A 56,349-nucleotide genomic window follows, 5' to 3' on the forward strand; every position below is an offset into this window, starting at 1 on the left:
TCGACGATGACGGAGCGGCCGGAGTCGGCGACGTCGGCACTGATCTCCATGCCGCGGTTCATGGGGCCGGGGTGCATGACGATCCCGTGGTCGGGCAGTCGGTTCATGCGGGCGACGTCGAGACCGTAGCGACGGCTGTACTCGCGGGCGCTCGGGAAGTAGGCGTCGTTCATCCGCTCCCCCTGGACCCGCAGCATCATGAGCGCGTCGGTGCCCTCGAGGGTCTCGTCGAGGTCGTAGGAGGTCTCGACCGGCCAGGTGTCGACGCCGACGGGCAGCAGCGTGGGCGGCGCGACGAGCGTGACGTGCGCGCCGAGCGTGTGCAGCAGCAGGGCGTTGGACCGCGCCACCCGGCTGTGCAGCACGTCGCCGACGATGGTGACGCGCTTGCCGGACAGGTCGGCGCCGGTGCCGTTCGCCGCATCGTCGGTCAGGTGGCGGCGCATGGTGAACGCGTCGAGCAGAGCCTGGGTGGGGTGCTCGTGCGTGCCGTCGCCGGCGTTGACCACCGCGCCCTTCGTCCATGCCTCGTGCGCGAGCCGGTGCGGGGCACCCGACGCGCCGTGCCGGACGACCACGGCGTCGGCGCCCATCGCCTGGAGCGTGAGCGCGGTGTCCTTCAGGCCTTCGCCCTTGGAGGCGCTGGACCCCTTGGCGGAGAAGTTGATGACGTCGGCGGAGAGCCGCTTGGCCGCCGCCTCGAAGCTGATGCGGGTGCGGGTCGAGTCCTCGAAGAAGAGGTTGACCACGGTGCGCCCGCGCAGCGTGGGCAGCTTCTTGATCGGGCGCTGCGCCACTCCGAGGAGCTCCTCGGCGGTGTCGAGGACGTGGACCGCCTCGTCACGGTCGAGGTCGCCGGCGCTGAGCAGGTGCTTCATGCCGCGCCTCCCTCGATGGAGACGGCGTCGGGCCGGTCGTCGGCCTCCGCAAGGCGCACGCGCACCTTCTCGGTGAGCGACGTCGGCAGGTTCTTGCCCACGAAGTCGGCGCGGATCGGCAGCTCACGGTGACCACGGTCGACGAGGACGGCGAGCTGCACCGCCTTGGGGCGGCCGAGGTCCGCGAGCGCGTCGAGCGCGGCGCGGATGGTGCGACCGCTCATCAGCACGTCGTCGACGAGGACCACGGTGCGGCCGTCGACGTCGTCGGGGATGTCGGTGTGCTCCAGCGACCGGACGGGGCCGCTGTGCAGGTCGTCGCGATACATCGTGATGTCGAGCGCGCCTGCGTTGATGGAGCGCCCCTCCACCTCGCTCATGCGAGCGGCGATGCGCTTCGCGAGCGGCACGCCACGGGTGGGGATGCCGAGGATCACGAGACCGTCGGCATCGCGGTTGCGCTCGAGGATCTCGTGCGTGATCCGGGTGAGAGCCCGGGAGATGTCGGTCTCGTCGAGGACGGTGCGCCCCACGTCGGAGGGGGTGGCTGCACGAGCGTCAGGACCGGATGTGCCGTCGGGCACGACCATGTCTGACCTCCTTCTCCGCCTCACGGGACGGTGGTTAAAGGATGTCGGGTGGAACGTGTCCGAGCCTAGCAGCGAGCACTCCCCCCTCGAGCGCGGCCCGTCGCCACCCGGACACCGAACGCGTAGACGCGGCTAGAAGCACGCTTCTCCTCCTGCGCACGCGGCTTCGTCGGTCTCGACACACACCTGAGGAGTGCTGCAACCTCAGTAGTTTCCGGGACTTTCGACCTGGAGTATCGCTCATGTGTTCGGTAGTGTGGACTCATGATTACGCAGCACGTCGCCGAGCAGCTGGCCACTGCTGCGCGTGCGTTGCGTGAGTACCCGACGACCACCGATGCGCTGCGGCTGCTGCAGGTCGTGCAGAACGCGATCGATGCGGCGAAGGTCGACCTGGTCGCCGAGATGGCCGAGCACGGCGACCACGAGGCCGAGGGTTGCTCGAGCGTGAAGAACTGGCTGCGCGATCAGCTGCACCTCGACGTCAAGGACGCCTCCCAGCTCAGCAGGTCGGCCCGGACGCTGGACGACATGCCCGAGCTCGCCGACCTCGCCACCGCCGGGGCCATCTCGCTGGACCACGTCGACGCGTTCACCTACGCGAGTCGTCACATCGACCCTGCGGTCGTGGAGGTCTCGATGGACTGGATGCTGGACCTCGCGGCGAAGGCCGAGCCCAAGAAGATGCGCCAGGCGGTCAAGAAGCTCCGCGACGCTGCCCACCCCGACGACCTCGACGAGGCCTGGATCAAGGGCATGGCCAAGCACGACATCAAGCTCTCCGCCGTCGGCGAGGGATTTCATGTCACCGGGTTCCTGTCGTTCGACACCGGCACCAAGCTCAAGACCGTCCTGCAGTCGCTCTCCGCACCCACCTGCGCCGAGGACGACCGCCCCGTCAACGAACGCCGCGTCACCGCCCTCGACCAGATGCTCAGCAGCATCCTCGAATCCGGACTTCCCCAGGACAAGGGCGTCCGACCCCACGTCTCACTGACGCTCGACCTCGCCGACCTCGCCCAGGACGCTGACACCACGACCGCCGACCTCGCCGGCTTCGGGACCATCGGACCGGCCCAGCTCCAGCAGATGCTCTGCGACAGCGCCCTCACGCCGATACTGACCGCCGGCAAGCACTCCGTCCTCGACGTCGGCCGCACCGCACGCCTCGCCACCCCCGCCCAACGCAAGGCCGTCGTCACCCGCCAAGGCGGACGCTGCGGCGGACTCGGCTGCAACGGACCGATCGTGCACGTCCATCACGTCGAGTACTGGTCCCACGGCGGCACCACTGACCTCGCCAACCTCATCGGACTCTGTCCCAGATGCCACGCACTCGTCCACCAGGGCTACTTCAGCATCGACCCCGGCACCCACGAGATCGGCCGCACCCTGCGCACCCACCGCACCGGCAGACACATCCGCATCGCCCGAGCCGGCTGACGCGGGTCCGACCGCCGGCACGAGCCGCCGACACTCAGTCGTCGAGGTCGTCCCAGGAGTCCCCGCCGTCGGGGCTGGTCCAGGCCTCGTCGTCGCCGAGCGCGACGAGGTCCTTCCCGGCGAAGGCCATCGCGAACACGTCCCCCGGGACGTCGAACCGTTCCAACCCCTCCGGTCCGCCGCGGAACCAGGTCTGCTCGTAGCCGATGAGCACCTGGTCGCCGACCGACCAACCGAGGTAGCCGTCGTCGACGCGCTCCGGCAGGTCGATCGAGCGGACCTGGCCGTCCTCGACGACGTGCAGCGTCCGGGCGGAGAACGCCATGTCCGTCGCGGTCGAGTCGACGATCGCCAGCGCGTCGCCGTGCGCCGAGGTCCCCGCGGGGCCGGTGCGCGGCTCGGGAACGTACTCCGTGCCCGACCACTCCTCACCATCGGTCGACCAGCGAACCGAGACCTTCAGCGGCTCGGACTCCACGAGCCAGATCCGCCCGTCCGCGATCTCGACGTCCGGGAGGATCTCCGGGTCGACCTTCGGCAAGGGCACCTCGTGCACCGTGCGCGTCGACGGTCGGTAGAGGGTGACCACCTGGTCGTTGCCGACCAGGACGTCCCCGGGCTCCACGCCGTCGGCCGGCTCGTACCCCTCGAGGACGATCATGCCGTCGGCACCCGTGCCGTTGCGCGTGATCTCGCGCAGCGCACCGTCGGGCTCGACGGTCGTGACCTCGCCGGAGAGGGAGTGGAGCACCGCGTGGTCTCCGACGGCCGTCACCTCCAGGGCTGTGGGGACCAGCTTGGCCACCGGGTCGGCGCCGGGGCGCCGGACCTGCACCGCCGCCTTCTCCGCGTCGCCGCCCTCCTGGTCGTTGATCCCGTAGAGCCGCACCTCGGTGCCGTCGTCCATCTCGGCGATCCCGCTGGGGGCCTCGGCGACCTCGACGACGTCCTCGGCGGTCGCGTCGTCGTCGTACAGGACCTCGTAGTACCGCGTGTCCCGGAAGTCCCCGCTGAGCACCTCGATGCCGACGCCACGGCCGTGGAGCACCACGACGACGGCCGCCACGCCCAGGACCAGCGCGACGAGGACGAGCGGGACGGCGCGGGCTCTCATCGAGCCATGGTGCACCACGGCGCCCGGGAACACCGGAATCGTCCGTCGCGCGCGGCACACTGGCTCCCATGGCCGTCACGACCCGCCCCGCCACCGTCTTCGAGGACGTCCGCACCATGGTCGGCCCCAAGCGACCGGACGCGAACGTCTGCTGGTGCCTGAGCTACCGGCTCAGCTCGTCCAAGGAGAACCGCGAGCTCGCTGCCGAGGCGCGGGGCGAGAAGGTGCGCGAGCTCATGGAGCAGGGGCCACCCGGTGTGCTGGCCTACGACGAGCAGGGCGAGGTCGTCGGGTGGGCCGCCGTGCATCCCCGCGCCGACACGTCGTTCGCGACCAACCGGAGGATCCCGCACGTCGACGACCTCGACGTCTGGTCGATCTGGTGCATCCGCGTCCGTCCCGGCCACCGCAAGCAGGGGATCTCCCACGCGCTGCTGTCCGGCGCGGTGGACCTCGCCCGCGAGCAGCGCGCCCCCGCGGTCGAGGGCTACCCCGTCGACAACCGCGGCGAGAAGGTCGACCTGACCATGGCCTACGTCGGGACGAAGGCGCTGTTCGAGGCCGCCGGATTCACGCAGGCCGCCGAGACCACGTCGACCCTCGCCGGCTTCCCGAGAGTCCTCATGAGGCTCGACCTGCGCTGACCGGCGGAGCCGAGAACGGCGCTACTTCACCAGGCCCTCGGACTTCAGCCAGTCCCGCGCGACGATCGCCGGGTCCTCCCCCTCGACGTCGACCTTCGCGTTGAGCTCGAGCATGACCTCGTTCGTCAGCTTCGACAGCACAGGCGCGAAGATGTCCGCCACCTCCGGATGCTTCTCCAGGAAGGACGTCTTCGCCACGAAGCTCAGGTTGTAGAGGGGGAAGAACTCGCGGTCGTCCTCGAGCACCCTCAGGTCCAGACCCGGGATCCGGCCGTCCGTGGTGAACACCTCGCCGAAGTTGCAGGTCCCGTTGGCGGTCGCCGTGTAGATGACGCCGGTGTCGAGGTTGGTGACCTTGGCGAGGTCGGACTCCGTGAGGTCGTAGGCCTCGAGCATCGGGACGAAGCCGTCGTCGCGCTTGGCGAACTCGCTCTCGACGCAGAAGGTCAGCTCCTCCGGGGGCAGGTCGGCCAGCTGCGACAGCTTGGTGATGCCGAGCTCCTCGCCCTTCTTCTCGGCGATCGCGAAGGCGTACGTGTTGTTCATCGGCGCGTAGGGCAGCCAGGTCAGACCGTTCTTCAGGTCGGCGTCGTACACGGCCTTGTACTGCTGCTCCTCGCCCTTCACGGGCTTGTCGTTGCCGAGGTAGTTGATCCAACCGGTGCCGGTGTACTCCGGCGAGATGTCGACGCGACCGTCGAGCAGCGCCTGCCGGACTCCGAAGCTGCCCGGGGTGTTGCTGAGGTTGGTCACGTCGGCGCCCGCCACGCTGAGCACGGTCGACATCATGTTGCCGAGCACGAGCTGCTCGGTGAAGTCCTTCGCGGCGACGGTGACCGGCACGTCCTCGAGTGACTTCACCGGCTTGATGGTCCCCGGCTCGGCACCGAGCACGGCGCCGGAGGCCGACTGCAGGCCACAGCCGGCGAGGGCCAGGCAGAGGAGCCCGGCGACGGTGCCGACGATCTTCTTGCTGGGGTGCTGACGCATGTCAGCCCACTCCCTTCGGCGCAGCCGCGATCTCCACGAGACGAGCCAGCCAGTCGATGAACAGGGCGAGGGCGGCCACCAGGACCGCCCCGACGACCAGCGTCACGTTCTGCTGGAGCTTGATGCCCGTGGTGATGAGGTCGCCGAGTCCCCCGGCTCCCGTGAACGATGCGAGGGCGGCCGTGCCCACGATGAGCACCAGCGCCGTGCGGACGCCCGCGACGATAACGCGCAGCGCCAGCGGCAGCTCGACCCTCATGAGGGTGCCCAGGGCCGAGACGCCCATCCCCCGCGACGCCTCGACGAGACGCCGGTCGACACCATCGATCCCCGTGACCGTGTTGGCCACGATCGGCAGGATGCCGTAGACCGTGAGGGCGGCGATCGCCCCGGTGCGGCCGACGTCGAAGATCACGGCACCGAGCGCGATGAGCCCGATCGCGGGCGCAGCCTGGCCGAACCCGGCGACGGTGATGATCGGCTTGGAGTAGCGGCGCATCGGCCCGCGCGTGAGCGCGATCCCGAGCGGGATGGCGATCAGGCAGGTGAGCGCGGTGGCGATCAGGCTGATCGTCAGGTGCTGCTGCGTGAGGTCGAGCAGGTTGCCGGCCGTCAGCGAGCGACGCTCGACGTCGGTGATCGAGGCGGTGTTCACGTACACCAGGCAGCCGGCGACCGCGGCGACCACGACGAGCGGCTGCCCGATCCACCGCGCGATCCCCGGTCGGTCGACCGTGACGGTCGGAGTGGCGGCCTCCCCGGCGACGGCCGGAGCGGCGGCGGCGGCGCTCACGGCTCCACCGGACGCGCCTCGGCGGCGGCGCTGCTGATCTGCTGCATCGCCTGCATGATCGTCTCGACCCGGACGACGCCCTGGTAGGAGTTGCGCCGACCGGTCACGACCACCACGCCGTGCGACGACGTGAGCATCTCGTCGAGCGCGTCGTTGAGGGTCGAGGCCGTGCTGACGACCTCGAGGTCACGGTCGCGCGAGATGCCCGTGAGGGAGCCCGCCCGCTCGAGCTCCTTGACCGAGACCCAGCGCTGCGGACGCTGCTGGTCGTCGAGGACGATGACCCACTCACGGCCCTTCGCGCGGGCGTCCTGGATCGCGGCCGCGGCGTCGCCACCGACCTGGGCGACGGCGGCCTCGTGCAGCTCGACGTCGCGCACGCGGGTGAGCGTGAGCTGCTTGAGCGCGGCGCCGTGGCCGACGAAGCCCTCGACGAAGTCGCTGGCCGGTGCGGCCAGGATCGCCTCGGGCGTGTCGTACTGGACGATGCGCGAGCCGACGTCGAGGATCGCGATCCGGTCGCCGAGCTTGACCGCCTCGTCGAAGTCGTGGGTCACGAACACGATCGTCTTGCGCAGCTCCTCCTGCAGCCGCAGCAGCTCGTCCTGCAGGCGCTGACGCGTGATCGGGTCGACCGCGCCGAACGGCTCGTCCATCAGCAGGACGGGCGGGTCGGCGGCCAGGGCGCGCGCCACGCCGATGCGCTGCTGCTGGCCTCCGGAGAGCTCACGCGGGTAGCGGTCGCGGTACTGCGCGGGCTCGAGGTTGACCAGCTCGAGCAGCTCGTCGACCCGGGCCGCGATGCGGTCCTTCTTCCAGCCGAGCAGGCGCGGGACGATCGCGATGTTCTCGGCGACCGTGTAGTGCGGGAACAGTCCCGCGCCCTGGATCACGTAGCCGATGTGGCGGCGCAGGTCGTCGGCGTTGCGGTGCGTGACGTCCTCGTCGCCGATGAAGATCTTGCCGCTGGTCGGCTCGATCAGGCGGTTGATCATCTTCATGGTGGTCGTCTTGCCGCAGCCCGACGGGCCGACCAGCATGACGATCTCGCCGGCGGGGATCTCGATGGTCACGTCGTCGACGGCGGCGTCGGCCTGCCCGCCGTAGCGCTTGGTGACGTTCTCGAGCAGGATCCGCTGGCCGAAGGACCGCCCGGGCTCGGTGTCGGTCTCTGGCGTGGACGGCTGGGTGGTCTCAGACACGGATGCCCCTCGAGGTCGTGACGCGGGTGAGCAGGTTCAGGACGAGGTCGAGCAGGACGGCGAGCACGATGACGCCGAGGGTGCCCGCCAGGATGGAGTTGGTCGCGTTGGCGCCGCCGGTACGGGAGATGCCGGAGAAGATGTAGCCCCCGAGCCCCGGGCCGAGCACGAAGGCGGCGATCGCGGCGATGCCCATGAGCATCTGCCCCGAGACGCGGACACCGGTCATGATCACCGGCCAGGCGAGCGGCAGCTCGAGCCGCACGAGCGTCGTCAGCCGTCCCATGCCCATCCCCCGCGCCGACTCCACGAGAGCCTGGTCGACGCCGGTGAGACCGACGATGACGTTGCGCAGGATGGGCAGGAAGCCGAAGAACACCAGGGCGATGACCGACGGGAAGACGCCGATGCCCACCACGCCGACCAGGAGGCCCAGCAGCGCGTAGGACGGCAGGGTCAGGCCGACCGAGGACAGGGCCTGCGCGATCGACGTCCCGAAGGAGGACCGGTAGGCCAGGACGCCCAGCACGATGGCGAGCAGCGTGGCGATCGCCAACGTCTGCACCACCAGGCTGAGGTGCTGGTAGGCCAGGAACGACAGCACGGACCACCGCTCCTGGACGAACTCGATGAAGCTCACGCGTCGCCTCTCGTCAGGACGAGGGCGGCCGCAAGGACCTCCGGACCCCGTCTCGGTTCCCACGACCGTAGCGACGTGGGACGCATGTGCAACTTAACGCGACATCGTCCGGCCCACCGATGATCTCGAGGTGTGGGCGTGGCGACGGGTCCTTCAGGCGGGGGTGGAGACCTCGAGGATGCGGCTCAGCAGGCCACCGACGAACTTCGGCGACTCGTCCGTCGACAGGTCGGCCGCGAGGTCGACGGCCTCGCTCACGGCCACGGGGCCCGGCACGTCGTCGACGTGGAGGATCTCGTAGACCGCCACGCGCACGATGTTGCGGTCGACGCCGGGCATCCGGTCCAGCGTCCAGCCCCGCGCGTGCTCGGTGATCAGGGAGTCGATGCTCTCCTGGTGCGCGGCCACGCCCTCCACGAGCTGGACCGTGTAGGGGTTGACCGGCGGGTCGTTCGTCTCGAGCCGGGCGGCGAGGGTGCCACCGAGGGGGACGCCCCGCATCTCGGACTCGAAGAGGACGTCGAGCGCCCGCTTGCGGTACTTGGTCCTGGCGCCCATCAGGCCTTCACGCGACCGAGGTAGCCACCGTCGCGCGTGTCCACCTTGATCTTCTCGCCGGAGCCGACGAACAGCGGGACCTGGATCTCGCGGCCGGTCTCCAGGCGAGCGGGCTTGGTGCCGCCGCTGGAGCGGTCGCCCTGCAGGCCCGGGTCGGTGTGCTCGATGAGCAGCTCCACGGAGGCGGGGAGCTCGACGTAGAGCACCCGGCCCTCGTTCGTGGCGACCACGGCGTTCTGGTTCTCCAGCAGGAAGTCGGTGGCCGTGCCCATGGCCTCCGGGGGGATCTCGATCTGGTCGAAGGTCTGCACGTCCATGAACACGTAGCTCGAGCCGTCGTTGTACAGGTACTGCATGTCGCGCTTGTCGACGGTCGCGGTCTCGACCTTGGTACCGGCGTTGAACGTCTTGTCGACGACCTTGCCGGACTCGACGTTCTTCATCTTGGTGCGCACGAAGGCGGGACCCTTGCCGGGCTTGACGTGCTGGAACTCGACGATGGTCCAGAGCTGGCCGTCGATGTTCAGCACCATGCCGTTCTTCAGGTCGTTCGTGGTGGCCATCAGGCGATCTCCAGGAGCTCGGTGGTCAGGTCGGTCAGCACCTCGGGGGTTCCCGGGTCCGCCGACGTGACGAGGACGGTGTCTTCGATGCGCACTCCCCCGCGGCCCGGGACGTAGATGCCCGGCTCCATGGTCAAGGTGGTGCGACTGGCCAGTGTACCGGCGTGCGAGGCGGCGATGAACGGGTCCTCGTGGATCTCCAGGCCCACCCCGTGCCCGAGCCCGGTCGTGAAGTGCTCGAGCCAGCCTGCGTCGGCGAGCACGCCACGCGCGACGGTGTCGGACTCGGCCACCGGACGGCCCTCGCGCAGCACGTCCACACCGGCGGCCTGGGAGGCCCGCACGGCCGCGTGCACCTCCCGCTGCCAGGCGTCGGCGGTGCCGAGCACGACGGTTCGCGTGCAGTCGGCGTGGTAGCCCGAGACGCGGGCACCGAAGTCGGTCTTGAGCAGGTCGCCGGGCTGCAGCACCCGGTCGGTCGGGTGGTGGTGCGGGACCGCCGTGTTCGGGCCGGACGCCAGGATCGTCTCGAACGCGACGGCCTCGGCGCCGAGCTCGAGCATGCGCCACTCGAGGTCACGCGCCACGTCGCGCTCGGTCCGACCCACCAGCGGGCCGGCCCACAGCCCCTCGAGCGCCGCCGTGGAGATCCGGCACGCCTCCCGCAGGGCGGCGACCTCGGTGTCGTCCTTGATGGTGCGAGCGTCCTCCACGAGTCGGCCGGCGGGCACCAGCGTGACCGCCGGGACCGCCTCGACCAGGCGGGCGTGGGCGTCGACGCTGAGCGCGTGCGTCTCGGCCGCCCACGACGTCTGCCCGGACGCGGTGATGCGCTCGGCGGCGACGCCCACGAGGTCGCGGGTGATGACGTGCTCGAGCCCCGGCACCTCCTGCGCGGCCTGGTCCCGGTAGCGACCGTCCGTGAGGAAGACCCCGCTTCCGTCGGCGTGCAGCACGAGCGCACCGTTGGAGCCGGTGAACCCCGTCAGGTACCGCACGTTGACGAGCGTCGTGACGACGAGGCCGTCGCGCCCTGCCTCCGAGAGCGCAGCACCCACCCGACGTCGTCGCCGCGCGAGGTCGTCGGTGCCGGGCGTCGTGCCCAGGGGCCCCGTCATCGGCTCGTGAGCGCGGCGAACGAGTCGCGCAGCGTGGACTCGTCGGGACCGGCCAGGATGGTCGTGCGGCCCAGGTCCTCCAGCACGACGAACCGCAGCTGGTCGCCCCGCGTCTTCTTGTCGAGCCGCATGGCCGCGAGCAACGGGGTGAAGGCCCCGGCCCAGGTGGTCGGCAGCGCGAGCGAGCCGAGCACGTCGCGGTGACGCTGCACGAGGTCGGCGTCGATGAGGTCGTGCCGCTGCGCCAGCTCGGCCACGAAGACCATGCCCACGCTGATCGCCTCGCCGTGCCGCACGGAGTAGTTCTCCTCGCGCTCGATCGCGTGGCCGAGCGTGTGCCCGTAGTTGAGCGCCTCCCGGCCGATCGACGCCTCGTCCTCACGGGATCCACCGGTCTCCCGCAGGTCGCCGGCGACGGTCCGGGCCTTGACCCGGATGCCCTTGGCCACCAGCTCGGCGAGGATCGGCGACGTCGGGTCGAGCACCGTCGCGGCCCCCGCCCCCTCCACCAGCTCCAGGATCGACGGGTCGGCGATGAAGCCGCACTTGACGACCTCGGCCAGGCCGCTGCGCAGCTCGGCCGACGGCAGGTCCGTGAGCAGCTCGAGGTCGCACAGCACGCCGACCGGCTCGTGGAACGCACCCACCAGGTTCTTGCCCGAGGCGGTGTTGATGCCGGTCTTGCCACCCACGGCCGCGTCGACCATGCCGAGGACGGTGGTCGGCAGGTTGATGAACCGCACGCCGCGCAACCAGCTGGCCGCCACGAACCCGGCGAGGTCCGTGGTGGCTCCCCCGCCGAACCCGACGACCACGTCGGACCGCGTGAACCCCGTCGTGCCGAGGACGCCCCAGCAGTACTGCAGCACCTCGACGGTCTTCGCGGCCTCGCCGTCGGGGAGCTCGACGAGGTGCACGTCGACCGTGTCGGTCGCCTGCTCGCTGATCAGCTGGGCGCGCAGCCGGGCTGCACGCTCCCGCAGGACCGCCGGGTGCAGGATCGCCACCCGCCTCACGTCGTCGCCGACGAGCGAGGCCAGGCGGGCCGACGCGCCCGCGCCCACGACGACGTCGTAGGGGGCTGCGGTCTCGACCCTGATGCGGGTGGTCACGGGTGGATCTCCTCCTGGAGGAAGCGTCGGACGAGGTCGGCCACGTCGGCGGGGTCGAGGTCGTCGGTGACGACCGTGTGGACCGCGAGGCCCTGGTACAGGGGGCGCCGGGCGTCGAGCAGGGCCTTCAGCGTGGCGCGCACGTTGCCCAGCAGGAGCGGGCGGTTCGTCCCGAGCCCCACCCGCTGGGCCGCGGCGGTCAGCCCGACGTCGAGGAAGACGACGCGCTCGCCGCGCAGCAGCTCCTGCGTCCTGGGGTGCATCACCGCACCACCGCCGAGCGCCAGCACACCCTCGTGCTCCTCCAGAGCCGTGGCGACCGCCTCTGCCTCGAGCTCGCGGAAGTGCGCCTCGCCTCGCTGGACGAACAGGTCCTGCACGCTGGTCCCGACCGTGGTCTCCACGTCGGCGTCGGTGTCGCGCACCGTGGTGCCGAGCGCCTCGGCCAGCAGCTGGGCCACCGTGGTCTTGCCGGCGCCGGGTGCGCCGATCAGGACGACGACCGGACTCAACGGAACCTCAGGTGGTCGCGGTAGGCCTCGACGTTGCGTCGGACCTCCTCGACCGAGTCGCCCCCGAACTTCTCGGTGATGGCGTCGGCGACCACGAGCGCGACCATGGCCTCGGCCACGATGCCGGCGGCCGGGACGGCGCACACGTCGGAACGCTGGTGGTGGGCACGCGTCTCCTCGCCGGTGGCCACGTCGACGGTCCGCAGGGCCCGCGGCACGGTGGCGATCGGCTTCATGGCGGCACGCACGCGCAGCAGCTCGCCCGTGGTCATGCCGCCCTCGGTCCCGCCGGAGCGGCCGGAGACGCGGCGGATGCCGTCGTCTGTCGGGACGATCTCGTCGTGGGCCAGCGATCCGCGGGTACGGGCCAGCTCGAACCCGTCGCCCACCTCCACGCCCTTGATGGCCTGAATGCCCATGAGGGCACCGGCGAGCCGGGAGTCGAGGCGCCGGTCCCAGTGCGTGTACGAGCCGAGGCCGGGCGGCAGGCCCTCCACGACCACCTCGACGACGCCACCGAGGGTGTCACCGTCCTTGTGGGCCACGTCGATCTCGGCCACCATCGCCTCGCTGGTGGCCGCGTCGAAGCAGCGCACCGGGTCGGCGTCGAGCGCCTCGACGTCCGAGGCGCTCGGCACGAGGCCCGCGGGCGCCGTGACGGTGCCCAGCTCGACGACGTGCGACAGGATCGTGGCGCCGGTGGTCTGCTCGACGAACTTCGCCGCCACCTCGCCGAGCGCGACGCGGGCGGCGGTCTCGCGGGCGCTGGCCCGCTCGAGCACGGGACGGGCCTCGTCGAAGCCGTACTTCTGCATGCCGGCGAGGTCGGCGTGGCCGGGTCGCGGCCGGGTCAGCGGAGCGCCCCGCTTGAGCCCGTCGAGCACCTCGGGGTCGACCGGGTCGGCCGACATGACCTGCTCCCACTTCGGCCACTCGCTGTTGCCGATGCGCAGGGCCACGGGGCTGCCCATGCTGACGCCGTGCCGCAGGCCGCCGATGACCTCGAGCTCGTCGGCCTCGAAGCTCATGCGCGCGCCCCGCCCGTAGCCCAGGCGGCGCCGGGCGAGCGCGTCCTGCACGTCCTTGCTGGTCACGTGCACGCCGGCTGGGAGTCCCTCGAGGATCGCGACGAGCGCGGGTCCGTGGGACTCTCCGGCAGTCAGCCATCGAAGCATGGGGGTCATTCTGTCAGGAGCTGTCGGGCCGGCAGGGAGGGCCTGCCCGGCTGTGCCAGGATGGGGTCGCCCGCTCCCTGGGGGCTCGGACGAGGCTGCCGTACCCGATCAGCGCAAAGACGGCAGGTCAGGAGTCGTCATGAGCTGGATCGTGCTCGTCGGGTCAGGAGTGCTGGAGGCCGTGTGGGCCACGGCCCTCGGTCGCTCGGACGGCTTCAGCCGCCTCGTCCCGAGCCTCGTGTTCGGCGTCGCCCTCGTGCTCAGCATGGTCGGCCTCGCGTGGGCGATGCGTGACCTGCCGACCGGGACGGCGTACGCCGTGTGGGTGGGCATCGGCGCCACGCTCACCGCCGCCTGGGCCATGGCGCAGGGCGACGAGCCGGTGTCCGTGGCGCGGGTCCTGTGCCTGCTGGCCGTGGTGTCCGGGATCGTCGGGCTGAAGCTCACCCACTGACGCGCCGTCAGCGGAGCAGGGCCACCAGCGGCGGGCCGAGGAAGGCCCCCACGACGAGGTACGGTCCGAAGGCGAACGGGTCACGGCGTCCGATCCGTCCCGTGGCGTACAGCCCCAGCCCGACGACGGCGCCCAGGATGAACCCCGCGTAGCCGCCGTACAGCGTCTCGGCGGCACCGAGCGCACCCAGCAGCAAGCCGATCACGCCCGCGATCCGTACGTCGCCGAACCCGAACGGCTGGCTGATCCACCGGCCGAGGGCGTAGATGAGCCGGAAGACCCCGTAGAGCACGAGGTTGCCGATCAGCCCCTTGAGGATGATCGACCGGTCCTGGGCCACGAGCGACGCCAGGCCGACGAGCGCGAGCACCACCACGTGCAGCGGCAGCGTGAGGGCGTAGGGCAGCAGCCGGGTGCGCAGGTCGATGAACGACAGCCACGTGCCGACGCCGGCGAAGACCGCCCAGGCCGGCAGCAGCAGCGGCTCGTCGATGCCGAGCGCGACGACGAGCGCCAGCACCGCCGCGACCAGGGCGAGCGCCGGGGCGAGTCGAGGGCGTCGGGCGAGGTCGACGTAGAGCGGCTTCGGGGGCTCGTCGACCTCGGAGGGGTCCGGCTCCGGCTCGGGCAGCCGGGAGATCACGTGCGGGCCCAGCAGGCCGAGCACCCCCGCACCGACGGCGGTGGCGACGACGTGGAGGGTCTGCACGGCCGCAACCCTAGGGCACGTCGCGCGCGGCCGACAGCTCCGCGAGCGCGGCGTCGCGCAGCACGTCGACCTCGACCCGCGAGCCCGTCATGAGGGCGAGCTGCAGCACGGCCTGGTGGGCCAGGAGGTCGAGCCCGGACACCGCAGCACGGTCGGCCTGCTGCGCCGCGAGCAGCAGGCGGGTCGGCCACGGGTCGTAGACGACGTCGAAGACCGCGGCGGCGGACTCGACCAGCTCGTGCGACCGGGCACCGGCCGCGTCCTCCGGCACCGTGGAGACGAGCAGGTCCGCGACGTCGACGAAGGGGTCGTCGCTCGAGCGCACGACCACCTCGAGCCCGGCCGAACGCGCCGATGCCGCGGTCGTCTCGGCCCGCGCCACGTCGCGGACGACCAGCTCCATCCGGCGGGCACCCAGCCCCACCACGGCGTGGGCGACCGACGACGCCGTGGCACCCGCGCCGAGGACACGCACGAGCGGCACGTCGGCGATGCCGGCCTCCTGCAGCGCAGCGAGCGTGCCGGGCACGTCGGTGTTGTCGGCGCGGACCACGCCGTCGGCCAGCAGCAGGGTGTTCGCCCCACCCGCGGCGGCGGCGACGTCGGAGACGTCGTCCGCCAGCTCGAGCGCGTCACGCTTGTGCGGGGCGGTCACGGCGAGGCCGCGCCACGTGGGGTCGAGGCGCTCGACCCACGCACCGAGTCCCGCCGGCTCGACGTCGACCGCGTCGAACGTCCAGTCCAGGCCGAGCTCGGCGTAGGCCGCACGGTGCATGACCGGCGAGAGGGAGTGCGCGACCGGGTGGCCCACCACCGCACAGCGGCGACGAGCGGGCCGCCCGGTGCGCGGGTCAGCCACCACAGGAGCCGGCGCCGTAGACCTTCTGGCAGTCGGCGTTGTGCTGGGCGAAGTCGGTGTTGAAGATCGTGACGCCCTCCTTGTCGGCGAAGAAGTACAACCAGTCGCCGTCGGCGGGGTTGAGGGCCGCCTCGATGGTCTTCTCGCCCGGTGAGCCGATCGGACCGGGCGGCAGCCCGGTGTTCTGGTACGTGTTGTACTCCGACGGGTTCGCGCGCTCCTCCGGCGTGGTCCACACGTCGCCCTCCCGCTGGCTCACGTACGAGACCGTGGAGTCCAGCTGCAGCGGCATGCCGTCCTCGAGCCGGTTGAAGAGCACCCGGGCCACCTTGGGGTAGTCCTCGTCGCGGGCAGCCTCGTACTCCAGGATGCTCGCCATCGTGAGGACGTCCTCCTTCGACAGCCCGAGGGCCTTGGCACGGGCGTCGATGTCGAGGTCGGCCTCGACCTCGAGGGTCTTCTTGACCATCTGCTGCATCAGCTCGAGCGCCGTGGTGCCGGGCTCGACGGTGTAGGTCGCCGGGAAGAGGTAGCCCTCGGGGTTGCCGTTGGCGCCCTCGGGCAGGCCGAGGTCCTTCGGGTCGTCGAGGACCGCGGTGACCTCGTCCTCGCTGATCTCCGAGCCGGCGGCGATCGCCTTCACGATCTGGCCCACCCGCGAGCCCTCGGGGATGGTGACCTTGCCCTCGACCCGGTTGCCCGCGTCGGTGAGCTCACGCATCGCCCACTCCGCCGACATCTTGCGCCGCAGCTGGTAGAAGCCGGGCTGGATGGTCGCGAAGCGCTCGTCGTTCAGCGAGAGCTGGTAGAACGCCTCGGCGCTGGCCACGACGTCCTGCTTCGCCAGGATCGACGCCATCGCCTGGCCGTCCGACCCGGCGGGGATCTCGACGACGACCTCACCGCTGCCCTGGCCGGAGTAGTCCTCCGGTCCGTTCAGGTACGAGCCGGCCTTGTCCCACACGACCTTGCCGGCGAAGACCAGGCCGGCCAGGACCACGAGCACCAGCAGGATGCGTCCCCAGCGGGGTCCGCGCTTGCGGGGGGCACGCCGGCCGCCGGCCTTGGTGGCGCGTCGCCCACCACTGTCGGCGCCCAGGATGTCGAGTCCGCTGTCACTCACGTCGACCTCAGATCGTCTCGCCCGGGGCCGATCCCCGGGTCCGTTCGGTGTCCAGGGCGGTCTGCAGGATGACCGTGGCCGCAGCCTGGTCGATCACCGAGCGTCGAGACCGCCCTGACCGCCCGCCCTCGCGGAGCAGGCTGTCCGCAGTCATCGTAGACATCCGCTCGTCGAACAGCCGGACAACCGTGGGCGCGACCGTGTCGGCGAGAGCGCGGGCGAACACCCGCACCTTCGCCGCAGCAGGACCCTCGCGCCCGCTCAGCGACACCGGGAGACCGACCACGAGCTCCAGCGCGTCGACCTCGGAGGCGAGGGCGGAGAGCCGGCCGATCGCGTCGGGTCCGGCGGCCACCGTCTCCAGCGGCGTGGCCACGAGCCCGTCGGGGTCGCACACGGCCACGCCGATGCGGACGTCGCCGACGTCGACACCGAGTCGACGTCCCCTCCTCATCGGACCTGCCTCACCGAGAGACCGTCTCGCGCACGGCCTCGACGACCGCCCCGAACGCAGCGTCGATCCCGCCGACGTCGGTGCCTCCGCCCTGCGCGACGTCGGGCTTACCGCCGCCCTTGCCGCCGATGCGCTCACCGACGACCCCCACCAGCGTGTTGGCCGAGAGCCCGCGCTCCTGCGCTGCGGGCGTGACGGCCACGACCACGGAGGGCCGGTCGTTCGCGGTCCCGACGACCACCACCACGGCGGGCCGGTCCTGCAGGCGGCCGCGGACGTCGAGGGCGAGCGACCGGACGTCGCCCCCTCCGACACCCTCGGCACGGTGCGTCACGACGGAGACCCCGTCGACGTCGGCCGCGGCAGCGGCGATGTCGCCGGCCGCTCCCTGGAGCTGCGCGGTCCTGAGCTTCTCGAGCTCCTTCTCGGTGGCCTTGAGCCGTGCCACGAGGTCGCCGACCCGCGCCGGCACCTCCTCCGGCCGCGCCTTGAGCACGTCGGTGAGCTGCAGCACGAGGTCGCGCTCCTTGGCCAGGTACGCGAAGCCCTCGATGCCGGTGAGCGCCTCGATGCGACGGTTGCCGGCGCCGACCGAGCCGTCCGAGGTGATGACGACGGTGCCGATCTGGCTGGACCGCTCCACGTGGGTGCCACCGCAGAGCTCACGCGACCAGGGACCGCCGATCTCGACCACGCGCACCTGCTCGCCGTACGTCTCGCCGAAGAGCGCGAGGGCGCCCCACTCGCGGGCCTCGGGCAGGGTCATGTACTGGGCCGAGACGAGCAGGTCCTCGCGCAGCGCCCGGTTCGACACGTGCTCGACGTCGTGCAGCTGCTCGGGCGACAGCGCCCCGTTCCAACCGAAGTCGAGACGCAGGTAGCCGGGTCGGTTGTACGAGCCCGACTGCAGCGCGGTGGGGCCCAGCACCTCGCGCAGCGCCGCGTGCACGACGTGCGTGCCCGAGTGCGCCTGACGCGCTCCGGTGCGCCACTCCCGGTCGACGTCGGCCGAGACCGTCTCGTCGACGACGAGCTCGCCCTCGAGCACGCGCACCTGGTGGACGACCAGGCCCTTGATCGGCCGCTGCACGTCGAGGACCTCGGCGCTGCCTCCCCCGCCCGACGTCCACGTGATGGTGCCGGCGTCGGCGTTCTGGCCGCCGGACTCCGCGTAGAACGGCGTCCGGTCCAGGACGACCTCGCCCACGCTCCCCGCACCGAGCGCAGGCGTCGCTGCGCCCTCGCTCAGCAGCGCGAGGACCCGAGACTCCGTCGACAGGGTCGTGTACGCCTGCCAGTCGGTCGGACCGTTCGCGTCGAGGGCCGCGCGGTACGCCGTGGTGTCGGCGTGGACGCCCTTCTTGGCCTTCGCGTCGGCCTTCGCCCGGGCCCTCTGCTCGGCCATGAGCGACCGGAACCCCTCGGCGTCGACCGTGAGGCCCTGCTCCTCGGCCATCTCGAGCGTCAGGTCGATCGGGAAGCCGTAGGTGTCGTGCAGCGTGAACGCCGCCGAGCCGGACAGGCCGCTCCCGCCCTCGGCCTTCACCTTCTGCGCCGCGACGTCGAAGATCTGCGTCCCCTTGCCGAGGGTGGACCGGAACGCGTCCTCCTCGGCGTAGGCGACCTGGGAGATGCGGGCGAAGTCGGCCTCGAGCTCGGGGTACGACGCCTTCATCCGGTCCTTGCTGACCGGGAGCAGCTCGGGCAGGGCGGGGTCCTCGTAGCCCAGCAGACGCATGGACCGCACCGCGCGCCGCAGCAGGCGCCGCAGCACGTAGCCGCGCGCCTCGTTGCCGGGGGTCACGCCGTCGCCCATCAGCATGAGCCCGCTGCGCACGTGGTCGGCCACGACCCGGAACCGGACGTCGTCCTCGTGGTTCGCGCCGTAGACCCGTCCGGTCAGCTCGGACGCGCGCTCGATGACGGGGTACACCTCGTCGATCTCGTAGAGGTTCTGCTTGCCCTGCAGCAGGTAGGCGACGCGCTCCAGGCCCATCCCGGTGTCGATGTTCTGGCTCGGCAGCGGGCCCACGACGTCGAACTGGTCCTTGGCGCGGACGTTGGTGATCTCCTCCTGCATGAACACGAGGTTCCAGATCTCCAGGAAGCGGTCCTCGTCGACGACCGGGCCGCCGTCGGGCCCGTGCTCGGGGCCGCGGTCGATGTAGATCTCGCTGCACGGCCCGCCAGGACCGGCGACCCCCATGTGCCAGTAGTTGTCGAGCAGACCCCGGTCCTGGATCCGCTCGTCGGGCAGGCCCGCGACGGACTTCCAGAGCGCGCGGGACTCGTCGTCGCCCTCGAGCACCGTGACCCACACCCGGTCGGCGTCGAAGCCGAAGCCCCCGTCGTCGACGTGGCCGGTCACCAGGCGCCAGGCGTGGGTGATCGCACCTTCCTTGAAGTACTGGCCGAAGCTGAAGTTGCCGTTCATCTGGAAGAACGTGCCGTGCCGCGTGGTCTTGCCGACCTCCTCGATGTCGAGGGTGCGCACGCACTTCTGGACGCTGGTGGCGGTGCCGTAGGGCGGCGTCTCCTGGCCGAGGAAGTACGGCTTGAACGGCACCATGCCCGCGTTGACGAACAGCAGGTTGGGATCGTCCAGCAGCAGCGGGGCCGAGGGCACCACGGTGTGCCCGGCGGCCTCGAAGTGCTCGAGGAATCGGCGCCGGATCTCTGCGGTCTCCATCAGGGGTGGTCTCTCTCGTCGGTGAGCTCGGGGCGGTCCGCGGCTGGTTGGTCCGCGGCCGTGACCTCGAGCGAGGGTCGGGGTGGCGTGATCTGGTCGGCGAGCCGAGACTCGGCGGTGGACATCCCGTCGCGGACCTCGTCGGCGAAGGCCCGCCACCCGGTGCCGAGCGCGGCGGCCTGGTCGATGAGTCCGGGCATCGAGACCCGGTAGGCGGCCCGCCGGGCCTTGGCGCTGGCGTAGACCCCCACGGCCGAGCCGGCGACGAACCAGACGGCGCGGGGCTTCATCGCTCCCCCAGCCACTGGTCCGAGGGCGTCGGCGGTGCCGTGGAGGCGTGGGCCGCACGAGCGGCCCGGCGTCCGGCCCGGAGCCGGTCACGTCGGCGGTTCCTGTACTCCCGGCGCATCAGGGCGCCGATCCGGTCGCGGCTCTCGGGCCTCAGGGCGTGAGCCACACCCTGGACGACCACGGCGAACCGGACCTGCGGTCGGCTGAGCGCGGCCTCGACGACTTGGTCCTGGGTGGGCGGCACGACGACCCGACCCTCGACGACGCGAGGTTCCAGCACCGCGGGCCGCACCGCGAGCGCGGTGGTGTCCTCGTGCTGCGCCGCCGGCGCAGCCGGACGCTGCACCGACGCCGGTCGAGGCGCCGTGTCCTGGTGGGCCGCAGGTCCGGGGGCCGGAGCCACGGCACCGGCCGAGCGGGCGACCCGGCGTGCGGCCACGACCGCCACGACCGCGGCCGCCACGGTCACGACCGCGAGGACCGCGGTGGCGACGAGGACGGCGACGTCGGCGGACATGACCTCGAGGTTACTAGGGACGGGTGCGGCGTCGCCGCGCGCGGGGACGGTCCTGCCACCGGACGGGCCTCAGTACCGAGGGTCGGCGTAGAAGACGATCCGCGACTTCGTCCGCTTGACCACGTGGACGCCGCGGGGGTGCTTCTGGCCACCGCCCGCCGACACGTTGCCCTCGATGGTCCAGACGTGGCTGCTCGAGACCTTGGTGACGATGCCGACGTGCGACGGGGTCCCCTTGCTGAAGTAGCCGATGTACGCCAGCCGTCCGACCTTCGCGGTCTGCGAGGTCCGACCGCGCTTGCGCTCGGCGTCCAGGAGCTTCTTGTACGACGTGGCCTTGATGATCGAGCCGGGCTTGCCCCCGGCGTGCGCGAGCCACGAGACGAAGAACCCGCACCACGGGTCGTAGCGTCCCGTCCGCCCGACCCACTTGTTGTACTTGCTCTTGCGCGGGGACGGCTCGCGGTAGCCGACCTGGGAGCGCGCCACGGCGAGCAGGTCCGCGGCCCCGAGCGTCGACGAGACGGCCGACGTCAGCGTGTCCTGGGCCTTGCTGTTGGTGTAGATCGCGCCGGTACGGAACTGCTGGAGGCATCCGCCCTCGGGCAGACCGCAGCGCACGTCGCCGGTGGGCCCACCCAGGGAGCCTCCTGCACCGCCCCGTGCGGACAGCTCGGACGTCAGTCGTCCCCGGACGACCCACGTGCGGCCGCCGGACTGGATCAGGACGCCCTTCGTGTACCCGCGCCACGACCGACCGCTGCCGGTGTGGGTGCCCGTGCGTCGTTCGCCGAGGAGGAAGGCGAGGGACGCCTCCCGCGACAGCAGCGTCCGCTCCCCCGTGCCGATGCGGACCGTCTGCTTCGCCGAGTAGCGCGTGCCGCTGACCTGCGCGCGGTAGGTCCCGGCGCGACGGTCGGCGGGCGACCAGGTGAACCAGCCGTAGGCGTTGGTCCGCACGGTGGCCACCTTGGTGCGACCCGAGCCGGCGTAGCGGTACAGCGCGACCGTGACACGCGGCTGGGGCTTGCCGGCGGTGGTCAGCACCCGTCCGCGCAGCCAGAAGTTCTCGCGGGTCAGCACCCGGGTCCCGAAGCCGTTGTTGACGAGCAGGCTCACCCAACGACCCGCTTGGACGACGACGGTCGCCTCGGCGGACCGGGATCCGGCATGGGTCCCGGTCTCCTGCAGCTCGGCGCGCAGCCGGTACGTTCCCGCCCGCAGACCGCTGAGGGCGTAGGTCGCGGCACCCGAGGTCCCCGTGGTCACGTCGACCGAGGTGTCGCTCGCACCGTCGGCGACCACCGTCACCCGGGCGCCGGCCAGCGGCTCGCCGTCGGCAGTCACCCGGACGGTCCCGCGTGCAGGCTCCTGGGGCGACGTGGTGCCGGCGGCGCGCTCGAGCACGACCGTCGTGGGGACGAGGTCCGGCGTCGGCGGCGGCTCGTCCGCCTGGGGCGTGGGCTCGGTGTCGTCGATCGTGGCACCCGGCTCGGACGCCTCGGTGGTCCCGGGCTCGGCGGGGACGGCCGCCTCCTCGGGGTCCGACGACTCGTCGCTCGTCGTCGGGGTCGACGCGGGGGGCGAGGTGGGCGGGGCCGGCGTGGACTCCGCGGCGGCAGGGACGACGCCGGCCACGAGCGCCAGCGAGGGCACGAGGCAGAGGACTGCGAGGCGCGCGCGACGGCGGGCGTGAACCATGGAGGTCTCCGAGACAGGACGAGAAGGTTGCCTCACTGTCACACGAGGACGGCACCTGCGCCACTGGTTCGCCGCAGCGGTCCCGTCGAGCCGCTCAACGGTCGCGCAGGATGGCGCGGATGCGCGCGAGTCGCTCGGCGACGGCTGCCTCGGCTCCGTGGCGTCCGGGCTCGTAGTAGTCGCGGCCGTCGACGTCGTCGGGTGCGTACTGCTGGGTGACGACACCGCGCGGGTCGTCGTGCGCGTAGCGGTAGTCGTGCCCGTGGCCGAGCTTCTTGGCACCTGCGTAGTGCGCGTCGCGCAGCGCCGGCGGGACGGCACCCACCCGGCCGGCGCGGACGTCGGTCTGGGCGGCGTTGATGGCCTGGACCACGGCGTTCGACTTCGGGGCCGTGGCCAGGTGGATCACGGCCTGGGCCAACGGGATGCGAGCCTCGGGGAACCCGATCATGGCGACGGCCTGGGCCGTGGCCGTGGCCACGGGCAGCGCCGTGGGGTCGGCCATGCCGATGTCCTCGCTGGCGTGGATCATCAGCCGCCGGGCGATGAAGCGCGGGTCCTCCCCCGCCTCGATCATGCGAGCGAGGTAGTGCAGGGCGGCGTCGACGTCGGACCCGCGGATGCTCTTGATGAAGGCGCTCGTGACGTCGTAGTGCTGGTCACCCTGCCGGTCGTAGCGCACCGCCGCCTTGTCGACCGCGAGCGCCGCGTCGTCGACCGTGACCTCGATGCGACCCTGGCTGAGCGTGGCACCGGCGGCAGCCTCGAGGTAGGTGAGGACACGTCGGCCGTCGCCCCCGGCGAGCCGGACGAGGTGGTCGCGGGCGTCGTCGCTCAAGGAGACCGCCCCACCGAGACCGCGGGGGTCCTCGACCGCCCGGTCGATCATGGTGGCGACGTCGTCGTCGTCGAGCGACTGCAGGGTCAGCAGGAGCGAACGGCTGAGCAGCGGCGAGATGACGCTGAAGTGGGGGTTCTCCGTGGTGGCGGCCACGAGCGAGACCCACCGGTTCTCGACCCCGGGCAGGAGCGCGTCCTGCTGGGCCTTGGAGAAGCGGTGCACCTCGTCGACGAACAGCACGGTCTCGACGCCGTTCTGCAGGGCCCGGCGAGCACCGGCGATGACGTCGCGGACCTCCTTGACCCCCGCCGAGACGGCCGAGACCTCCATGAAGCGCCGGTTCGTGTGGTTGCTGATGAGCGAGGCGATCGTGGTCTTGCCGGTGCCCGGCGGGCCCCACAGCAGGATGGTGAGCGGCTGGTCGCCGTCGATCACCTGCCGCAGGGGCGATCCGGGGGTGAGCAGGTGCTGCTGGCCCACCAGCTCGTCGAGCGTGCGCGGACGCATGCGCACCGCCAGCGGCGCCGAGGAGTGAGCGTTGCCGGCGAGCGAGCCCGACGAGTCGGTTCCGTTCGCCGCCCACGGCCCGGCACCCCCGCCGGACCGCGCCGTCGGACGGTCGTCCGCCGCAGGAAGGTCGAACAGTCCGTCGTCGCTCACCCCACGAGCCTAGTCACCGACGCCGACACCCCCGGACGCCGTGCCCGTCGGGGCCCATGGGCCAGGCTGGTGATCATGGGCCTGTTCTCACGACCTTCTCCCGACGACGACGCTCCACCGGCGCCGACTCCCGTCGGCGCCTTCTGGGGCTGGTGGGCCGACGACGGCCGGCACCTCGACCCGGCGCAGGCCGGGCCCGAGCACGCGGCCCTCGACGGACTTCTCTCCGCGATCGACCCCGACCTGACGTGGCACCTCGGTCCCGGCCGCTCCGCCGAGCACCGGTTGACCGTCTCCGCCGGCGGGCTCGCAGCGGCGCGCCCGGCCGCGGAGCGCTGGTTCCGGGCCGCTCCCCCTGCGGACACGACGTGGGAGTACGCGCCCGCGGTCGAGGCCGACCCCGCGGCGTTCGGCGCCGTCCTGGAGGTCGACGGGGCCGCGGTCGACCTCTCGGCGGTCGTGCTCCACGTCGAGACCGACCTCGAGGACCTCCGCGTGCATGTCGGCGTGCACCATCCGGCCTTCGCCGACCTCCCGGAACGGGTGCACGGCCCCGTCACCTTCATGGTGCTCGACTGGGCGCTCGGCGAGGACGACGTGGCGCGCTGGGTCGGGAGGGTCGAGCCGTCGACCACCGCCCCGGCGTCGCCCCGGTCCGTCGACGACCTGCGGGCCGCAGTGGCGGTCTGCGCCGCCGAGCGTGACCCCGACGCGTGGTCCGCGCTGTCCGGCCAGGACGCCGAAGGACGCCCGGTGTTCGCGCTCGCCCGGACGGGTGCCCGCTGGATCGACCGGCCGACGCTCGACCTGCACCACGCGCTCACCGCGACCTTCGCACCCGACGAGCGTGGTCTCCCCTCGCCGGGGGACCTCGGCCGCCTGCAGGCGCTGGACGACTCGCTCGCGGCGACGATGGAGCCGCGCGGACTGGTGCTGGCGAACGTGACCACGAACGGCACCCGCACGTTGCACGTCTACACCGACGGCGAGGACCAGAACGCCGCCGACGACGTCACGCGCTGGGCCGACGACCACGGCCTCCGGGCCGTGAGCACACCCGATCCGGGGTGGACACGGGTCAGGCACCTGCTCGGCTGAGGGGCAGGCACCTCCGGGTCGTCCGCTCGCCGAGGTCCTGTCGGTGGCGGCCCCTAGCGTTCGCCGCATGAGCCATGGACTGTTCCTCAGGCACCAGGCGAGACCCGGTCGACGACCCGAGCTGGTCGCCGCGTGGGAGGCGCACATGCCGGACGCCGTCGCTGCGAACCCCCACCACGAGGCGTACGTCTACACCGAGGTGGCCGGCGACCCGGACGCCGTGATGGTCTACCAGCAGTACACGGACGCCGAGCACGCCGCAGCGTTCCTGCACGACCCGGCCTACCTCGCGTACCTCGCCGCGTCCGAGCACCTGCTCGCTGCACCACCCGTGGTCACGGTGGTGGCTCCTCGCTGGTCCAAGCACGTCGGCTGACGCGTCAAGGCCCCGGCCGGTCTCAGGCCGTGGTGTCGACCTCGTCGTCCTCGGGCTCCGGCCCCTCTTCGTCTGGCACTGCGTCGACGCCGGCCTCCTTGCGCTGCTCCGGCGTGATCGGGGCCGGGGCGGCGGTGAGGGGGTCGTAGCCGCCACCGGACTTCGGGAAGGCGATGACGTCGCGGATGGAGTCCGTGCCCGCCAGCAGGCCGACGGTGCGGTCCCACCCGAACGCGATGCCGCCGTGCGGCGGCGCGCCGAAGGCGAAGGCGTCGAGCAGGAAGCCGAACTTCTCCTGCGCCTCCTCCTCGCCGATGCCCATGATCTCGAAGACGCGCTTCTGCACGTCGGGACGATGGATACGGATGGACCCGCCACCGACCTCGTTGCCGTTGCACACGATGTCGTAGGCCTGGGCGATCGAGCTGCCCGGATCGGCCAGCGTGGCCGGGTCCTGGGGCGCCGTGAAGGCGTGGTGCACGGCGGTCCACTCGCCACCTCCCACGGCGACGTCGCCGGAGTCGAGGTCGCTCACGGCCTCGAACATCGGCCAGTCGACGACGAAGCAGAACGCCCACGCCGACTCGTCGATGAGGTTCTCCCTGCGGGCGATCTCGATGCGCGCGGCACCGAGCAGCTGGCGCATCTGCTTGACCGGACCGGCCGAGAAGTAGATGGCGTCGCCGGGCTTCGCTCCGACGGCGTCCGCCAGTCCGTCGCGCTCGGCCTCGGACAGGTTCTTGGCGACGGGGCCGCCGAGCGTCCCGTCCTCGCCGACGAGCACGTAGGCCAGACCACGCGCACCGCGCTGCTTGGCCCACTCCTGCCAGCCGTCGAGCGTGCGGCGTGCCTGCGAGCCACCGCCGGGGTGCACCACGGCACCGACGTACGGAGCCTGGAACACCCGGAACGGGGTGTCCTTGAAGTAGTCGGTCAGCTCGACGAGCTCGAGGTCGAAGCGCAGGTCGGGCTTGTCGGAGCCGTAGCGACGCATCGCGTCGGCGTACGTGATGCGCGGGAACGGGCGCGGGAGCTCGACGTCGATGAGCTTCCAGAGCTCGGCGTAGACCTCCTCCGCCAGGGCGATCACGTCGTCCTGGTCGACGAAGCTCATCTCGATGTCGAGCTGGGTGAACTCCGGCTGACGGTCGGCACGGAAGTCCTCGTCGCGGTAGCAGCGCGCGATCTGGTAGTACCGCTCCAGGCCGCCGACCATGAGCAGCTGCTTGAACAGCTGGGGGCTCTGCGGCAGGGCGTACCAGCTGCCGGGGCGCAGGCGCGCGGGCACGAGGAAGTCGCGTGCGCCCTCGGGCGTGGAGCGGGTGAGGGTGGGCGTCTCGACCTCGACGAAGTCGTGACGCTCCAGCACCTGACGGGCCACGGCGTTGACCTTGCTGCGCAGCCGGATGGCGTGGGCAGGGGCGGGCCTGCGCAGGTCGAGGTAGCGGTAGCGCAGACGCGCCTCCTGCCCCACCTCCACGTGCTCGTCGATCGGGAACGGCAGCGGAGCCGACGCGCTGAGGATCTCGACGTCGCTCGCGATGACCTCGATCTCGCCGGTGGGGATCGCGGCGTTCTCGTTGCCCTCGGGACGCTTCTCGACGGTGCCGACGATCTTCAGGCAGAACTCCGAGCGGAGCTGGTGGGCGACCTCCTCGCGCACCACCACCTGCACGACGCCGCTGGCCTCGCGCAGGTCGATGAATGCGACGCCGCCGTGGTCGCGTCGGCGCGCGACCCATCCGGCGAGGGTGACCTGGTCGCCGACGTTGGCGGCGGTCAGGCTTCCGGCGTCGTGGGTGCGGATCACGGCGAGGTCTCCTTCGAGAGGGGGGTCCCGACGACGGTGGGCGTCAGGTCGTGAGCGGGGGGCGTCCAGGTGTCGGGGTCGACCTCGACCTGGTCGCCGGTGCGGATGTCCTTGACACTAGGCGGTTCGCCCGGGAAGAGGACGTACGGGATGCCGCGGCGCTCGGCGGTGCGGATCTGCTTGCCGAACTTCTGCGCGGCGGCGGACACCTCGGTGGGGATGCCACGGGCGCGCAGCCGCTGCGCGAGAGCGTCGCTCGCGGCGCGTGACGCCTCGTCGGTCACCGCGACGAGCACGGCGGACGGGACGGGCCGGCTGCTCGTGAGCCCGTCGGCGACGAGGGGCACCAGCAGCCGCGAGAGTCCGAGCGAGATGCCGACGCCCGGGTACGTGCGCTTCCCGTCGGAGGCGAGCTCGTCGTAGCGGCCGCCGGAGCACACGGAGCCGAGCTGCTCGTGGCCGCTCATGCGGGTCTCGAAGACCGTGCCGGTGTAGTAGTCCAGGCCTCGGGCGATGCGGAGGTCGGCGGTGACCCGGACGCCCTCGACGTCGGCGCACGCGGCCACCACGGAGGCGAGCTCGTCGAGGCCCTCGTCGAGCAGCGGGTGCTGCACGCCCAGCGCGCGGACACGCTCCACGAACGAGGTGTCCTCGGTGCTGATCTCGGCGAGCGCGAGGCAGGCCCGTGCGGAGGCGTCGTCGAGACCGGCCTCGGCCAGGAGCTCCAGGACCTTCTCGCCCGGCAGCTTGTCGAGCTTGTCGACGACCTGCATGACGGCGGTCGGCGTGGCCACCCCGAGCCCGAGGTAGAAGCCCTCGAGCACCTTGCGGTTGCTCACCTGGAGCGTGAACAGCTCCTCCGGAGCCGCCCGGAGCCCGGCACCCCCGCCGGGGGTCGCCCCCGCGCCGAGACCGAGGACCGACGCCACGGCCGCCAGTGCCTCGGCCATCACCCGCGCGACCTCGACGTCGGCGTGGAAGGGCAGGGTGCCGTCGCCGACGATGTCGATGTCGGCCTGGGTGAACTCACGGAACCGACCCTGCTGCGGTCGCTCGCCCCGCCAGACCTTCTGGATCTGGTAGCGCCGGAACGGGAACTCCAGCTTGCCGGCGTTCTCGACCACGTAGCGCGCGAACGGGACGGTGAGGTCGAAGTGCAGGGCGAGCGCGTCGGACCGCGACGACGACGCTCCTGGGGAGGCGTCGTCGTGGATGCGACGCACGACGTAGACCTCCTTGTCGATCTCGCCCTTGCGCAGCAGCGTCTCGACCGGCTCGACCGCCCGCGTCTCGACGTTGGCGAAGCCGTGCAGCTCGAACACGCGACGCAGGGCGTCGGTGACGGCCAGCTCGACCGCACGGTCGGCGGGCAGGAGCTCGGGGAACCCGCTCAGCTTCGCCACGTCAGGCCTCCTTCAGCTCGGACAGGAAGGGGTTGGTGGCCCGCTCACGTCCGATGGACGTCTGCGGCCCGTGCCCGGGGAGCACGACGACGTCGTCCGGCAGCGGGAGGATGCGCTCGCGCAGGCTGGTGAGCATCTGGTCGTGGTCACCACCGGTGAGGTCGGTCCTGCCGATCGACCCGGCGAACAGGAAGTCGCCGGAGAACATCACCTGCGACACGTCCTCGGGACCGTCCCAGTCCACCCGGTAGTAGACGGTGCCCGGGGTGTGCCCGGGCACGTGGTCGACGCTGATCCGCAGCCCGTCGACCTCCACCACCGCACCGTCGACCGCGTCGCGGACGTCGTCGGGCTCGCGGAACTCCGGCAGGTCGTCGAGGCCGAACTGGGCGCGCAGCATCGCCGCCGACGGTCCGGAGATCGCGGCCATGGGGTCGGCCAGGAGGTGCCGGTCGGCGGGGTGGATCCACACCGGTGCGTCGAGCTCGCGGGCGACGTCCTGCGCGCACCACATGTGGTCGAAGTGGCCGTGGGTGATGAGCACGGCGTCGACCGTCAGCCGGTGCTCGGCGACGACCTGGCGCACGCCTTCGATCGAGTCCATGCCCGGATCGACGACGGCGCAGCCGGTGCCGGGACCTCGGGCCACGACGTAGCAGTTGGCCTGGAGCGGGCCGGCGGGGAAGGACGTGAGCAGCACGCACCACAGGGTACGCGGGGCTGCGACGTCGGATCGCCCGGCGGTTCGTCCGGGGCGGCGACGCCCAGTCGACGCCGGGGTGGTCACGCCCAGGTGGTGTCCTCCTAGACTGTCGCCATGACCTCTGCCGCCGAGCATCCGTGGGGCCGCGTCGACGCCGAAGGAAGGGTCTTCGTCAAGACCGGTGACTCCGAGCGCGAGATCGGCGAGTGGAAGGTGGGAGAACCTGCCGAGGGTCTCGCCTTCTACGTCCGCCGCTTCGAGGGCCTCGAGACCGAGGTCGACCTGCTGGAGAAGCGCCTGACCACCGGTGCGCTGTCGCCCGACGAGGCGGCCAAGGCCGTCGCCAAGGTGCGCGGCGAGGTGGCCGACGCCGCCGCGATCGGCGACCTCGCGTCGCTCGACGCGCGCCTGGACGCGCTCGCTCCCGCGATCGAGAAGCAGCGCGAGGAGCGTCGGGCCGAGCGGGAGGCCAAGGTGGCCGAGGCGAGCGTGGCCAAGACCCGCATCGTCGAGGAGGCCGAGAAGATCGCCTCGGGCCAGGACTGGCGCGCCGGGGCCGACCGGCTCCGTGCCCTCCTGGAGGAGTGGAAGGCGCTCCCCCGCCTCAGCAAGTCCGCCGACGACGAGCTGTGGCACCGCTTCAGCGCCGCCCGCACCTCGTTCACGCGCAAGCGCAAGACGCACTTCGCCGAGCAGAACACCCAGCGCGAGGCGGCGCAGAAGGTCAAGGAGAAGCTGATCGTCGAGGCCGAGGCCTTGTCGTCCTCGACCGAGTGGGGTCCGACGTCGGGCAAGTACCGCGACCTCATGACCGAGTGGAAGAAGGCGGGCTCCGCCCCGCGCAACGTCGAGGACAAGCTCTGGAAGCGGTTCCGAGCCGCCCAGGACGTGTTCTTCCAGGCCCGCGACGCCGCGAACGCCGCGCTCGACGAGGAGTTCGCCGCCAACGCCGTGGTCAAGGAGCAGATCCTGGTCGAGGCCGAGGCGCTGCTGCCGATCACCGACCTCGACGCCGCCCGCAAGGCGCTGCACGACATCGCCGACCGCTGGGAGGCCGCCGGCAAGGTCCCGCGTGGCCGGGTCAAGGAGCTCGAGGGGCGTCTGCGCACGGTCGAGCAGGCCGTACGTGCCGCCGGTGAGCAGGAGTGGAAGCGCTCGGACCCGGAGAAGTCGGCCCGCGCCGACGACATGATCGGCAAGCTTCAGCGCGCCATCGACGAGACCCGCGAGTCCCTCGCCAAGGCCGAGGCCGCCGGCGACGCCCGCAAGGTGAAGGACCTGACGCAGAAGCTGGAGTCGAACGAGTCGTTCCTCGCGATGGCCCAGAAGGCCGCGTCCGACTACAGCTGAGCCGCGTCGGCCGGGTCCTCGGCTGGACCGGGTCCTGCAGGATCCTGCGCTCGCGCGCCGTTGCTCGATCGATGGTGCGAGTGCGCCCCAGTCGTTGCTGCGCTGCTGCTGGTGGGGTCGTTCCTTGCTGCTGCGTCGCTGTGGCTGCGAGTCGGGGTGGTCTCCGAAAGGGCCTCGACCGGCGGATGGGTCCGGGCTCGGGTCGGGCCCTCGGAGCGCGGCTCGGGGAGACGCAAGGTTCTGCGTTCGTGCGTGGAGGGTCGAAGGATTCTGCGTTCGTGTCCGGATCCCGTCGTGGACGCAGCATCGTTCGGGGTTCGGCACGCAAAGGCAGAATCCTGCGTCCGCAGGGCGACCCTGGTGCGTTGGGTGGTCAGGATTCTCCTTCTGCGCGGACCGTTCCACGGGAAGGGAGAATCACTGCCCCTACGGGTCCAAGGTCGCCGCCACGATGCTTCCTTCGCGAGGCACGGTCCACGCGTAGGAAGCATCGTGCGTGGATCCCGCACAGATGAAGAATCGTGGCCGCGCCCCGCAGATCCCACCGAGCCCAGACCCCCGCCCCGGTCGAGGCCCTTTCGGAGACCACCCCGACTCGGAGCCACAGCGACGCAGCAGCAAGCGTTGACCCGGCCGCACGGGGCGACGAAGCCGGACGGCTCACCCGAAGGACGAGACCCGACTCAGCGACGCTGCGCCTCCAACGTGCGTGAGTACAGGCCCCGGCCCTCGACGTCGCGCAGCGTGACCGTCAGGGCACGGGTCCGGGCGTCGATCTCGACCTCGCCGAAGAACTGGTAGCCGCCGGCGGGACCGGTGTTCGCCACGGGCGGGGCGCTCACGAACTCGGCGCGCGGTCCGAAGGTGTCGTCGAGCGCGTTCGGACCGAAGGCACCGGCGTTGAGCGGCCCGGAGACGAACTCCCAGAAGGGGTCGAACCTCTGGTAGCTCGCGCGGTCGGGCGAGTAGTGGTGGGCGGCGGTGTAGTGCACGTCCGCCGTCAGCCACACGTGGTTGCGGATGCCCGCGTCCTGGAGCGCGGTGAGCACCCGCGCGACGTCCTGCTCGCGACCGAGGGGCGCGCCGGGGTCGCCCTGGGCGATGCCCTCCTGCGCCGCCGCGCCGTCGGGCACCACGAGGCCGATCGGCAGGTCGGCCGCGATCACCTTCCAGGTGGCGCGCGACGCACGGAGCTCGCGGACCAGCCACCGCGTCTGCTCCTCCCCCAGCACGCCGCCGTCGCGTCGGGTCTCGTCGTTGGCGGTGTTGGGGTCCTTGCGCGTGCGCATGTCGAGCACGAACACGTCGAGCAGCGGCCCCTGGTGCAGCACGCGGTAGACCCTCCCCACGCGGTCGGGCGAGATCTCGGCCACCGGCACGTAGTCGTGGAAGGCGCGGCGGGCGCGCGAGGCGAGGACGTCCACCCGACGCTCGGTGTACCGCGGGTCGTCGAGCACCTCGCCGGGGTACCAGTTGTTGGTCACCTCGTGGTCGTCCCACTGGGTCACCTGGGCGGTGCTCGCCAGGAAGGCCCGCCAGTTGTCGGCCTCGAGGTTGTAGCGGTACTGGCCGCGGAACTCGGCCAGCGTCTCGGCGACCTTCTCCTTCTCCGGGGTCACGAGGTTCCTCCAGGTGCGCCCGTCCGGCAGCGCGACCGTGGGCTGCAGCGGCCCGTCGGCGTAGACGGTGTCACCGCTGCACAGGAAGAAGTCGGCGTCACGCCGCGCCATCGCGTCGGCGATGCGGTAGCCCCCGTACTCGGGGTTGGCACCCCACCCCTGCCCCGCGACGTCTCCGGACCACAGGAAGCGGACGTCCCGTCGGGACCCGCCGAGCGTGCGCAGGCGGCCGGCTACCGGACGTCCGGAGCGCCGCGGGTCGTGCAGGTCGACGGCACGCACGCGGTAGTGCACGTCGGAGCCCGGCGGGAGGCCGCGCACGGCCCACTGCCCGGTCAGGTCGGTCTCGGGCGTCACGCGCGGTCCCTGCACGGTCACGGCACGCCGGAAGGACGGGTCGCGCGAGATCTCGGCCACGAGACGCGCCGGACGGTCCGCACGCCCCCACAACGTCGCCTGGCCGGCGTGCACGTCACCGGCCTGCACACCGTGCGTGAGCTCCGGCCTGCCGCGACGCACCAGTGTCGGTACGCCACGCGCCGACGCAGGACCGCCGCCGAGCAGCACCCCGCCGGTCGTGAGTGCGGCCAGGGCCGCGGAACGGACGGCGGTGCGACGGTCGATCTCCCCCGAGGTCATGGCCCGAGCGTCACGGAGCGAAGCGACGAGCGGGTGACCACCCGGTGACCACCGAGCGGCCGGTCACCCCGCCGACGTCACTGCGTGACGCGGTAGACGTCGAAGACGCCCTCGATGGTGCGGACGGCCGCGAGCACGTGGTCGAGGTGCTTGGGGTCGCCCATCTCGAAGCTGAACTTGCTCTTGGCCACTCGGTCGCGCCCGGTGGAGAGCGCGGCGGACAGGATGTTCACGTGCTGGTCGGAGATGATCCGCGTGATGTCGCTCAGCAGACGAGGCCGGTCGAGCGCCTCCACCTGGATCGCCACGAGGAACGTGCTGTGCGCGTTGGGCGCCCACTGGACCGGGACCAGCCGCTCGGGCTGCGACCTCAGCGACTGCAGGTTGACGCAGTCCCTGCGGTGCACCGACACGCCGGAGCCACGCGTCACGAAGCCCTCGATCACGTCGCCCGGGACCGGGGTGCAGCAGCGTGCGAGCTTGACCATCACGTCGCCCGAGACGCCTTCGACCAGCACGCCTGCCTGGCCGTCGGCCCGCTGGCGGCGCGAGCCGCTGCCGGGGATGACGGTGGCCTCCGCGAGGTCCTCCTCGGCACCGTCGCGCCCGCCCGAGAGGGAGATGACCCGCTCCACCACGTTCTGCGCGCCGACGTTGTTCTCCCCCACCGCGGCGTAGAGCGCCGACACGTCGGGCAGGTTGAGGTCCTTGGCGATCGCGTCGAGCGTGTCGTGCTTGAAGATGCGGTGCAGCGGCAGGTTCTCCTTGCGCATCTGCTTGGCGATGAGGTCACGCCCGCGCTCGATCGCCTCCTCGCGACGCTCCTTGGTGAACCACTGCCGGATCTTGTTGCGGGCTCGCGGGCTCTTGACGAACTCGAGCCAGTCGCGGCTGGGTCCGGCGTCCTGCGACTTGGACGTGAAGACCTCCACCACGTCACCGGTCTTGAGCTCGGACTCCAGCGACACCAGCCGTCCGTTCACGCGAGCACCGATGCAGGCGTGACCGACCTCGGTGTGCACGGCGTAGGCGAAGTCGACCGGCGTGGCCTCGGCCGGGAGCTGGATGACGTCGCCGCGCGGGGTGTACGCGTACACGCCGACGCTGTTCATCTCGAAGCGCAGGTTGTCGAGGAAGTCGACGGAGTCCTCGGTCTCGGACTGCCACTGGACCAGCTCGCGCAGCCAGGCCATGTCGTCGCTGCCGGGGCTGGCACCCTTGGCCGTGGACGGGTTCGCGCTCCCGTCCTCCTTGTACTTCCAGTGCGCCGCCACGCCGTACTCGGCGCGACGGTGCATGGCACGGGTGCGGATCTGCAGCTCCACCGGCTTGCCCTGCGGACCGATCACCGACGTGTGCAGCGACTGGTACATGTTGAACTTCGGGACCGAGATGTAGTCCTTGAAGCGGCCGGGGATGGGGTTCCACCGGGCGTGCAGGACGCCGAGCACGCCGTAGCAGTCGGCCACGGTGTCGACGAGGATCCGGACGCCGACGAGGTCGAAGATGTCGGTGAACTCGCGCTCGCGCACCAGCATCTTCTGGTAGATCGAGTAGTAGTGCTTGGGGCGGCCGCTGACGGTCGCCTTGATCTTGGCGTGGCGCAGGTCGGACTCGACGTCGCCGATCACGCGCTCGAGGAACTGCCCCCGCGACGGTGCCCGGTCGGCCACGAGGCGCACGATCTCGTCGTAGACCTTGGGGTGCAGGGTCGCGAACGCGAGGTCCTCGAGCTCCCACTTGATGGTGTTCATGCCCAGCCGGTGGGCCAGAGGGGCGAAGATCTCGACCGTCTCGCGCGCGATCCGCTCCTGCTTGTCCTGCCGCAGGTAGCGCAACGTGCGCATGTTGTGCAGGCGGTCGGCGAGCTTGATGACGAGGACCCTGATGTCGCGACTCATCGCCACGACCATCTTGCGGATCGTCTCGGACTGCGCGGAGTCGCCGTACTTGACCTTGTCGAGCTTGGTCACGCCGTCGACGAGCAGGGCCACCTCGTCGCCGAAGTCCACGCGGAGCTTGTCGAGCGTGTAGGGCGTGTCCTCCACCGTGTCGTGCAGGAGCGCCGCGCACAGGGTGGGACCGGTCATGCCCAGCTCGGCCAGGATGGTGGACACCGCGAGCGGGTGGGTGATGTAGGGGTCGCCGCTCTTGCGGGTCTGCCCCTCGTGCATGCGCTCGGCGATCTCGTACGCCTTGCGGATGACGTCGACGTCGGCCTTGGGGTGGTTCTCGCGGTACACAGCGAGCAAGGGGTCGAGCACCGGGTTCTGCGGCGTCGACCGGCCCCCGATGCGGGCCAGGCGGCTGCGCACGCGGGCACCGGCCGGTGCCTGGTCGACGCGGGCAGGTTCCGGCGGCGCAGCCGTCTCGGCGGCTCCGCCGTGGTCGGTGTCGATGCGCTCAGCCACTCAGTGCTCCTGTCGTGCCTTCCATCGTAGGACAGGCCCGATCACCGCGGTCACGGGACGGACCCGACCTCAGAGCAGGACGTCGAGCAGCGTGGCCGCGGCGCCGAGCACCAGGATCGCGACGAGCACGAGGGCGATGGTTCGGGTGTGACGGGGGTTCATGGGTGTCCTGACGGATCGCGGGGTCGACGAGCGAGGGGTCAGTAGCGGCGCAGGCTGACGAGCGGCGTGCCGGAGAGCACGTCCCGGCCACCGAGCGCGCCGATCTCGAGGACCACGACGTTGCCGACGACGGTGCTGCCGCACGCCGCCACGAGCTCGCCGGCCGCGACCAGCGTGCCCCCGGTGGCGAGCACGTCGTCGACGACGACCACTCGGGCACCGGGCGCCAAGGCGTCGGTGTGGATCTCGAGCGTGGCCTCGCCGTACTCCAGCGCGTACGTGGCGCTGTGGGTGTCGGCCGGCAGCTTGCCCTGCTTGCGGACCGGCACGAAGCCGACGCCGAGCTCGAGGGCCAGCGGTGCGCCGAAGATGAAGCCACGCGCCTCGACACCCACGACGACGTCGGGATCGAGGTCGCGCACGGCGTCGCGCAGGGCCGCCGACACGGCCGAGAAGGCCTCGTGGTTCGACAGCAGGGGCGTGACGTCACGGAAGGTGACGCCCTGCGCCGGCCAGTCCTCGACCGGCCGGACGCAGGCGTCGATGGCCGTGGCCGCGTCCATGGACGTCAGGAGCCGTTGCCGCTCAGGTCGACGTCGCACTCGTCCTTGGCGTGCTTCTCGATGGCGTCGGAGGCCTTCGTGAACTTCTCGTCGCTCAGCTTCTGGAAGTCGGCGGCCAGGCCCTGGAGCTTGGCCATGTCGACGCCCTCGGGCAGCTCGCCCTGCTGGACCTTCGCGAGGTCCTCGAGCTTGATGCCCGCGTCGTCGAGGGACTTCTCGACCGACGTGATGCCGTCGTCGAGCACCTTCCAGTCGGACTCGACGTCGGAGGGGGCCTCGTCCGCGAGCTTGTGGAAGGTGGCGAAGGCCTTGTCGATCTGCCCGAGGTCGCTGCCCTCGAGGGAGTCGAACTCCTTCGTGGCGGACTTGAGGTCGGAGCAGTAGGCGCTGCTCCCGGATCCACAGGCGGTCAGGGTCGTGGCGGCGGCGAGCACGGCGCCGGCGAGAGCGAGCTTCTTCATGCGCGCAAGCATGTCATGGTCGCCTGAGAGCTCAGGACCGACCCGCCCGGCCCTGGCCGCTGCCACCGCGCTTGCGCGACGACCGCGGACCTCGCGTCGGCTGGCGCCGACCTCCCGCCCCCGCCCCGGCCGCCACCGGCACCGCCTCGCCCGCGCTGGGCGTCGCGGCGTCCTTCTCGCGCCGGGCGAGCACGCGCCCGGTGTGGGCCGCGACCGCCGGGTCACGCTCGCGCAGCTGGACGGCGAGCGGCGTGGCGATGCAGATGGAGGAGTAGGTCCCGGCGGCCATGCCGATGAACAGCGCGAGGGCGAGGTCCTTCAGCGGCCCCTGCCCGAGCACGAACGTGCCGACGACGAGCAACGCCAGGACGGGCAGCAGCGCGGTGACGGACGTGTTCACCGAGCGCACGAGCGTCTGGTTGACGGCGAGGTTCGCCTGCTCGGCGTAGGTACGACGGGACGAGGCGAGCACGCCGTGCGTGTTCTCGCGCACCTTGTCGTAGACGACCACGGTGTCGTACAACGAGTAGCCCAGGATCGTCAGGAAGCCGGTGACCGTGGCGGGCGTGACCTCGAAGCCGGACCAGGCGTACACGCCCGCGGTGATGAGCACGTCGTGGGCGAGCGCCACGAGCGCAGCGAGCGACATGCGCCAGTCGCGGAAGTAGGCGGCGATGAAGATGACGACGACCACCAGGAAGACGGCGAGGCCGGTGAGCGCCTTGGTGGCCACCTGCTTGCCCCACGAGGGCCCGATGAGGTTCTGGCTCACCTCCTGCGCGCCCGCGTCGGTCAGGGCCTTCTCGAGCACGGACGTCTCGTCCTGGCTGAGGGCACGGACGTCGATCCTGACGGTGTCCGAGCCGGAGGTCGTGACGATCGGGTCACCCGCGGCGGGGACGTTCGCGTCCTCGATCGCCTGAGCGAGGGCGTCGGCGGTGGCCGCGTCGGCCTTCTGCACCTTGGCGGTCAGCTCGACACCGCCCTTGAACTCGATGCCGAGGTTGAAGCCCTGCACGACGAAGCCGAGCGTGGAGGCGACGATGATGAGGACGGAGATCGAGTACCAGAGCCGACGACGTCCGACGAAGTCGACCGAGACCCGCCCGGTGTAGAGGTGCTGGCCGAAGCTGCTGATGCGTCCCATCAGGATCGTCCTCCCGTGGTGCTGCCGGGTGTCGGGGCTCGGTCCGGACGGCGGACCGGTCCGGTGCGGTCGACGGCCCGGTCCCCGATGCCGAGATGGGCCGCGTCGAAGCCGGAGAGCTTGTGGCCGCGACCGAAGAACGTGGTGCGCGCCAGGAGCGACATGAGCGGCTTGGTGAACAGGAACACCACGATCACGTCGATCACCGTGGTGAGACCCAGCGCGAAGGCGAACCCGCGCACGACGCCGATCGCGAAGATGAACAGGATCACCGCCGCCAGCAGCGAGACACCGTCCGCGGCCAGGATGGTGCGACGCGCGCGCTCCCAGCCGGACTCCACGGCCAGGCGCAGCGACTTGCCGTCGCGCACCTCGTCACGGATCCGTTCGAACAGGACGATGAACGAGTCCGCGGTGATGCCGATGGCCACGATGAGGCCCGCGATGCCGGGAAGGGTCAGCGTGAAGCCGAGCGACTTCCCGAGCAGCAGCACCATGGCGTAGGTGGACGCGCCGGCGACGAGCAGCGAGCCGATGGCCACGAGCCCGAGCGCGCGGTAGTAGAGCAGCAGGTACGCCATCACGAGCACGAGCCCGATGGCCCCGGCGACGATGCCGGCCTCCAGCTGGGAACCCGCGAGCGAGGGGCCCTCGACGGACACCCCGTTGACCTCGAAGGTGAGCGGCAGTGCCCCGTACTTCAGCTGGTTGGCCAGCGACTGCGACGTGGACTGCGTGAACCCGCCGGAGATCTGCGAGCTTCCGTTGGTGAAGTGGCCGTTGGTGGTCGGTGCGCTCAGCACCTCGCCGTCGAGCACGATCGCGAAGCGCGACGCGGCCTGGTTGCCGGCCTGCTCCTGCTGGTAGAGCGCGTCGGTGATGGCGTCGAAGGCCTCGGTCCCGGCCTTGCGCAGCTCGATCGCCACGACCCACTCGACGGAGCCCTGGGGCACCACGGCCTCCGCACTCTTGACCTGGGTGCCCTCGATGACGGTGGGGCTGAGGATCATCGTCTCGCCCGTGGACGGGTCGCACGAGACGATCGGCTCGTCCGGCACGTCGTCGACCGCGAGGTCGTCCTTCGTGCACCGGAACCCGGCCAGCTCGGTCTGCAGCGCCTCGGCGGCCGAGGCGTAGTCCTTCGGCAGCGAGTCCAGACCCTGGGTCTCCGCGGCGATGAGCTGGTCGAGCGAGAGCTTCGACCAGTCCGCCGCGCTCACGGTCTTGGCCGCCGCCGCGACCGCCTTCTGATCCGGTGCCTGGGCCGCGCTCTGCCCCGACCCCCAGAGCAGACGGAAGCGCAGCTGGGCGGTGCGGCCCACCTCGTCGACGATGTTGCCCTTGCGCTGCCCCGGGATCTCGATGACGACCTGGTTGCCGCCCTGCGTGGAGACCTCGGCCTCGCTCACGCCCGTGGCGTTGACCCGCTGGTCGATGATGTCCCGAGCCTCCTGCAGCTTGGCCTGCGTGACGTCACCGGAGGACGCCTCGGCCTGCAGGGTGATCCGGGTGCCGCCCTGCAGGTCGAGCCCGAGCCTGGGCTTCCAGACCCCGCCGCCGTCCTTGAGGTCGAGCCCTGCCAGCAGTCCGAACAGGGCGAGCAGGAGGGCGAGGAACAGCAGCAGCGTGCGTCGCGGACGCGGGATGCCGGCAGTGCTCCTGCCGGGACGGGGCGCGGGTCTGGCCATCAGTCGGTCGGGCTCTCCGGTTCGGTGGTCGGGCTCGGGTCGACGACCTTCGCGACGGCCTGGCGGTTGACGGTGATCACCGTGTTCGGGGCGATGCGCAGCTCGGCCTCGGTGTCGCCCAGCGACACCAGCTCGCCGAAGATGCCGCTGGCGAGCATGACCCGGCGGCCCGGCTCGAGCGCGGTCTGGGTGGCGAGGTAGTCCTTCTGGCGAGCCCGCGCGGGGCGCATGACCAGGAGGTAGAAGATGACCAGCAGGAGGACGAGCGGGATGAAGCTGTAGACATCGGACACGAGATTGCTCCGTCGAAGGGAATGACGTCCGCACAGCGGACCTGGCACGGGGCCAGGGAGTAGTTTAGACATGCAACCAAGCCCGGCGGCCCTGTCCATGCTTCCACGGACGGTGCCCGGGTCGAGCAGGTGCCTCTAGACCGGGTCCGCGGCGTCGTCGAGCGGCAGCTGGTCGGTCCCGGCGGGCGCCGCCAGACCGAGGTGCCGCCAGGCAGCGGGCGTCGCGATGCGCCCGCGAGGCGTCCGCGCGAGGAAGCCGAGGCGCACGAGGAAGGGCTCGGCGAGCTCCTCGACGGTCTCGCGCTCCTCACCGACGGCGACCGCGAGCGTGCTGATGCCGACCGGTCCCCCGCCGAAGCTGGCGCACAGCGCCTGGAGCACCGCCCGGTCCAGACGGTCCAGACCGAGGTCGTCGACCTCGTACAGGGCGAGTGCGCTGCGGGCCTCGCCGTGCCCGACGGTGCCGTCACCGCGCACCTGGGCGTAGTCACGCACCCGCCTCAGCAGGCGGTTGGCGATGCGCGGGGTCCCACGCGAGCGGGACGCGATCTCGTGGGAGCCGTCGTCGGAGATCGTCAGGTCGAGCAGTCGCGCGGACCGCTCGACGATGCGCTTGAGCTCGGCCGACTCGTAGTAGTCCAGCTGGGCGGTGAAGCCGAACCGGTCGCGCAGGGGTCCGGGCAGCAGACCGGCCCGGGTGGTGGCCCCGACGACGGTGAAGGGCGGGATCTCCAGGGGGATGGCCGTGGCACCCGGGCCCTTGCCGACGATGACGTCGACCCGGAAGTCCTCCATGGCCATGTAGAGGAGCTCCTCGGCCGGGCGCGACATGCGGTGGATCTCGTCGATGAACAGGACGTCGCCCTCGTCGACACCGGAGAGGATCGCCGCGAGGTCGCCGGCGTGCTGGATCGCGGGCCCGCTGGTGAGCCGCAGGTGGGCGCCGAGCTGGTGGGCGATGATCATGGCGATCGTGGTCTTGCCCAGGCCGGGCGGGCCCGACAGCAGCACGTGGTCGGGTGTCCGCCCCCTCCCCTGGGCCGCCTCGAGCACGAGGGACAGCTGCTCGCGCACGCGCTCCTGGCCGACGAGCTCCTCGAGCGTGCGAGGACGCAGCGCCGCGTCGAACGCCCGGTCGTCGGGCGTGGCCTCGGCGAGGACCGCGTCGAGCCCGTCGACGTCGTAGGCGGATGCCTCGGGATAGGAGTCGTCGTGCACGCCGCTCACGCCTTGGACAACGATCGGAGGGCGAGACGCAGCAGCTGGCCGACGTCGGGCGAGTCGCCTGCGGCGTCGGAGACGGACTCGATGGCCTTCTCCGCGTCGCGGGTGGACCACCCGAGACCCTCGAGGGCCTGCAGGACCTGGGCACGCCAGGGCGCGGCGGAGGTTCCCGCCGCGGCGGACGTGGGGAGCACGGGACCGACCCGGTCCTTGAGCTCCACCACGATGCGTTCGGCGCCCTTGCGACCGATGCCCGGGACGGAGGTGAGCGCGGCGTGGTCGGACTCGGCGATGGCGCGTCGCAAGCGGTCCGGCGGGAGGACGGCGAGCATGGCCTGGGCCACCTTGGGACCGATCCCGCTGGCCGTCTGCACGAGCACGAACATGTCGCGCTCCTCGGTGTCGGCGAAGCCGTAGAGGGTGAGCGAGTCCTCGCGCACCACGAGCGACGTGGCCAGCTGCGCCTGCTCCCCGAGCCGCAGCCGCGCGATCGTGCCCGGCGTGCAGTAGACGTGGTGGCCGAGGCCGCCGACGTCGATGACCGCGGAGTCGAGCGAGAGGGCGGCGACCTCGCCGCGCACGTGGGCGATCATCGAACGGACTCCTTCAGCTGGGCCTGCGCCTGCTGCAGGCGGTTCTGCGCTCCCCCGCGCCAGATCTGGCAGATGGCCAGGGCCAGCGCGTCGGTGGCGTCGACCGGCTTCGGGGCCTCGGCGAGCCGGAGCAGCCGGACCACCATGGCGGCCACCTGGGCCTTGTCGGCCCGACCGCTGCCGGTGACGGCGGCCTTGACCTCGCTGGGCGTGTGCAGGCGGACGTCGATGCCGTGCCGCGCGGCGACCAGCATGGCCACGCCGCTGGCCTGCGCGGTGCCCATGACGGTGCGCACGTTGTTCTGGCTGAACACCCGCTCGACCGCGACGACCGCCGGACGGTGCAGCCGGACCGCCTCCTCGAGCCCCTGCTCGAGCCGGTGCAGCCGCTTGGCCGTGTCGAGGTCGGCAGGGGTGCGCAGCACGTCGACGTGGACGAGGTGCAGCGGTCGACCGACCGAGCCCTCGACGACGCCGAGGCCGAGGCGGGTGAGCCCGGGATCGACCGCGAGCACACGCGTGGGAGAACGCATGTTCGAACGATAACCCGCTCCCACGACGCCCCACCGGACGCCACGCCGACCGACGCACCTCCCGCCGGCACCGACGTCCGATGCTCCTGGCGGACCTACTCCTCGTCGAGCGCGGCGAGCACCTCGTCGCTCATGTCCACGTTGGAGTAGACGTTCTGGACGTCGTCGAGGTCCTCGAGCGCGTCGACCAGCTTGATGACCTTCTTGGCGCCCTCGACGTCGACCGGCACCTCCACCGATGGGACGAAGGAGGCCTCCGCGGAGTCGTAGTCCAGACCGGCGTCCTGCAGCGCGGTGCGGACCGCGACCAGGTCGGACGCCTCGCTGATCACCTCGAACGCCTCGCCGTGGTCCTTGACCTCCTCGGCACCCGCGTCGAGCACCGCCAGGAGGATGTCGTCCTCGCCGGCGTCCTGGGCCGGCACCTGCACGACGCCCTTGCGGTGGAACATGTACGCGACCGAGCCCGGGTCGGCGAGGTTGCCACCGTTGCGGCTGACCGCCGTGCGGACCTCCATGGCGGCCCGGTTCTTGTTGTCGGTGAGGCACTCCACCAGGAGGGCGACGCCGCTCGGGCCGTACACCTCGTACGTGATCGTCGTGTAGTCGACGGCGTCCTCGCCGATGCCGCCGCCGCGCTTGACCGCACGGTCGATGTTGTCGTTGGGGACCGACGACTTCTTGGCCTTCTGGATCGCGTCGTACAGCGTCGGGTTGCCGTCGGGGTCGGGCCCGCCCTGACGTGCCGCCACCTCGATGTTCTTGATCAGCTTGGCGAACATCTTGCCGCGCTTGGCGTCGATCGCGGCCTTCTTGTGCTTGGTCGTCGCCCACTTGGAGTGGCCTGACATCCCCTGCCCCTTTCCGCGCCACCCCGGCGGGTGGCGGATCCCTACGTCGTCACGAGGTCCAGGAACAGGCGGTGCAGGCGCAGGTCGTCTCCCACCTCGGGGTGGAACGACGTCGCCAGCACCGAACCCTGCCGGACCGCCACGATCCTATCGGCAGCACGGTCCGTCGCGCCCGCCGCGGCACCCGGGCCGACCGGGACCGCGGCCAGCACCTCCACGCCCGGGCCCGCCTCCTCCACCCAGGGGGCGCGGATGAACACCGCGTGGACGGGGTCGTCGAAGGTCGTGAAGTCGACGTCGGCCTCGAAGGAGTCGACCTGCCGACCGAAGGCGTTGCGCCGCACCGTGACGTCGAGCCCGCCGAAGGTGGCCTGTCCCTCGGCACCGTCGACGAGCCGGTCGGCCAGCATGATCATCCCGGCGCACGTGCCGAACGTGGGCAGCCCGTCCGCGATCCGACGCCGGAACGCCTCGGCCACGCCGAAGACGTCGGCCAGCTTGATCATCGTGGTGGACTCCCCGCCGGGGATCACCAATCCGTCGACGCGGTCGAGATCCTCCTCGCGACGCACCGTGACGGCCCGGACGCCCAGCGCCTCGAGGGCCTGCACGTGCTCGCGGACGTCCCCCTGCAGGGCGAAGACGCCGATGGTCGGTGAGATCACCGGGACAGCGTAGTGAGGTCACCCCGCCCGAGCCGGAGTGGCTCGGGACGGCCGCGGTCGCCGGCCTCCGTGCCCGGATCGTCGCACGCCCCGGTCCCCCGCCAGGAGGACCGGCTCAGAGTCTCGTGCAGGGGGCGTTGTTGCCGTTCCCGGTGTAGCGGAAGGCGCCCGACGGGGCCGAGGTGCCGGCGGCATTGACCGACCGGACGGAGATCTGACCCGTGGCCCCACCGATGTTGAAGTTGGCGTTCGGCGTGAAGGACGTCGCCGTGGTGCTCGCCGTGCCGACGGGGTTGGTCCAGCTGACCGTGTAGGACGTCGCGCCCGCCACCGCGTTCCACGTGATGGTGATGTCGCCCCCGGACCGCGTGCAGGTGGCGATCGTCGGCGCGACCGGCGCCGCGGCCTGCCGCGCGAACGTCCCGCTCGTGAGCCTGGCGGTGTCGCTGTAGTAGGCCTGGGTGGTGGGTGTCGAGGGCAGGCCGACCAGGGCCAGGGTGGCCACGGCACCGACGGCCACGGCGGTCGCGCGGGCACCGGTGCGGTGGGGCGCGCCGGCCGCGTCCGTCCCGAGGAACCGACGACGGCCCGGTCGCGATCGATCGCCGCGCACCGCGACGAGCAGCACGATGCCGACGAGGAGGCCGCCGAGGAACGTGCCCGGGGTGCCGGACAGGAATGCGGCGACGTAGCCGAGCTGAGGGACGTCCGCGACGATCCTCGGCGCCGACGACACGACGTACGGCGTCTCGTCCGGCGCGCCGTTGGCATCGCCCTTCAGCACGAGGATGGCCCGGTCCTGGGCATCGATCGTCAGGTTCTGGATGCGGTGGGTCACGTTCACCCCGGCCGGGGTCTGGACCGTCACGACGTCGCCGGTGGCGAGCTCGGATGCGGGCACCGTGCGGGCGATGCCGAGCGCCCCGGTCTCGATGGCCGGGGACATCGACCCCGACTGGAAGACGACTGGACGCACGTCGAATGCGACGGCGACCGCGGCCAGCAGGAGGCAGAGCACTCCGGACAGGGCACCGACGGTCAGGGCGCCCTCACGGAGCCGCTCGACGAGGCGCTCCCGGGCGGTCGGCGGCTCCTCGATCCAGAGGAGCCGCGGCTGCGACTCCCCGGTCACGGGGCGCCGACCTGCTTTCCGGTGATGGTGAACGTCACCTTGGCGTTCTGGCCCTGCCCGCCGGTGGTGCCGCTCGGGAGCGTCGCGGTCACGCAGAACGACTCCGTGCCGGTGGCGGCCACGAGCGTGCGCAGCGTGCCGGCGGTGTTCGCGATGATCGTCGTCCCGGCCCCGATCCCACCGGTGAACACCTCCAGGCCACCGGTGCACGCAGTGCCCTGGTCGTTGACCGTGCCGCCCGCTCGCACCGAGTAGGTCAGCAGCGGGGCGAGCGCTCCAGTGGCCGTGGCAGAGGCGTGGTAGTTGGCCGTCAAGGTGCCCACGTTCTGGATCTGTGAGGAGGCCGCAACGCTCTGGCCCGGAGCCAGGTTGTCGGCCTTGAAGGCGTTGGAGAACCCGACCGGGTCGTCCTCGACGCCGTCGACCTGGATCTTGAGGCTGCCGGCCTGGAAGGTGCCGCCTGTGACGGTGGCAGTGTCCGTCCAGTAGGCGAGCGTCCCGACGGTGCCGAGGCCGAGGACGACGCCAAGGGTCATCACGGCTCGGCCGCGGGTGGAACGCAGGGGACGGGTGGCGCGGCGCGCGATCGAGCTGGTCATGGCGTGTCCTGTCGGGTGTGCGGGCGTGCGAGTCGAGTACGGGTGGAGAGTCCGGCGCCGAGACCGAGAGCGAGGGCGGCGGCCGCGAGGAGCCAGCTGGGGGTGAGGGATCCGGTGTCCGGCAGGAGTCCGCCGCGGTCCGACGTGGAGCCACCGTCGGAGCCGGCAACGCCGCCGTTGCCGGTGCCGGCACCCCCGTCGGTGCCGCCGTCCGCACCACCGTCGGTGCCTCCGTCGGACCCGTCCGAGTCGTCGGGCCCGTCGGGACCGTCGGGGTCCTCCTCCGAACCGCCCCCGATCTCCTGGGTCTGGGTGAGGACCACGTCGAAGCCGAGCGAGGCGGAGCGCAGCCGGGTGCCGTTCGGGGCGTCCTCGTCGAAGGTCACCTCGACCTCGACGGGCACGACCTGGGAGCCGGGCACGGGCGCGTCGACGAGCACGGTCGAGGGGCCGGGGCCAGTGGTGGCCTCACCCTCGCGAGCGGGGGTGCGCACGACGACGCTGACCCATCCGTCGTCCAGGAGCGACTCCTGGCCGTCGGGGCGCAGCGTGACGTCGAGCCGGGCACCCTGCGGTGCGTTGTTGCGCACGAAGAAGGTGGCGGTCTCCACGTCACCCGGCACCCAGCGCATCGCCGGGTCGAAGAGTGGGGCGGTGATGTCGGGCGTCCAGGTGGCGCCGTCGAGGCTGAGGCTCAGCTCGTCGTCGGCGTGGGCGGCAGCCGGGGTGAGCAGCAGCGCTCCGGACGCGAGCGCGACGGCCGTCAGGCGACGTGCCGGGGGGTGGATCCTCACGCGAGGGTCTCCTGGTCCTGGGGGATGGTCGAGCCCGCGGCGCGTCGGGTGGCCCGACGCTCGCGCACCGCGGCGGTGGCGGCGTACCCGGCGTAGACGAGCAGGGCGAGGCCCACGACCGTCACCCCGCGCTGCCGCCAGGCGGCGTCGATCGCGGTGTTGAGCCGTCCGAGCTCCTGCACGCGGTACCAGAGGACGCCGCGCACCTGCTCGGCGCGCACCACCTCCGGGTCGCGAACCGCGTTCGCGTCGCCCTGGGTCCACAGCACCGGGGTGCCGTCGGGCTCGGTGGTGCGGGCGATCACGCGGTGGGTGGCGACGGTGGGGTCGCCGGACTCGAGCTGGAAGGTGACGACCTGACCGACGAGGATCTCCTCGAACGGTGCGGGGCGGCTCACCACGAGGGTGCCGGGTGGGAGGGTCGGCTCCATCGACGAGGTGAGCACCGTGTAGGGGGTGGCTCCCGCCATGCGCGGGACCACGACGACCACCGCGAGCACGGCGACCACCGCCGCGACGACCGCCCAGGCGAGGGCCTGGGATAGTCGTCGGGCGGTGGTCGCCGCGCTGCGCGTCATGGTGGTGGGGTCCGTCGATCAGGGAGCGACCGGCGCGACGGGGGTGTCGCTGTGGACCTGCGTCGCGGTGACGACGTAGTCGGTCAACGAGACGGACTCGCCCTGGGAGTCGTTGTCGACCGCGTCACCGTAGGGGAACGTGACGGTGACGGTGCTCGTGAGCACCTCCGGCGCGTCGTCCTCGGTGATCGAGGTGACCGTCTCGCCGTCGACCTCGAACGCCGTGCTGACCACGACGTCGTCCGCCAGGCCGCCCGACGTCACCGCGCCGACGGCGGCGAGGTCGGCCCGCAGGTGGTCGCCGGTCGCGTCGATGTCGAACGTGCAGGTCTTGGTGGCCACGTCGCCGGGCACCAGGAGGGTCGCGGTCTCGCCCGGGGCGTCCTCGTTCGCGTCGAGGATCCATGCCGAGCAGTCGGCCTCGCCGAGCGTCAGCGTGCCGGCCGTGAGCGTGCTGGCGCCCACGGTGGCCGAGTCGGACCAGAAGGCGAGGGTGGTGGCGCCGCCGGTGAGCAGGACGCCGGCGCCGACGGCCGCGAGGGCGGCCTTGGTGGACTTCTTCATGGGGATCCAATCGGGAGGAGAGGGTGGTCCGGGGTGGGCCGGACCGGGTCCCGACGACACCGGGACCCTCGAACCTCCCAACGACCCCGACGGACGAAGTCACGGTCGGCCCCCGCAGTGCGCACCAAGATCCCCCGAAGGAACTAGACCGGCATGGCCCGACCGGCCGGACGCGGCCAGTCGGATGGGCCATCGGTGCCATGCGGTCGTCCACCGCCGGTTCGCCGCGCAGGGATCGCGACGAGACCTCAGGTCCAGGCGCCGCAGGTGAAGCCGAGGCCGAGCAGCACGAAGGTCCCCGCGCGCGTCGAGGTGGCGGTCCAGCCCGAGCCCGGCAGGGTGGCCGTGACCTCGATGGTGAAGCTGGAACCGAGCAAGGACCCGAGGAGCCCACCGGTCACGGTGACCGAGCGCTCCGTCCCGCTGCTCGTGACGACGAGCGAGGTGCCGGTCTCCCGGATCACCGCCGTGTACGCGAGGCCGGGGGCCGCGGTCCAGGTCGTGGTGAGGCTCTTCGTCCCCACGACGGGGTTGCTGACGGTGCACGCGAGCGCTGCGGGCTTGGTGACCGCGAAGGAGGCGAGGGCGCCGGAGGTGACGGTCGCGCCGCGATCCTCGAAGGTGGCCGACGTCGGCGTGACGAGGGTGGGGACCACGTGCCCGAGCCCGAGACCCAGCAGCATCGCGGCGACCCCGGCTCCGACCCCGACCCCGACCCCGTGTGCTCGCGATCGGTCCTGACGCCGGTGCCGGCCACCGGGGTGGCGCCCGCGCCGAGGACGCTCGCGTCCCGACCCCGCGCGACCGGCACCCAGGACGAGGAACAGGCACAGCCCCAGCCACGCTCCCGAGACGAATCGGCCCGACGGTGACGAGACGGCGTCCACGACGTGCCCGGCGGCCGGCACGGAGGTGACCACGCGTTCGACGCGGGTGACGGTGTAGGCCTCGGCATCGGGCGAGGCGTTGGCATCGCCGCGCAGGGTGAGGACCGCCGTCGTGGTGTCCACAGGGTCGATCTCGACGACCCGGTGGGTGACGCGCACGCCGGCGGCGTTGACCACGCTCACGACGTCGCCCACCCCGATGGCCCGCGCCGGCACCGACTCGGCGAGGGCGAGGTCGCCCGCGGCGATCTGCGGTCCCATCGAGCCCGAGGTGAAGATCATGGGGGTGAGGCCGAGGACGTGGATCGTCGCGGCCCAGGCCAGGCAGAGCCCGCCCAGACCGGCACCCGACCAGAGGACGGTCTGACGCAGCCGCTCGAGCACGACGATCAGCCCAGCTGCGTGGCGTCGAAGACGAAGGAGGCGGTCGCCGATGCCCCCTGTGCGGCGTTCGCGGTGCCGCTCGGCAGCTCGACGCGCAGGCAGATGTTCTCGCTCATCGTGGCGCTGGACAGCGTGCGTGGGGAGGCGATCACGTCGCTCGCGGTGCCGGTGAGCGTCACCCCTGTCACCAGGGGCGTGCCGCCGCACGTGTTGGTCCGCAGGCCCGAGGAGCTCGCCGTGCCGGCCGCTCCCGCCGAGACGGTCCACCTCAGGTAGGGGGCGAGCGCGCCGGACGCGGTCGCCTTGGCCGTGTAGGTGAAACCGACGGTGCTCGCGGCCCGCTGGACCGGGACCGTCACCGCCACGCTCTCCCCCGGGACCATGTCGGTCAGCGCGAGGCTCGGCGACGTCGTCGTCCCGCCCGCTCCGGCGAGATTGCCTGCGACGAGCAGGTCGAGCGATCCCGTCTGGATCGTGCCGGCATCCAGGACCGCATCGTCGGTCCAGAACGCCATGGTGTTGACCGAGCCGAGACCGACCACCAGACCCATGGCCAGCAGCGCCCTCACCCATCCACGACGACCTCGGCTGCGACGTCGACCCGCATGCCTGCTCATGACCACACCTCACGATCCACGCGGAGGCGCGAGGCGAGCAGGACGCCGACGAGCGCAAGGCCAAGGCCACCGAGGACGATCCAGCGCGGCGTGGCGGAGCCCGTGTCCGGAAGATCCCCCACCGTGTCGCCGGCCGACGGACTAGCACCGTCCAGGTCGTCGCCGGGCTCGCCCGCGGCGGCGTCGGCGAGCCTCACGCGGAAGGCGATCGCCAGGCGCCCGACCTGTGACTGGTTCGTCGACGCCTCGTCGAAGGTCGCGTTCACGTCGACGCGCACCGCCGCACCCTGCTCGATCGTCTTCTCGGTGAGGAGGGTCGAGGTGACCTCGTTGCGCAGGTCGACCCACGCACCCTCCGCCGCCCGCGCACGCAGGTGGATGTCGTCGTCGGCCAGCAGCTCGTCGGAGTCGAGGCTGCGCACCTCGATGGTGATCGCGGACCCGCTGGGCCCCTGGTTGCGGACGAAGAAGCTGCTCGTCCGCGTGTCGCCAGGGACCCACCGCAGGCCGGGGTCGAACAGTGGCTCGTCGAGGTTCGACGACCAGGACGTGCCGTCCCGGCTGATGCCGATCTCGTCGGCCGCGTGCGCACCGACAGGGGCGAGCAGCGTCACCGCCACGACCGTCGCGGGCAGCAGGCATCCATGCCTCATCGCGCTGATCCCTCCTTCTCCTGGTCGTCGTCGCTCGTCCTGCTTCCCGGACCGCCGCGCCAGGCGGGCGCCGCCGCGACGAACATCCGGCCCGCGTAGAGCAGGAGCCCGGCCGCGACCAGCTGGACCGCTGCCTTCCGGTGGAACCCGTCGAGCAGGGAGTGGGCTCTGCCGAGGTGCGGCACCGCGTACCAGAGCCGCCCCCGCACCTGCTCCGGCTGGACCGGCGCTGCATCGACCACGTCGTTCGCATCGCCCTGGGTGGTGAGCACCGCCGTCCCGTCGGTCCTGACCCCGGAGCCGACCACACGATGGGTCACGACCGTCGGGTCGCCGGACCGCAGCTGGTAGGTGATCACGTCCCCCACCGAGACGTCGCCCATCTCGACGGGTCGGACCACCACCAACGTGCCCGACGGGAGCGCCGGCCGCATGGACCCGGTGAGCACCGCGTAGGGGGTCGCGCCGGCCAGCCGCGGCACGAGCACCGCAGCAGACAGCGAGCCCGTGGCGGCCAGGATCACGGCCCAGGCCAGGGCCTTCACGACGACCTGCCACCCGCGAGACACGACGATCCGCGATCAGCGACCGGTCACGGGTTCGGGTCGTTCTGCTCCACGGAGACCGCGATGGCGTTCAGCGTCGCAGCGACCTCCTGGGAGTCGTTGATGTTGATCGGCGCCACGTCGTCCTCGGCGGTGCCGTAGGGGAACTCCACCGAGATGGTCGCGGTGACCAGACCGTCGTCGTCCTCCGTGATGGCAGCGGGCAGCGCGTCGCCGAGAGCGTCCTCGTACGTCGCGGTCACCGTGGCGGTCAGCGGGGTCACGCCGGCGAAGGTCGCCGTGGCCGGGACGGTCAGGTCGGCGTTCAGGTTGTCGCCGGTGGCCACGATCTCGAACGTGCACTCCTTGGAGATCACGTCGCCCGGGACGGCCGGGCCGACCGTGCCGGTGGCGCCTGCGCTGCCGGTCGCGTAGACCCAGTCGGCGTCGCAGGTCGGGCTCTCGAGCTTGAGCTCGCCCGATGTCACGCTGCCGCCGGGCAGGTCGACGGAGTCGCTCCAGTACGCCAGCGTCCCGGCGCCACCCAGGAGCAGGACGGCGGCCACACCCGCGGCCAGCGCACCCTTGATCGAGTTCTTCATCGCGTGCTCCCATGTCTCGAGGCGCGGCGCTCCCTACGCCGGCACGAGGGACGAGCCCTCACCTCGAGCATGCGACGTGAGATCTGCGTCACATGGGCATACGGGAAAAGTAGGAGACAAATCCCAAAGACCGGGGCGGCACCCCCCGCCGCCGGGTGCGGCTACCAGCCGCGCTCGGCGAGGCGGTGCGGCTCGGGGATCTCGTCGACGTTGATGCCGACCATGGCCTCGCCCAGGCCGCGCGAGACCTTGGCGACGACGTCGGGGTCGTCGTAGAACGTGGTGGCCTTGACGATCGCCTCGGCGCGCTGGGCCGGGTTCCCGGACTTGAAGATGCCCGAGCCCACGAACACACCCTCCGAGCCCAGCTGCATGACGAGCGCGGCGTCGGCCGGGGTCGCGATGCCGCCGGCGGTGAAGAGGGTGACGGGCAGCTTGCCCAGCTCCGCGACCTCCTTGACCAGCTCGTACGGCGCCTGGAGCTCCTTGGCTGCCACGAACAGCTCGTCCTCGCGCAGCGACTGCAGGCGACGGATCTCGCCGGTGATCGTGCGGATGTGCGTGACGGCGTTCGACACGTCGCCCGTGCCCGCCTCGCCCTTGGAGCGGATGAAGGCCGCACCCTCGGTGAGCCGACGCAGCGCCTCGCCCAGGTTGGTGGCACCGCACACGAACGGGACGTTGAACGCCCACTTGTCGATGTGGTTCGCGTAGTCCGACGGCGTGAGGACCTCGGACTCGTCGATGTAGTCGACACCCAGGCTCTGCAGCACCTGCGCCTCGGCGAAGTGTCCGATGCGGGCCTTGGCCATGACCGGGATCGAGACCGCCGACACGATGCCGTCGATCAGGTCCGGGTCGCTCATGCGCGCCACGCCACCCTGGGCCCGGATGTCGGCCGGGACGCGCTCGAGGGCCATGACGGCCACGGCGCCGGCGTCCTCGGCGATGCGCGCCTGCTCGGCGTCGACGACGTCCATGATGACGCCGCCCTTCAGCATCTCGGCCATGCCGCGCTTGACGCGCGCGGTACCGGTCGACTGGGGGCTGGTGCCGTCGGGGGACGTGGAGGGGGTCTGCTCGTTGCTCACCCCTCGAGTCTATCGGCCGCCTCTGGCGGCCTCGACGACGTCCACCATCCGGCGCCGGTCCACCACCTTGCGACGTGGACGTCCTGCCCTGCGCCCCGCCTCGCGCTCGTGCGCGTCGAGCAGCAGCCAGCCCTCGCGGTCGAGGACACCGGCCGTCGCCCGCAACGGCTCCGGCCGGTCGACGGCCTCGATCCGTCCCTGCGCCACGTCGGAGAGCAGGTGGTTGACGGTCTCGAGCGAGCACGACTTGTTGGTGCCGATGAAGCCGGACGGACCGCGCTTGGCCCAGCCGACGACGTAGGTGCGCGGAAGCACGTCACCGCCCGGCACGTCGAGCACGCGTCCGCCGACGTTCGGGATGCGATGGGTCACCGGGTCGAACGGCACCCCCGGGACCGGAGCGGACCGGTACCCCACGGAGCGGAGCACCGCCCGGGTGGGGATCACGTCGTGGTCGCCGGTCGGCACCGCTGCGACCACGCCGTCGGGTCCCGTCACGAGACTCGTGCGCGTGACCTCGAGCCCGGTGACGGACCCGTCCCCCAGCACCGCCACCGGTGCGACGAGGAAGCGCAGGACGACGTGCCGTCGAGCCGGGTCGGCCTCGGCGACCGTCCCCTCCCGCAGGAGGCGGCTCTTGACGTCGTCCCCGTCCAGCAGCTCGCGCTGCGGCACGACGACGTCGAGGTCGGGGTGGTGCAGCAGCCCGACGAGCTCGGGCACGGTGAAGGCCGCCTGGGCCGGACCGCGTCGCGCCAGCACCTCCACCACCCTCACCCTGCTGACGCGCAGGGCGTCGAGGGCGTGGTCGGCGATGTCGGTGCTCGCCAGCGACTCCGGATCGCTCAGCAGCACCCGCGAGACGTCGAGCGCCACGTTGCCGTTGCCGACCACCACGATGCGGTCCCCCGACAGGTCCAGCGGTGCCTCCACGTGGTCGGGGTGTCCGTTGTACCAGGCCACCACGTCCGTGGCGGTCGCGTTGCCGGGCAGGTCCTCCCCCGGCACGTCGAGCCGCCGGTCCACGGCCGCGCCCGTCGCGTAGACCACGGCGTCATGGGTGGCGAGCAGCTGGTCGTGCGTGACGTCGGTCCCGACCTCGACCCCGAGCTCGTACGCGAAGCCGGGGTGGGACTCGATCTTCTCGAACAGTCGCCCGATGTCCTTCGTGTGCTGGTGGTCGGGTGCGACGCCGGCCCGGACGAGTCCGTGCGGGGTCGGCAGCCGGTCGAGGACACGGACCCGCACCTGACGCTGCTTGAGCAGCTCGTCGGCCGCGTACAGCGCGGCCGGACCGGCACCGACGACGGCCACGCTCAAGCGTCGCGACCCGTCGATGCGCACGACCGGCGGAACCGGCGCCTGCGCCGGGCGGGTCGGCGACTCGAGCCCGTTGCCGACGTCGGAGTCGGCGTGGAAGAGCGCGTTCAGCTCGACGAACACCCGCTCGTCGGCCGTGAGCCGCGACTCCGGCTTGATCGCTCCCACCGGGCATGCCTTCACGCAGGCTCCGCAGTCGACGCAGGCCTGAGGATCGATGTAGACCATCTCGGCCGTGGCGAAGTCCGGCTCGTCGGGCGTGGGGTGGATGCAGTTGACGGGGCACGCGAAGGCGCAGGCCGCGTCACCGCAGCACGGCTGCGTGACGACGTGGGTCACGGGTCAGACCGTGTCGACAGAGACGGGGTCGACCGAGGCGGGGTCGGCCAGACGCGCGGGCGGCTCGCTGCGGTACCGGGCCGGGCGACCGTCGATCTTGAGCCAGCGCCACATGCGCCGCGAGGACCGTGTCATGAGCGTGGACTCCTCGGCCAGCATGCGCACGTCGCTGAACAGCTCGGAGAGGAACACGCGCGACTCCGGAGCGTCCCAGTAGAGCTCCTTGACGACCTCCTTCGGCACGCCCATCTCGGTGCGCAGCTCCTTCGGCGGCACGAGGATGAGGTCGCCCGCGATCCGCATGATGATCGGGAACAGCATCGACATGACCCACCGGTCGACCTTTCCCAGGTTCGGGCCGCTGCGCATGACGTAGGCGTGCGCGAACGAGATGTGCCGCGCCTCCTCCGCCACGTGGATCTGCATGATGCGGCGCATGACCGGCGGGATCGTGGCGCCCTCGCGCAGCATCTTCTTCTGCGTGTGGTCGATCGGCTCCTCGCCCGCGAGCACCGCGATGAAGAAGCCGAGCGGGTACCGCGAGGCCATGAGCGGGATGATCCCGTGGATCGCCCGCATCCATCGCGGCATGCCCGGGACGTCGGCGCCGATGCGGTTGATGCACTCCTGGAACATCTGCGTGTGGTGGCACTCCTCCGTGGCCTCGTGGGTGAGGTAGCGGAACTCGGCCGACCCGTTGGGGCGGGAGAAGACGTACTGCATGATCCCGCGGATCAGGAGGTTCTCGAACTGCAGACCGACCTTGAAGATGTTCGCGTAGCGCCACATCCCGATCTCGATCTGCCGCTCGACGGGGAGCGACTTGTACCAGGGGTGGGCACCGAGCGGGTCGGCCTCCGGAAGCACCCAGTGGGCGTCGGTCGGGTCGATCGCGAAGTCCGGGTGGTCCCACGGGACGTCGACGAAGGCGTCGAAGTGACGGTCGACCGACGCCTGGGACAGCTGGGTCAGCGTGGCCTCGTACTCGCTGCGCGTCAGCGAGGCCAGCGCGTCCTGGGTGCGGTCGAGGTCCTGCTCGTCCATGAGGGTCATACCGCGAGTATGTGACCCCGATCTCTACGTGTCAAGAGTGATGTCACATTCGCGATGTCACGTTCGGCGGAAGACGGTCAGGACTCCGTCCCGGCGGGCGGGAAGGCCTGCCGGTGCACGATCGCCATGCGCTGGAACACGGTCACCAGGCTCGCGAGGGCGAGCGCCCACAGCGTGATCTCGGTCAGGACGGGCAGCCCGAACAGACCGTTCAGCCCGGTCATCACGAGGATCGCGACCAGACGGTCGGCCCGCTCGGCGATGCCACCCTTGGCCTGCATGCCCAGGCTCTCGGCGCGGGCCCGCGCGTACGAGGTGAGGTTGCCCAGCACGAGGCAGGCGAGGCTCAGGCCGAGGTAGAGGTCGGCCGGGCCGAGCGTGGTGTCGGCGTCGGCGCGCGTGTAGTAGAGCAGGAGGCCGCCGAACACCGCAGCGTCGCCGACCCGGTCCAGCGTCGAGTCGAGGAAGGCCCCCCACCTCGACGACTGGCCGGACTTGCGGGCCATGTAGCCGTCCATGAGGTCGCTGAACACGAACGCGGTGACCACCATGACACCGACGAAGAACTGCCCGCGCGGGAAGAACCACAACGCGCCGGCACTGACCCCGAGGGTGCCGACGATCGTCACGTGGTCGGGCTTGACGCCCAGGCGCAGCAGCAGGTCGGCCAGGGGCGACCAGATGTTCGTCCAGAACTGGCGGAAGCGTTCGAGCATCAGGCGTCGTCCTCGGTCGTGGGCGTCTCCCCCGGCCAGGCGTCGGCCAGGAGGTCGCGGGTGTCCTCGAGCAGCTGCGGGAGCGTCTTGGTCTGCCCGAGCACGGTCATGAAGTTGGCGTCGCCGGACCATCGGGGCACCACGTGCTGGTGCAGGTGCTGCGACAGCGAGCCGCCCGCCACTCCCCCGAGGTTGAGCCCGACGTTGAACCCGTGCGGGTTCGAGGCGGCGCGGACGGCGCGCAGGGCCTGCTGGGTGAGCGTGGCGACCTCGCAGGTCTCGTCCTCGGTGAGGTCGGTGTAGTCGGCCACGTGCCGGTTCGGGACGACCATGAGGTGCCCCGGGTTGTACGGGTAGAGGTTGAGGACCACGAAGCAGTGGGTCCCCCGGTGCACGACGAGCTCGGACTGCCGGCCGTCGGAGGCGATGCGGCAGAACGGGCAGGAGTCGTCGGGCTCGGGCTCCTCGCCCCGCACGTAGGACATGCGGTACGGCACCCAGAGGCGCTCCAGGCGGTCGTCTGCAGTCACCGGGACAACCTACCGAGACGTCGCTCAGCGCCGGGTGACGGTCCAGGTCTTCGTCGTCGCGACCGGGTCGAACGCGTGTCCGCCACCCCGGGTGGACGTCACGTCCCCGATCACGAGTCGGTAGCCCTTCGTCCCCCTGACCTTCGGCACGGTGAACGTCAAGCGACCCCTGGCGTCGATCGTGCGCAGGCCGCCGACGGGGTCCCAGGCGCGGTACCGCGGGTTCCAGACGCGCAGCTCGGCGCGGGCGTTCTCGTGTTCGGCGATCGTGACGGTGCGACGCAGGGTCGTCGACCGCTTGGCCGCGATCCGCTTCACCGGCCAGCCGCTGATCTTCGGGCGGAGGCGCACCCTCAGGGTGGCGGTTGCGCCCTGCTCGGCCCTCGTGCCGCGGAAGGAGAAGTGGTACGTGCCCGACCTGGTCGCCCGGTGGGAGCTGTCGAGCGCGATCTTTCCGTCGAAGTCGGCGACCACCAGCGGGGACAGACTGGTGGAGCGACCGCTCACCCGGTCCACGAAGGTGACGTCGACCACCCGGTCCAGCGCACCGCGCCGCCGCCCGTCCCCGCCGTCGGCGACCAGCTCGGCCCGGGTCGTGTAGGTCGTTCCCCGGGTCAGCAGGGTGGACGCCATCAGCTCGCTGCGCACGCCCGTGACGGAGGTGTTGATCCAGGTGGCCTCAGGCGCCAGGTCGCCGGCGCGGCGACCGAGGTGGAGGACGTGACC

Annotated in this window: 59 protein-coding genes and 1 riboswitch (2 of these 60 only partly in view); of the genes, 6 read left to right on the forward strand and 53 right to left on the reverse strand. The window is 71.6% G+C overall.

What is annotated here, in order from left to right; all coding sequences use genetic code 11:
* Together ASF35_RS17095 and pyrR are read right to left on the reverse strand one after the other, a co-directional pair.
* Positions 1-878, reverse strand: the 5' portion of a protein-coding gene (locus ASF35_RS17095) for an aspartate carbamoyltransferase catalytic subunit (protein WP_055970416.1). Its footprint begins 88 nt before the window's first position; only the first 878 of its 966 coding nucleotides appear in the window; its start codon is at positions 876-878; its stop codon lies off the left edge, out of view.
* Positions 875-1,468 carry a bifunctional pyr operon transcriptional regulator/uracil phosphoribosyltransferase PyrR gene (gene pyrR / locus ASF35_RS17100; RefSeq protein WP_055970418.1) on the reverse strand — a complete coding sequence of 198 codons (594 nt, stop codon included), beginning with the start codon at positions 1,466-1,468 and terminating at the stop codon, positions 875-877. Before pyrR ends, ASF35_RS17095 begins: the two co-directional genes overlap by 4 nt.
* 264 nt (positions 1,469-1,732) lie before the next feature.
* Here pyrR and ASF35_RS17105 point away from each other — a divergent pair, with 264 nt between their 5' ends.
* Positions 1,733-2,911: an HNH endonuclease gene (locus tag ASF35_RS17105; protein ID WP_055970420.1), complete on the forward strand. Its 1,179-nt coding sequence runs from the start codon at positions 1,733-1,735 to the stop codon at positions 2,909-2,911.
* Positions 2,912-2,945: 34 nt separating this feature from the next.
* Here the strand turns inward: ASF35_RS17105 and ASF35_RS17110 are convergent, their stop codons facing one another.
* Complete coding sequence (locus ASF35_RS17110) at positions 2,946-4,025, reverse strand: hypothetical protein (RefSeq protein ID WP_156368085.1); 1,080 nt, start codon at positions 4,023-4,025, stop codon at positions 2,946-2,948.
* A gap of 68 nt (positions 4,026-4,093) precedes the next feature.
* Between ASF35_RS17110 and ASF35_RS17115 the strand changes: the two genes are divergently transcribed.
* Positions 4,094-4,669 carry a GNAT family N-acetyltransferase gene (locus tag ASF35_RS17115; RefSeq protein ID WP_055970424.1) on the forward strand — a complete coding sequence of 192 codons (576 nt, stop codon included), beginning with the start codon at positions 4,094-4,096 and terminating at the stop codon, positions 4,667-4,669.
* 21 nt (positions 4,670-4,690) lie between these two features.
* Here the strand turns inward: ASF35_RS17115 and ASF35_RS17120 are convergent, their stop codons facing one another.
* The 10 genes from ASF35_RS17120 to aroC form a co-directional block, all read right to left on the reverse strand.
* Positions 4,691-5,659 carry a glycine betaine ABC transporter substrate-binding protein gene (locus tag ASF35_RS17120; RefSeq protein WP_055970425.1) on the reverse strand — a complete coding sequence of 323 codons (969 nt, stop codon included), beginning with the start codon at positions 5,657-5,659 and terminating at the stop codon, positions 4,691-4,693.
* Between the two features lies 1 nt (position 5,660).
* Positions 5,661-6,452, reverse strand: a complete 792-nt coding sequence (locus ASF35_RS17125) for an ABC transporter permease (protein ID WP_082495585.1) — start codon at positions 6,450-6,452, stop codon at positions 5,661-5,663.
* Positions 6,449-7,654 (reverse strand): betaine/proline/choline family ABC transporter ATP-binding protein, encoded by a 1,206-nt coding sequence (locus ASF35_RS17130; RefSeq protein WP_082495586.1) that lies wholly within the window; start codon positions 7,652-7,654, stop codon positions 6,449-6,451. The genes ASF35_RS17125 and ASF35_RS17130 overlap by 4 nt, the downstream gene beginning before the upstream one ends.
* On the reverse strand, positions 7,647-8,294 hold the full coding sequence (locus ASF35_RS17135) for an ABC transporter permease (RefSeq protein WP_055970427.1): 648 nt from the start codon (positions 8,292-8,294) through the stop codon (positions 7,647-7,649). Before ASF35_RS17135 ends, ASF35_RS17130 begins: the two co-directional genes overlap by 8 nt.
* Before the next feature lie 153 nt (positions 8,295-8,447).
* On the reverse strand, positions 8,448-8,852 hold the full coding sequence (gene nusB / locus ASF35_RS17140) for a transcription antitermination factor NusB (protein ID WP_055970429.1): 405 nt from the start codon (positions 8,850-8,852) through the stop codon (positions 8,448-8,450).
* A complete protein-coding gene (gene efp, locus ASF35_RS17145) occupies positions 8,852-9,415 on the reverse strand; it encodes an elongation factor P (RefSeq protein ID WP_055970431.1) in 564 nt (187 codons plus the stop codon). The genes nusB and efp overlap by 1 nt, the downstream gene beginning before the upstream one ends.
* Positions 9,415-10,533 carry a Xaa-Pro peptidase family protein gene (locus tag ASF35_RS17150; RefSeq protein ID WP_055970433.1) on the reverse strand — a complete coding sequence of 373 codons (1,119 nt, stop codon included), beginning with the start codon at positions 10,531-10,533 and terminating at the stop codon, positions 9,415-9,417. Before ASF35_RS17150 ends, efp begins: the two co-directional genes overlap by 1 nt.
* On the reverse strand, positions 10,530-11,645 hold the full coding sequence (gene aroB, locus ASF35_RS17155) for a 3-dehydroquinate synthase (protein WP_055970435.1): 1,116 nt from the start codon (positions 11,643-11,645) through the stop codon (positions 10,530-10,532). The genes ASF35_RS17150 and aroB overlap by 4 nt, the downstream gene beginning before the upstream one ends.
* Positions 11,642-12,157 carry a shikimate kinase gene (locus ASF35_RS17160; protein WP_055970437.1) on the reverse strand — a complete coding sequence of 172 codons (516 nt, stop codon included), beginning with the start codon at positions 12,155-12,157 and terminating at the stop codon, positions 11,642-11,644. Before ASF35_RS17160 ends, aroB begins: the two co-directional genes overlap by 4 nt.
* Positions 12,154-13,332, reverse strand: coding sequence for a chorismate synthase (gene aroC, locus ASF35_RS17165; protein ID WP_055970439.1), 1,179 nt, complete (start codon positions 13,330-13,332; stop codon positions 12,154-12,156). Before aroC ends, ASF35_RS17160 begins: the two co-directional genes overlap by 4 nt.
* Before the next feature lie 64 nt (positions 13,333-13,396).
* Positions 13,397-13,461, forward strand: a riboswitch (guanidine-III (ykkC-III) riboswitch).
* A 10-nt stretch (positions 13,462-13,471) separates the two neighbouring features.
* Here aroC and ASF35_RS17170 point away from each other — a divergent pair.
* On the forward strand, positions 13,472-13,786 hold the full coding sequence (locus ASF35_RS17170; RefSeq protein ID WP_055970441.1) for a multidrug efflux SMR transporter: 315 nt from the start codon (positions 13,472-13,474) through the stop codon (positions 13,784-13,786).
* Positions 13,787-13,793: 7 nt separating this feature from the next.
* Here the strand turns inward: ASF35_RS17170 and ASF35_RS17175 are convergent, their stop codons facing one another.
* The 9 genes from ASF35_RS17175 to ASF35_RS17215 form a co-directional block, all read right to left on the reverse strand.
* Positions 13,794-14,495, reverse strand: a complete 702-nt coding sequence (locus ASF35_RS17175) for an A24 family peptidase (RefSeq protein WP_055970443.1) — start codon at positions 14,493-14,495, stop codon at positions 13,794-13,796.
* Positions 14,496-14,505: 10 nt separating this feature from the next.
* Positions 14,506-15,354, reverse strand: a complete 849-nt coding sequence (locus tag ASF35_RS17180; RefSeq protein WP_082495594.1) for a shikimate dehydrogenase — start codon at positions 15,352-15,354, stop codon at positions 14,506-14,508.
* Positions 15,347-16,477 carry an endolytic transglycosylase MltG gene (mltG, locus tag ASF35_RS17185; protein ID WP_055970445.1) on the reverse strand — a complete coding sequence of 377 codons (1,131 nt, stop codon included), beginning with the start codon at positions 16,475-16,477 and terminating at the stop codon, positions 15,347-15,349. The genes ASF35_RS17180 and mltG overlap by 8 nt, the downstream gene beginning before the upstream one ends.
* A gap of 7 nt (positions 16,478-16,484) precedes the next feature.
* Positions 16,485-16,931, reverse strand: coding sequence for a Holliday junction resolvase RuvX (ruvX, locus tag ASF35_RS17190; protein ID WP_055970447.1), 447 nt, complete (start codon positions 16,929-16,931; stop codon positions 16,485-16,487).
* A 10-nt stretch (positions 16,932-16,941) separates the two neighbouring features.
* A complete protein-coding gene (gene alaS, locus ASF35_RS17195; protein ID WP_055970450.1) occupies positions 16,942-19,620 on the reverse strand; it encodes an alanine--tRNA ligase in 2,679 nt (892 codons plus the stop codon).
* Entirely contained in the window at positions 19,620-19,910 is a 291-nt protein-coding gene (locus ASF35_RS17200) for a DUF6167 family protein (RefSeq protein WP_055970452.1), read from the reverse strand. The genes alaS and ASF35_RS17200 overlap by 1 nt, the downstream gene beginning before the upstream one ends.
* Entirely contained in the window at positions 19,907-20,428 is a 522-nt protein-coding gene (locus ASF35_RS17205; RefSeq protein WP_055970454.1) for a hypothetical protein, read from the reverse strand. Before ASF35_RS17205 ends, ASF35_RS17200 begins: the two co-directional genes overlap by 4 nt.
* 69 nt (positions 20,429-20,497) lie before the next feature.
* Positions 20,498-22,129 (reverse strand): carboxypeptidase regulatory-like domain-containing protein, encoded by a 1,632-nt coding sequence (locus ASF35_RS17210; protein ID WP_055970457.1) that lies wholly within the window; start codon positions 22,127-22,129, stop codon positions 20,498-20,500.
* A 94-nt stretch (positions 22,130-22,223) separates the two neighbouring features.
* Positions 22,224-23,630: a replication-associated recombination protein A gene (locus ASF35_RS17215; protein WP_055970459.1), complete on the reverse strand. Its 1,407-nt coding sequence runs from the start codon at positions 23,628-23,630 to the stop codon at positions 22,224-22,226.
* Between the two features lie 75 nt (positions 23,631-23,705).
* Here ASF35_RS17215 and ASF35_RS17220 point away from each other — a divergent pair, with 75 nt between their 5' ends.
* Entirely contained in the window at positions 23,706-24,728 is a 1,023-nt protein-coding gene (locus ASF35_RS17220) for a DUF695 domain-containing protein (protein WP_056577524.1), read from the forward strand.
* A 67-nt stretch (positions 24,729-24,795) separates the two neighbouring features.
* Positions 24,796-25,104 (forward strand): putative quinol monooxygenase, encoded by a 309-nt coding sequence (locus ASF35_RS17225; RefSeq protein WP_055970463.1) that lies wholly within the window; start codon positions 24,796-24,798, stop codon positions 25,102-25,104.
* A 22-nt stretch (positions 25,105-25,126) separates the two neighbouring features.
* Here the strand turns inward: ASF35_RS17225 and aspS are convergent, their stop codons facing one another.
* Genes aspS through ASF35_RS17240 form a run of 3 tightly spaced genes read right to left on the reverse strand, consistent with a single transcriptional unit; the run spans position 25,127 to position 29,017 of the window.
* Positions 25,127-26,914: an aspartate--tRNA ligase gene (aspS, locus tag ASF35_RS17230; RefSeq protein WP_055970465.1), complete on the reverse strand. Its 1,788-nt coding sequence runs from the start codon at positions 26,912-26,914 to the stop codon at positions 25,127-25,129.
* Complete coding sequence (hisS, locus tag ASF35_RS17235; RefSeq protein ID WP_055970467.1) at positions 26,911-28,317, reverse strand: histidine--tRNA ligase; 1,407 nt, start codon at positions 28,315-28,317, stop codon at positions 26,911-26,913. The genes aspS and hisS overlap by 4 nt, the downstream gene beginning before the upstream one ends.
* Before the next feature lies 1 nt (position 28,318).
* Entirely contained in the window at positions 28,319-29,017 is a 699-nt protein-coding gene (locus ASF35_RS17240; RefSeq protein ID WP_055970469.1) for an MBL fold metallo-hydrolase, read from the reverse strand.
* Between the two features lie 117 nt (positions 29,018-29,134).
* On the opposite strand from ASF35_RS17240, the gene ASF35_RS17245 reads away from it, so the two are divergent.
* Positions 29,135-30,370, forward strand: a complete 1,236-nt coding sequence (locus ASF35_RS17245; RefSeq protein WP_055970472.1) for a DUF349 domain-containing protein — start codon at positions 29,135-29,137, stop codon at positions 30,368-30,370.
* Positions 30,371-31,053: 683 nt separating this feature from the next.
* On the opposite strand, the gene ASF35_RS17250 is transcribed toward ASF35_RS17245, so the two are convergent.
* The 28 genes from ASF35_RS17250 to ASF35_RS17385 all read right to left on the reverse strand — a co-directional run.
* Positions 31,054-32,628 (reverse strand): alkaline phosphatase, encoded by a 1,575-nt coding sequence (locus ASF35_RS17250; protein ID WP_055970473.1) that lies wholly within the window; start codon positions 32,626-32,628, stop codon positions 31,054-31,056.
* A gap of 77 nt (positions 32,629-32,705) precedes the next feature.
* Entirely contained in the window at positions 32,706-35,039 is a 2,334-nt protein-coding gene (locus ASF35_RS17255) for a bifunctional (p)ppGpp synthetase/guanosine-3',5'-bis(diphosphate) 3'-pyrophosphohydrolase (protein ID WP_200914577.1), read from the reverse strand.
* Between the two features lie 200 nt (positions 35,040-35,239).
* Complete coding sequence (locus ASF35_RS17260; RefSeq protein ID WP_055970475.1) at positions 35,240-35,764, reverse strand: adenine phosphoribosyltransferase; 525 nt, start codon at positions 35,762-35,764, stop codon at positions 35,240-35,242.
* A 5-nt stretch (positions 35,765-35,769) separates the two neighbouring features.
* Entirely contained in the window at positions 35,770-36,225 is a 456-nt protein-coding gene (locus tag ASF35_RS17265; protein WP_055970478.1) for a hypothetical protein, read from the reverse strand.
* A 31-nt stretch (positions 36,226-36,256) separates the two neighbouring features.
* Positions 36,257-37,372, reverse strand: coding sequence for a protein translocase subunit SecF (gene secF / locus ASF35_RS17270; protein WP_055970480.1), 1,116 nt, complete (start codon positions 37,370-37,372; stop codon positions 36,257-36,259).
* A complete protein-coding gene (secD, locus tag ASF35_RS17275) occupies positions 37,372-39,060 on the reverse strand; it encodes a protein translocase subunit SecD (protein WP_055970482.1) in 1,689 nt (562 codons plus the stop codon). Before secD ends, secF begins: the two co-directional genes overlap by 1 nt.
* Positions 39,060-39,353 (reverse strand): preprotein translocase subunit YajC, encoded by a 294-nt coding sequence (yajC, locus tag ASF35_RS17280; RefSeq protein WP_055970484.1) that lies wholly within the window; start codon positions 39,351-39,353, stop codon positions 39,060-39,062. Before yajC ends, secD begins: the two co-directional genes overlap by 1 nt.
* 135 nt (positions 39,354-39,488) lie before the next feature.
* Positions 39,489-40,571, reverse strand: coding sequence for a Holliday junction branch migration DNA helicase RuvB (gene ruvB, locus ASF35_RS17285; RefSeq protein ID WP_055970593.1), 1,083 nt, complete (start codon positions 40,569-40,571; stop codon positions 39,489-39,491).
* Between the two features lie 5 nt (positions 40,572-40,576).
* Complete coding sequence (gene ruvA / locus ASF35_RS17290; RefSeq protein WP_055970486.1) at positions 40,577-41,170, reverse strand: Holliday junction branch migration protein RuvA; 594 nt, start codon at positions 41,168-41,170, stop codon at positions 40,577-40,579.
* Positions 41,167-41,703 (reverse strand): crossover junction endodeoxyribonuclease RuvC, encoded by a 537-nt coding sequence (locus ASF35_RS17295; RefSeq protein WP_055970488.1) that lies wholly within the window; start codon positions 41,701-41,703, stop codon positions 41,167-41,169. Before ASF35_RS17295 ends, ruvA begins: the two co-directional genes overlap by 4 nt.
* Positions 41,704-41,798: 95 nt before the next feature.
* A complete protein-coding gene (locus ASF35_RS17300) occupies positions 41,799-42,554 on the reverse strand; it encodes a YebC/PmpR family DNA-binding transcriptional regulator (protein ID WP_055970490.1) in 756 nt (251 codons plus the stop codon).
* A 41-nt stretch (positions 42,555-42,595) separates the two neighbouring features.
* Entirely contained in the window at positions 42,596-43,219 is a 624-nt protein-coding gene (gene pdxT / locus ASF35_RS17305; RefSeq protein WP_055970492.1) for a pyridoxal 5'-phosphate synthase glutaminase subunit PdxT, read from the reverse strand.
* Between the two features lie 115 nt (positions 43,220-43,334).
* On the reverse strand, positions 43,335-44,351 hold the full coding sequence (locus tag ASF35_RS17310) for a signal peptidase I (RefSeq protein WP_055970494.1): 1,017 nt from the start codon (positions 44,349-44,351) through the stop codon (positions 43,335-43,337).
* The gene (locus tag ASF35_RS17315; protein ID WP_055970496.1) at positions 44,348-44,950 is read right to left on the reverse strand and encodes a TasA family protein; all 603 of its coding nucleotides are present in this window, start codon (positions 44,948-44,950) and stop codon (positions 44,348-44,350) included. The genes ASF35_RS17310 and ASF35_RS17315 overlap by 4 nt, the downstream gene beginning before the upstream one ends.
* On the reverse strand, positions 44,947-45,744 hold the full coding sequence (locus ASF35_RS17320; RefSeq protein ID WP_055970498.1) for a hypothetical protein: 798 nt from the start codon (positions 45,742-45,744) through the stop codon (positions 44,947-44,949). The genes ASF35_RS17315 and ASF35_RS17320 overlap by 4 nt, the downstream gene beginning before the upstream one ends.
* Positions 45,741-46,322 (reverse strand): signal peptidase I, encoded by a 582-nt coding sequence (locus ASF35_RS17325; protein WP_055970500.1) that lies wholly within the window; start codon positions 46,320-46,322, stop codon positions 45,741-45,743. The genes ASF35_RS17320 and ASF35_RS17325 overlap by 4 nt, the downstream gene beginning before the upstream one ends.
* Before the next feature lie 18 nt (positions 46,323-46,340).
* Positions 46,341-46,886 carry an alternate-type signal peptide domain-containing protein gene (locus ASF35_RS17330; protein WP_055970502.1) on the reverse strand — a complete coding sequence of 182 codons (546 nt, stop codon included), beginning with the start codon at positions 46,884-46,886 and terminating at the stop codon, positions 46,341-46,343.
* Between the two features lie 248 nt (positions 46,887-47,134).
* Complete coding sequence (locus tag ASF35_RS17335; protein ID WP_055970504.1) at positions 47,135-48,157, reverse strand: signal peptidase I; 1,023 nt, start codon at positions 48,155-48,157, stop codon at positions 47,135-47,137.
* Between the two features lie 5 nt (positions 48,158-48,162).
* The gene (locus ASF35_RS17340; RefSeq protein ID WP_082495589.1) at positions 48,163-48,774 is read right to left on the reverse strand and encodes a SipW-dependent-type signal peptide-containing protein; all 612 of its coding nucleotides are present in this window, start codon (positions 48,772-48,774) and stop codon (positions 48,163-48,165) included.
* A complete protein-coding gene (locus tag ASF35_RS17345) occupies positions 48,771-49,427 on the reverse strand; it encodes an LPXTG cell wall anchor domain-containing protein (RefSeq protein WP_156368086.1) in 657 nt (218 codons plus the stop codon). Before ASF35_RS17345 ends, ASF35_RS17340 begins: the two co-directional genes overlap by 4 nt.
* Entirely contained in the window at positions 49,424-49,996 is a 573-nt protein-coding gene (locus tag ASF35_RS17350; protein WP_200931796.1) for a signal peptidase I, read from the reverse strand. Before ASF35_RS17350 ends, ASF35_RS17345 begins: the two co-directional genes overlap by 4 nt.
* Positions 49,997-50,019: 23 nt before the next feature.
* On the reverse strand, positions 50,020-50,574 hold the full coding sequence (locus tag ASF35_RS17355; RefSeq protein WP_055970510.1) for an alternate-type signal peptide domain-containing protein: 555 nt from the start codon (positions 50,572-50,574) through the stop codon (positions 50,020-50,022).
* A gap of 161 nt (positions 50,575-50,735) precedes the next feature.
* On the reverse strand, positions 50,736-51,665 hold the full coding sequence (gene pdxS / locus ASF35_RS17360; RefSeq protein ID WP_055970511.1) for a pyridoxal 5'-phosphate synthase lyase subunit PdxS: 930 nt from the start codon (positions 51,663-51,665) through the stop codon (positions 50,736-50,738).
* Positions 51,666-51,674: 9 nt separating this feature from the next.
* On the reverse strand, positions 51,675-53,324 hold the full coding sequence (locus ASF35_RS17365) for an FAD-dependent oxidoreductase (protein ID WP_055970517.1): 1,650 nt from the start codon (positions 53,322-53,324) through the stop codon (positions 51,675-51,677).
* 3 nt (positions 53,325-53,327) lie between these two features.
* Entirely contained in the window at positions 53,328-54,377 is a 1,050-nt protein-coding gene (locus tag ASF35_RS17370; RefSeq protein ID WP_055970519.1) for a diiron oxygenase, read from the reverse strand.
* Between the two features lie 77 nt (positions 54,378-54,454).
* Positions 54,455-55,093, reverse strand: a complete 639-nt coding sequence (gene pgsA, locus ASF35_RS17375; RefSeq protein ID WP_055970521.1) for a phosphatidylinositol phosphate synthase — start codon at positions 55,091-55,093, stop codon at positions 54,455-54,457.
* A complete protein-coding gene (locus ASF35_RS17380; protein WP_082495595.1) occupies positions 55,093-55,578 on the reverse strand; it encodes an HIT domain-containing protein in 486 nt (161 codons plus the stop codon). The genes pgsA and ASF35_RS17380 overlap by 1 nt, the downstream gene beginning before the upstream one ends.
* Before the next feature lie 69 nt (positions 55,579-55,647).
* Positions 55,648-56,349, reverse strand: partial view of a hypothetical protein gene (locus ASF35_RS17385; RefSeq protein WP_156368087.1) — the 3' portion only. It continues 654 nt past the right edge of the window; only the last 702 of its 1,356 coding nucleotides appear in the window; its start codon lies off the right edge, out of view; it ends in the stop codon at positions 55,648-55,650.

Source organism: Aeromicrobium sp. Leaf291 (assembly GCF_001423365.1).
GTDB lineage: Bacteria > Actinomycetota > Actinomycetes > Propionibacteriales > Nocardioidaceae > Aeromicrobium.

Bases quoted from the DNA above. Each gene is read 5' to 3' on its own strand.
- ASF35_RS17380 (WP_082495595.1), bottom strand. From the start codon at position 55,578: ATGTCCTACGTGCGGGGCGAGGAGCCCGAGCCCGACGACTCCTGCCCG.
- ruvX (WP_055970447.1), bottom strand. From the start codon at position 16,931: ATGAGGAGGGGACGTCGACTCGGTGTCGACGTCGGCGACGTCCGCATC.
- ASF35_RS17260 (WP_055970475.1), bottom strand. From the start codon at position 35,764: ATGGACGCGGCCACGGCCATCGACGCCTGCGTCCGGCCGGTCGAGGAC.
- ASF35_RS17265 (WP_055970478.1), bottom strand. From the start codon at position 36,225: ATGAAGAAGCTCGCTCTCGCCGGCGCCGTGCTCGCCGCCGCCACGACC.
- pgsA (WP_055970521.1), bottom strand. From the start codon at position 55,093: ATGCTCGAACGCTTCCGCCAGTTCTGGACGAACATCTGGTCGCCCCTG.
- ASF35_RS17245 (WP_055970472.1), top strand. From the start codon at position 29,135: ATGACCTCTGCCGCCGAGCATCCGTGGGGCCGCGTCGACGCCGAAGGA.
- ASF35_RS17110 (WP_156368085.1), bottom strand. From the start codon at position 4,025: ATGAGAGCCCGCGCCGTCCCGCTCGTCCTCGTCGCGCTGGTCCTGGGC.
- secF (WP_055970480.1), bottom strand. From the start codon at position 37,372: ATGGGACGCATCAGCAGCTTCGGCCAGCACCTCTACACCGGGCGGGTC.
- ASF35_RS17355 (WP_055970510.1), bottom strand. From the start codon at position 50,574: ATGAAGAACTCGATCAAGGGTGCGCTGGCCGCGGGTGTGGCCGCCGTC.
- efp (WP_055970431.1), bottom strand. From the start codon at position 9,415: ATGGCCACCACGAACGACCTGAAGAACGGCATGGTGCTGAACATCGAC.
- ASF35_RS17325 (WP_055970500.1), bottom strand. From the start codon at position 46,322: ATGACGCGCAGCGCGGCGACCACCGCCCGACGACTATCCCAGGCCCTC.
- alaS (WP_055970450.1), bottom strand. From the start codon at position 19,620: ATGGAGACCGCAGAGATCCGGCGCCGATTCCTCGAGCACTTCGAGGCC.
- ASF35_RS17300 (WP_055970490.1), bottom strand. From the start codon at position 42,554: ATGTCAGGCCACTCCAAGTGGGCGACGACCAAGCACAAGAAGGCCGCG.
- secD (WP_055970482.1), bottom strand. From the start codon at position 39,060: ATGGCCAGACCCGCGCCCCGTCCCGGCAGGAGCACTGCCGGCATCCCG.
- ASF35_RS17340 (WP_082495589.1), bottom strand. From the start codon at position 48,774: ATGAGCAGGCATGCGGGTCGACGTCGCAGCCGAGGTCGTCGTGGATGG.
- ASF35_RS17210 (WP_055970457.1), bottom strand. From the start codon at position 22,129: ATGGTTCACGCCCGCCGTCGCGCGCGCCTCGCAGTCCTCTGCCTCGTG.
- ASF35_RS17370 (WP_055970519.1), bottom strand. From the start codon at position 54,377: ATGACCCTCATGGACGAGCAGGACCTCGACCGCACCCAGGACGCGCTG.
- ASF35_RS17205 (WP_055970454.1), bottom strand. From the start codon at position 20,428: ATGTCCGCCGACGTCGCCGTCCTCGTCGCCACCGCGGTCCTCGCGGTC.
- ASF35_RS17295 (WP_055970488.1), bottom strand. From the start codon at position 41,703: ATGCGTTCTCCCACGCGTGTGCTCGCGGTCGATCCCGGGCTCACCCGC.
- ASF35_RS17315 (WP_055970496.1), bottom strand. From the start codon at position 44,950: ATGACCAGCTCGATCGCGCGCCGCGCCACCCGTCCCCTGCGTTCCACC.
- ASF35_RS17120 (WP_055970425.1), bottom strand. From the start codon at position 5,659: ATGCGTCAGCACCCCAGCAAGAAGATCGTCGGCACCGTCGCCGGGCTC.
- aroC (WP_055970439.1), bottom strand. From the start codon at position 13,332: ATGCTTCGATGGCTGACTGCCGGAGAGTCCCACGGACCCGCGCTCGTC.
- ASF35_RS17105 (WP_055970420.1), top strand. From the start codon at position 1,733: ATGATTACGCAGCACGTCGCCGAGCAGCTGGCCACTGCTGCGCGTGCG.
- nusB (WP_055970429.1), bottom strand. From the start codon at position 8,852: ATGGGCGCCAGGACCAAGTACCGCAAGCGGGCGCTCGACGTCCTCTTC.
- ASF35_RS17115 (WP_055970424.1), top strand. From the start codon at position 4,094: ATGGCCGTCACGACCCGCCCCGCCACCGTCTTCGAGGACGTCCGCACC.
- ASF35_RS17330 (WP_055970502.1), bottom strand. From the start codon at position 46,886: ATGAAGAAGTCCACCAAGGCCGCCCTCGCGGCCGTCGGCGCCGGCGTC.
- pyrR (WP_055970418.1), bottom strand. From the start codon at position 1,468: ATGGTCGTGCCCGACGGCACATCCGGTCCTGACGCTCGTGCAGCCACC.
- ASF35_RS17150 (WP_055970433.1), bottom strand. From the start codon at position 10,533: ATGACGGGGCCCCTGGGCACGACGCCCGGCACCGACGACCTCGCGCGG.
- ASF35_RS17220 (WP_056577524.1), top strand. From the start codon at position 23,706: ATGGGCCTGTTCTCACGACCTTCTCCCGACGACGACGCTCCACCGGCG.
- ASF35_RS17250 (WP_055970473.1), bottom strand. From the start codon at position 32,628: ATGACCTCGGGGGAGATCGACCGTCGCACCGCCGTCCGTTCCGCGGCC.
- ASF35_RS17200 (WP_055970452.1), bottom strand. From the start codon at position 19,910: ATGAAGCCCCGCGCCGTCTGGTTCGTCGCCGGCTCGGCCGTGGGGGTC.
- ASF35_RS17345 (WP_156368086.1), bottom strand. From the start codon at position 49,427: ATGAGGCATGGATGCCTGCTGCCCGCGACGGTCGTGGCGGTGACGCTG.
- ASF35_RS17225 (WP_055970463.1), top strand. From the start codon at position 24,796: ATGAGCCATGGACTGTTCCTCAGGCACCAGGCGAGACCCGGTCGACGA.
- ASF35_RS17170 (WP_055970441.1), top strand. From the start codon at position 13,472: ATGAGCTGGATCGTGCTCGTCGGGTCAGGAGTGCTGGAGGCCGTGTGG.
- ruvA (WP_055970486.1), bottom strand. From the start codon at position 41,170: ATGATCGCCCACGTGCGCGGCGAGGTCGCCGCCCTCTCGCTCGACTCC.